57 protein-coding genes, 1 tRNA gene and 1 pseudogene (1 of these 59 only partly in view) are annotated in these 55,068 nt (G+C 68.5%); 32 read left to right on the top strand and 27 right to left on the bottom strand.

What is annotated here, in order from left to right; genetic code table 11:
- A protein-coding gene (gene hpnH / locus QSK17_RS27205) for an adenosyl-hopene transferase HpnH (RefSeq protein WP_285708201.1) crosses the window boundary here: on the top strand, positions 1-777 show its 3' portion. It extends 228 nt beyond the left edge of the window; the window shows 777 of its 1,005 coding nt (coding positions 229-1,005); the start codon falls outside the window, past its left edge; the stop codon is at positions 775-777.
- On the opposite strand, the gene QSK17_RS27200 is transcribed toward hpnH, so the two are convergent.
- A complete protein-coding gene (locus QSK17_RS27200) occupies positions 743-1,510 on the bottom strand; it encodes an SDR family NAD(P)-dependent oxidoreductase (RefSeq protein WP_285708200.1) in 768 nt (255 codons plus the stop codon). The genes hpnH and QSK17_RS27200 overlap by 35 nt on opposite strands.
- 280 nt (positions 1,511-1,790) lie before the next feature.
- Here QSK17_RS27200 and QSK17_RS27195 point away from each other — a divergent pair, with 280 nt between their 5' ends.
- A complete protein-coding gene (locus QSK17_RS27195) occupies positions 1,791-2,597 on the top strand; it encodes a polysaccharide deacetylase family protein (protein ID WP_285708199.1) in 807 nt (268 codons plus the stop codon).
- Between the two features lie 453 nt (positions 2,598-3,050).
- A complete protein-coding gene (mads6, locus tag QSK17_RS27190) occupies positions 3,051-4,472 on the top strand; it encodes a methylation-associated defense system protein kinase MAD6 (protein WP_285708198.1) in 1,422 nt (473 codons plus the stop codon).
- Between the two features lie 83 nt (positions 4,473-4,555).
- Here the strand turns inward: mads6 and cydB are convergent, their stop codons facing one another.
- The 3 genes from cydB to QSK17_RS27175 all read right to left on the bottom strand — a co-directional run bounded on the left by cydB (position 4,556) and on the right by QSK17_RS27175 (position 8,051).
- Positions 4,556-5,545, bottom strand: coding sequence for a cytochrome d ubiquinol oxidase subunit II (gene cydB, locus QSK17_RS27185; RefSeq protein WP_285708197.1), 990 nt, complete (start codon positions 5,543-5,545; stop codon positions 4,556-4,558).
- A 64-nt stretch (positions 5,546-5,609) separates the two neighbouring features.
- Positions 5,610-6,992, bottom strand: a complete 1,383-nt coding sequence (locus tag QSK17_RS27180; protein ID WP_285708196.1) for a cytochrome ubiquinol oxidase subunit I — start codon at positions 6,990-6,992, stop codon at positions 5,610-5,612.
- A gap of 216 nt (positions 6,993-7,208) precedes the next feature.
- Entirely contained in the window at positions 7,209-8,051 is an 843-nt protein-coding gene (locus QSK17_RS27175) for a universal stress protein (RefSeq protein ID WP_285708195.1), read from the bottom strand.
- Positions 8,052-8,292: 241 nt separating this feature from the next.
- Between QSK17_RS27175 and QSK17_RS27170 the strand changes: the two genes are divergently transcribed.
- Entirely contained in the window at positions 8,293-9,510 is a 1,218-nt protein-coding gene (locus QSK17_RS27170; protein ID WP_285708194.1) for an acetate/propionate family kinase, read from the top strand.
- Positions 9,511-9,520: 10 nt separating this feature from the next.
- On the opposite strand, the gene QSK17_RS27165 is transcribed toward QSK17_RS27170, so the two are convergent.
- Positions 9,521-11,836, bottom strand: coding sequence for a phosphoketolase family protein (locus tag QSK17_RS27165; RefSeq protein ID WP_285708193.1), 2,316 nt, complete (start codon positions 11,834-11,836; stop codon positions 9,521-9,523).
- A 145-nt stretch (positions 11,837-11,981) separates the two neighbouring features.
- Here QSK17_RS27165 and QSK17_RS27160 point away from each other — a divergent pair, with 145 nt between their 5' ends.
- Entirely contained in the window at positions 11,982-12,386 is a 405-nt protein-coding gene (locus QSK17_RS27160) for a pyridoxamine 5'-phosphate oxidase family protein (RefSeq protein ID WP_285708192.1), read from the top strand.
- On the opposite strand, the gene QSK17_RS27155 is transcribed toward QSK17_RS27160, so the two are convergent.
- Together QSK17_RS27155 and QSK17_RS27150 are read right to left on the bottom strand one after the other, a co-directional pair.
- Positions 12,379-14,061 carry a sensor histidine kinase gene (locus QSK17_RS27155; RefSeq protein ID WP_285708191.1) on the bottom strand — a complete coding sequence of 561 codons (1,683 nt, stop codon included), beginning with the start codon at positions 14,059-14,061 and terminating at the stop codon, positions 12,379-12,381. The genes QSK17_RS27160 and QSK17_RS27155 overlap by 8 nt on opposite strands.
- Positions 14,062-14,154: 93 nt before the next feature.
- A complete protein-coding gene (locus tag QSK17_RS27150) occupies positions 14,155-14,724 on the bottom strand; it encodes a hypothetical protein (protein ID WP_502889317.1) in 570 nt (189 codons plus the stop codon).
- A 238-nt stretch (positions 14,725-14,962) separates the two neighbouring features.
- Between QSK17_RS27150 and QSK17_RS27145 the strand changes: the two genes are divergently transcribed.
- The gene (locus tag QSK17_RS27145) at positions 14,963-15,397 is read left to right on the top strand and encodes a pyridoxamine 5'-phosphate oxidase family protein (protein ID WP_285708189.1); all 435 of its coding nucleotides are present in this window, start codon (positions 14,963-14,965) and stop codon (positions 15,395-15,397) included.
- Positions 15,398-15,475: 78 nt separating this feature from the next.
- Complete coding sequence (locus QSK17_RS27140) at positions 15,476-16,657, top strand: zinc-dependent alcohol dehydrogenase (protein WP_285708188.1); 1,182 nt, start codon at positions 15,476-15,478, stop codon at positions 16,655-16,657.
- On the opposite strand, the gene QSK17_RS27135 is transcribed toward QSK17_RS27140, so the two are convergent.
- Positions 16,647-17,444: a glycerophosphodiester phosphodiesterase gene (locus QSK17_RS27135; RefSeq protein ID WP_285708187.1), complete on the bottom strand. Its 798-nt coding sequence runs from the start codon at positions 17,442-17,444 to the stop codon at positions 16,647-16,649. The two genes, QSK17_RS27140 and QSK17_RS27135, sit on opposite strands and share 11 nt — an antisense overlap.
- A 267-nt stretch (positions 17,445-17,711) precedes the next feature.
- On the opposite strand from QSK17_RS27135, the gene QSK17_RS27130 reads away from it, so the two are divergent.
- Positions 17,712-18,677 carry a cation diffusion facilitator family transporter gene (locus QSK17_RS27130; RefSeq protein ID WP_285708186.1) on the top strand — a complete coding sequence of 322 codons (966 nt, stop codon included), beginning with the start codon at positions 17,712-17,714 and terminating at the stop codon, positions 18,675-18,677.
- Positions 18,678-18,681: 4 nt separating this feature from the next.
- On the opposite strand, the gene QSK17_RS27125 is transcribed toward QSK17_RS27130, so the two are convergent.
- Positions 18,682-18,894 carry a hypothetical protein gene (locus tag QSK17_RS27125; protein WP_285708185.1) on the bottom strand — a complete coding sequence of 71 codons (213 nt, stop codon included), beginning with the start codon at positions 18,892-18,894 and terminating at the stop codon, positions 18,682-18,684.
- Positions 18,895-19,054: 160 nt separating this feature from the next.
- On the opposite strand from QSK17_RS27125, the gene QSK17_RS27120 reads away from it, so the two are divergent.
- Complete coding sequence (locus QSK17_RS27120) at positions 19,055-19,687, top strand: hypothetical protein (RefSeq protein WP_285708184.1); 633 nt, start codon at positions 19,055-19,057, stop codon at positions 19,685-19,687.
- A gap of 44 nt (positions 19,688-19,731) precedes the next feature.
- Here the strand turns inward: QSK17_RS27120 and QSK17_RS27115 are convergent, their stop codons facing one another.
- Positions 19,732-20,784, bottom strand: a complete 1,053-nt coding sequence (locus QSK17_RS27115) for a polysaccharide deacetylase family protein (RefSeq protein ID WP_285708183.1) — start codon at positions 20,782-20,784, stop codon at positions 19,732-19,734.
- 290 nt (positions 20,785-21,074) lie between these two features.
- On the opposite strand from QSK17_RS27115, the gene QSK17_RS27110 reads away from it, so the two are divergent.
- A complete protein-coding gene (locus QSK17_RS27110) occupies positions 21,075-21,887 on the top strand; it encodes an SAM-dependent methyltransferase (protein WP_285708182.1) in 813 nt (270 codons plus the stop codon).
- Between the two features lie 219 nt (positions 21,888-22,106).
- The gene (locus QSK17_RS27105) at positions 22,107-22,865 is read left to right on the top strand and encodes a hypothetical protein (RefSeq protein WP_285708181.1); all 759 of its coding nucleotides are present in this window, start codon (positions 22,107-22,109) and stop codon (positions 22,863-22,865) included.
- A gap of 143 nt (positions 22,866-23,008) precedes the next feature.
- Here QSK17_RS27105 and QSK17_RS27100 read toward each other — a convergent pair whose 3' ends face one another.
- Both QSK17_RS27100 and QSK17_RS27095 read right to left on the bottom strand, forming a co-directional pair.
- Positions 23,009-23,545, bottom strand: coding sequence for an NUDIX hydrolase family protein (locus tag QSK17_RS27100; RefSeq protein WP_285708180.1), 537 nt, complete (start codon positions 23,543-23,545; stop codon positions 23,009-23,011).
- A gap of 156 nt (positions 23,546-23,701) precedes the next feature.
- Positions 23,702-24,235, bottom strand: coding sequence for a hypothetical protein (locus tag QSK17_RS27095; protein ID WP_285708178.1), 534 nt, complete (start codon positions 24,233-24,235; stop codon positions 23,702-23,704).
- 411 nt (positions 24,236-24,646) lie between these two features.
- Between QSK17_RS27095 and QSK17_RS27090 the strand changes: the two genes are divergently transcribed.
- A complete protein-coding gene (locus tag QSK17_RS27090) occupies positions 24,647-25,024 on the top strand; it encodes a hypothetical protein (protein ID WP_285708176.1) in 378 nt (125 codons plus the stop codon).
- 39 nt (positions 25,025-25,063) lie between these two features.
- Complete coding sequence (locus QSK17_RS27085) at positions 25,064-25,393, top strand: tyrosine-type recombinase/integrase (protein ID WP_285708175.1); 330 nt, start codon at positions 25,064-25,066, stop codon at positions 25,391-25,393.
- On the opposite strand, the gene QSK17_RS27080 is transcribed toward QSK17_RS27085, so the two are convergent.
- A complete protein-coding gene (locus QSK17_RS27080) occupies positions 25,390-26,175 on the bottom strand; it encodes a class I SAM-dependent methyltransferase (protein WP_285708173.1) in 786 nt (261 codons plus the stop codon). The genes QSK17_RS27085 and QSK17_RS27080 overlap by 4 nt on opposite strands.
- Positions 26,176-26,643: 468 nt before the next feature.
- Between QSK17_RS27080 and QSK17_RS27075 the strand changes: the two genes are divergently transcribed.
- The gene (locus tag QSK17_RS27075) at positions 26,644-27,273 is read left to right on the top strand and encodes a hypothetical protein (protein WP_285708172.1); all 630 of its coding nucleotides are present in this window, start codon (positions 26,644-26,646) and stop codon (positions 27,271-27,273) included.
- 172 nt (positions 27,274-27,445) lie between these two features.
- On the opposite strand, the gene QSK17_RS27070 is transcribed toward QSK17_RS27075, so the two are convergent.
- Positions 27,446-27,745 carry a helix-turn-helix domain-containing protein gene (locus QSK17_RS27070; protein ID WP_285708171.1) on the bottom strand — a complete coding sequence of 100 codons (300 nt, stop codon included), beginning with the start codon at positions 27,743-27,745 and terminating at the stop codon, positions 27,446-27,448.
- A 365-nt stretch (positions 27,746-28,110) separates the two neighbouring features.
- Here QSK17_RS27070 and QSK17_RS27065 point away from each other — a divergent pair, with 365 nt between their 5' ends.
- A complete protein-coding gene (locus tag QSK17_RS27065) occupies positions 28,111-28,467 on the top strand; it encodes an SRPBCC family protein (RefSeq protein ID WP_285708169.1) in 357 nt (118 codons plus the stop codon).
- Here QSK17_RS27065 and QSK17_RS27060 read toward each other — a convergent pair.
- A complete protein-coding gene (locus QSK17_RS27060) occupies positions 28,455-28,862 on the bottom strand; it encodes a hypothetical protein (RefSeq protein ID WP_285708167.1) in 408 nt (135 codons plus the stop codon). The genes QSK17_RS27065 and QSK17_RS27060 overlap by 13 nt on opposite strands.
- A 92-nt stretch (positions 28,863-28,954) precedes the next feature.
- Between QSK17_RS27060 and QSK17_RS27055 the strand changes: the two genes are divergently transcribed.
- Positions 28,955-29,164, top strand: coding sequence for a tyrosine-type recombinase/integrase (locus tag QSK17_RS27055; protein WP_285708166.1), 210 nt, complete (start codon positions 28,955-28,957; stop codon positions 29,162-29,164).
- 107 nt (positions 29,165-29,271) lie between these two features.
- Here QSK17_RS27055 and QSK17_RS27050 read toward each other — a convergent pair whose 3' ends face one another.
- Positions 29,272-29,481, bottom strand: a complete 210-nt coding sequence (locus QSK17_RS27050; RefSeq protein WP_285708165.1) for a hypothetical protein — start codon at positions 29,479-29,481, stop codon at positions 29,272-29,274.
- A gap of 492 nt (positions 29,482-29,973) precedes the next feature.
- Here QSK17_RS27050 and QSK17_RS27045 point away from each other — a divergent pair, with 492 nt between their 5' ends.
- The 3 genes from QSK17_RS27045 (at position 29,974) to QSK17_RS27035 (ending at position 32,074) form a co-directional block, all read left to right on the top strand.
- Positions 29,974-30,888 carry a DUF6891 domain-containing protein gene (locus QSK17_RS27045; RefSeq protein WP_285708164.1) on the top strand — a complete coding sequence of 305 codons (915 nt, stop codon included), beginning with the start codon at positions 29,974-29,976 and terminating at the stop codon, positions 30,886-30,888.
- A 230-nt stretch (positions 30,889-31,118) separates the two neighbouring features.
- Positions 31,119-31,421: a site-specific integrase gene (locus QSK17_RS27040; protein ID WP_285708163.1), complete on the top strand. Its 303-nt coding sequence runs from the start codon at positions 31,119-31,121 to the stop codon at positions 31,419-31,421.
- Positions 31,418-32,074: a tyrosine-type recombinase/integrase gene (locus QSK17_RS27035; protein ID WP_285708162.1), complete on the top strand. Its 657-nt coding sequence runs from the start codon at positions 31,418-31,420 to the stop codon at positions 32,072-32,074. Before QSK17_RS27040 ends, QSK17_RS27035 begins: the two co-directional genes overlap by 4 nt.
- A gap of 88 nt (positions 32,075-32,162) precedes the next feature.
- Here the strand turns inward: QSK17_RS27035 and QSK17_RS27030 are convergent.
- A tRNA-Ser gene (locus QSK17_RS27030) sits at positions 32,163-32,252 on the bottom strand.
- 230 nt (positions 32,253-32,482) lie between these two features.
- On the bottom strand, positions 32,483-33,046 hold the full coding sequence (locus QSK17_RS27025) for a YceI family protein (RefSeq protein ID WP_285708161.1): 564 nt from the start codon (positions 33,044-33,046) through the stop codon (positions 32,483-32,485).
- 99 nt (positions 33,047-33,145) lie between these two features.
- Here QSK17_RS27025 and QSK17_RS27020 point away from each other — a divergent pair, with 99 nt between their 5' ends.
- A complete protein-coding gene (locus tag QSK17_RS27020; RefSeq protein WP_285708160.1) occupies positions 33,146-33,628 on the top strand; it encodes a MarR family winged helix-turn-helix transcriptional regulator in 483 nt (160 codons plus the stop codon).
- A gap of 13 nt (positions 33,629-33,641) precedes the next feature.
- Here the strand turns inward: QSK17_RS27020 and QSK17_RS27015 are convergent, their stop codons facing one another.
- Positions 33,642-34,130: a SigE family RNA polymerase sigma factor gene (locus QSK17_RS27015; protein WP_285708159.1), complete on the bottom strand. Its 489-nt coding sequence runs from the start codon at positions 34,128-34,130 to the stop codon at positions 33,642-33,644.
- A gap of 290 nt (positions 34,131-34,420) precedes the next feature.
- Between QSK17_RS27015 and QSK17_RS27010 the strand changes: the two genes are divergently transcribed.
- Both QSK17_RS27010 and QSK17_RS27005 read left to right on the top strand, forming a co-directional pair.
- Positions 34,421-35,371, top strand: a complete 951-nt coding sequence (locus QSK17_RS27010) for a hypothetical protein (protein WP_285708158.1) — start codon at positions 34,421-34,423, stop codon at positions 35,369-35,371.
- A 3-nt stretch (positions 35,372-35,374) separates the two neighbouring features.
- Positions 35,375-36,193, top strand: a complete 819-nt coding sequence (locus tag QSK17_RS27005) for a MauE/DoxX family redox-associated membrane protein (RefSeq protein ID WP_285708157.1) — start codon at positions 35,375-35,377, stop codon at positions 36,191-36,193.
- A gap of 105 nt (positions 36,194-36,298) precedes the next feature.
- Here the strand turns inward: QSK17_RS27005 and QSK17_RS27000 are convergent, their stop codons facing one another.
- Positions 36,299-37,471 carry a DUF8462 domain-containing protein gene (locus tag QSK17_RS27000; protein ID WP_502889314.1) on the bottom strand — a complete coding sequence of 391 codons (1,173 nt, stop codon included), beginning with the start codon at positions 37,469-37,471 and terminating at the stop codon, positions 36,299-36,301.
- Positions 37,472-37,856: 385 nt separating this feature from the next.
- Positions 37,857-38,309, bottom strand: a complete 453-nt coding sequence (gene tnpA, locus QSK17_RS26995; RefSeq protein WP_285708259.1) for an IS200/IS605 family transposase — start codon at positions 38,307-38,309, stop codon at positions 37,857-37,859.
- 35 nt (positions 38,310-38,344) lie between these two features.
- On the opposite strand from tnpA, the gene QSK17_RS26990 reads away from it, so the two are divergent.
- Positions 38,345-39,496 (top strand): RNA-guided endonuclease InsQ/TnpB family protein, encoded by a 1,152-nt coding sequence (locus QSK17_RS26990; RefSeq protein WP_285708154.1) that lies wholly within the window; start codon positions 38,345-38,347, stop codon positions 39,494-39,496.
- A gap of 67 nt (positions 39,497-39,563) precedes the next feature.
- Here QSK17_RS26990 and QSK17_RS26985 read toward each other — a convergent pair whose 3' ends face one another.
- The 4 genes from QSK17_RS26985 to QSK17_RS26970 form a co-directional block, all read right to left on the bottom strand.
- Entirely contained in the window at positions 39,564-39,788 is a 225-nt protein-coding gene (locus QSK17_RS26985; RefSeq protein ID WP_285708153.1) for a hypothetical protein, read from the bottom strand.
- 293 nt (positions 39,789-40,081) lie between these two features.
- Complete coding sequence (locus QSK17_RS26980) at positions 40,082-41,638, bottom strand: radical SAM protein (protein ID WP_285708258.1); 1,557 nt, start codon at positions 41,636-41,638, stop codon at positions 40,082-40,084.
- 5 nt (positions 41,639-41,643) lie between these two features.
- Positions 41,644-41,934, bottom strand: a complete 291-nt coding sequence (locus QSK17_RS26975) for a hypothetical protein (protein ID WP_285708152.1) — start codon at positions 41,932-41,934, stop codon at positions 41,644-41,646.
- Between the two features lie 209 nt (positions 41,935-42,143).
- Positions 42,144-42,986 (bottom strand): prolipoprotein diacylglyceryl transferase, encoded by an 843-nt coding sequence (locus QSK17_RS26970; protein WP_285708151.1) that lies wholly within the window; start codon positions 42,984-42,986, stop codon positions 42,144-42,146.
- Between the two features lie 293 nt (positions 42,987-43,279).
- Here QSK17_RS26970 and QSK17_RS26965 point away from each other — a divergent pair, with 293 nt between their 5' ends.
- The 5 genes from QSK17_RS26965 (at position 43,280) to QSK17_RS26945 (ending at position 47,356) form a co-directional block, all read left to right on the top strand.
- The gene (locus QSK17_RS26965) at positions 43,280-43,819 is read left to right on the top strand and encodes a M15 family metallopeptidase (protein WP_285708150.1); all 540 of its coding nucleotides are present in this window, start codon (positions 43,280-43,282) and stop codon (positions 43,817-43,819) included.
- Between the two features lie 450 nt (positions 43,820-44,269).
- On the top strand, positions 44,270-44,452 hold the full coding sequence (locus QSK17_RS26960; protein ID WP_285708149.1) for a hypothetical protein: 183 nt from the start codon (positions 44,270-44,272) through the stop codon (positions 44,450-44,452).
- Between the two features lie 26 nt (positions 44,453-44,478).
- On the top strand, positions 44,479-45,360 hold the full coding sequence (locus tag QSK17_RS26955; protein WP_285708148.1) for an NUDIX hydrolase: 882 nt from the start codon (positions 44,479-44,481) through the stop codon (positions 45,358-45,360).
- A gap of 86 nt (positions 45,361-45,446) precedes the next feature.
- Positions 45,447-46,460: a permease gene (locus QSK17_RS26950; protein ID WP_285708147.1), complete on the top strand. Its 1,014-nt coding sequence runs from the start codon at positions 45,447-45,449 to the stop codon at positions 46,458-46,460.
- Between the two features lie 5 nt (positions 46,461-46,465).
- Complete coding sequence (locus tag QSK17_RS26945; protein WP_285708257.1) at positions 46,466-47,356, top strand: TIGR03943 family putative permease subunit; 891 nt, start codon at positions 46,466-46,468, stop codon at positions 47,354-47,356.
- Between the two features lie 23 nt (positions 47,357-47,379).
- On the opposite strand, the gene QSK17_RS26940 is transcribed toward QSK17_RS26945, so the two are convergent.
- Positions 47,380-48,222 carry a GNAT family N-acetyltransferase gene (locus tag QSK17_RS26940; RefSeq protein ID WP_285708146.1) on the bottom strand — a complete coding sequence of 281 codons (843 nt, stop codon included), beginning with the start codon at positions 48,220-48,222 and terminating at the stop codon, positions 47,380-47,382.
- A gap of 107 nt (positions 48,223-48,329) precedes the next feature.
- Between QSK17_RS26940 and QSK17_RS26935 the strand changes: the two genes are divergently transcribed.
- The 3 genes from QSK17_RS26935 (at position 48,330) to QSK17_RS26925 (ending at position 51,683) form a co-directional block, all read left to right on the top strand.
- Positions 48,330-49,211 (top strand): alpha/beta fold hydrolase, encoded by an 882-nt coding sequence (locus QSK17_RS26935; protein ID WP_352231851.1) that lies wholly within the window; start codon positions 48,330-48,332, stop codon positions 49,209-49,211.
- A gap of 116 nt (positions 49,212-49,327) precedes the next feature.
- Positions 49,328-49,870 carry a PRC-barrel domain-containing protein gene (locus QSK17_RS26930; RefSeq protein ID WP_285708144.1) on the top strand — a complete coding sequence of 181 codons (543 nt, stop codon included), beginning with the start codon at positions 49,328-49,330 and terminating at the stop codon, positions 49,868-49,870.
- Positions 49,871-50,315: 445 nt separating this feature from the next.
- A complete protein-coding gene (locus QSK17_RS26925; RefSeq protein ID WP_285708143.1) occupies positions 50,316-51,683 on the top strand; it encodes a PAS domain-containing protein in 1,368 nt (455 codons plus the stop codon).
- 68 nt (positions 51,684-51,751) lie between these two features.
- Here the strand turns inward: QSK17_RS26925 and QSK17_RS36265 are convergent.
- Positions 51,752-51,961, bottom strand: a pseudogene (locus QSK17_RS36265) (alpha/beta fold hydrolase); the annotation flags it as partial.
- A gap of 220 nt (positions 51,962-52,181) precedes the next feature.
- Here QSK17_RS36265 and QSK17_RS26920 point away from each other — a divergent pair.
- Positions 52,182-54,629 (top strand): metallophosphoesterase, encoded by a 2,448-nt coding sequence (locus QSK17_RS26920; RefSeq protein WP_285708141.1) that lies wholly within the window; start codon positions 52,182-52,184, stop codon positions 54,627-54,629.
- Positions 54,630-55,068: the final 439 nt, after the last annotated feature.

Below are 55,068 nucleotides of genomic sequence, written 5' to 3'. Positions count from 1 at the left end.
TCGATCGCCGGCGGGGAGCCCCTCATGCATCCGCAGATCGCGGAGATGGTGCGGGAGTTCGTCAACCGGAAGACATACGTGTTCCTCTGCACCAACGCGCTGCTGATCCCCAAGAAGATCGACCAGTTCGAGCCGTCGCCGTACTTCGCCTGGACGGTCCACCTCGACGGGCTGCGCGAGCGGCACGACGCGTCGGTGTGCAAGGAGGGCGTGTTCGACGAGGCCGTCGCCGCCGTACGGGAGTGCCGGCGCCGGGGGTTCCGGGTCACCACGAACACCACGTTCTTCAACACCGACAGCCCGCAGACCGTCATCGACGTGCTCAACTACCTCAACGACGACCTCCAGGTGGACGAGATGATGATCTCGCCCGGGTACGCGTACGAGAAGGCCCCGGACCAGGAGCACTTCCTCGGCGTACGGGAGACCAGGGAGCTGTTCCGCAAGGCGTTCGCCGGCGGCAACCGGCGGCGGTGGCGGTTCAACCACACGCCCCTGTTCCTCGACTTCCTGGAGGGCCGGGTCGACTTCCCGTGCACGGCGTGGGCCATCCCGTCGTATTCGCTGTTCGGCTGGCAGCGCCCCTGCTACCTCATGTCCGACGGGTACGCGGCGACCTACCGGGAGCTGGTCGAGGAGACCGACTGGGATGCCTACGGCAGGGGACGCGATCCCCGCTGCGCGAACTGCATGGCCCATTGCGGGTACGAGCCCACGGCCGTGTTCGCCACGCTCTCCTCGCTCAAGGAGTCGCTCCGGGCCGTGCGCGGTCACTGACCGGCCGTCCGAACACCCCGGCGAGCGCCCGGAACGGGCCGGGCGCGGCGCCCCGGAGGCGGGCGGGCAGCCGCAGCCAGCCGGGGGCGAACGACTCGGGACGGCCGTGCTCGACGGCGGCCACGATGGCCCGGGCGACCCGCTCCGCCGGGATCGGCGCGGGCCACCGCCGCGCGTAGGCCACGCCGCGCCGTGCGAAGAACGGCGTGTCCACCACGCCCGGCAGGATCACGGAGACGCCGATCCGGCGCAGCTCGTACCGCAGGCTCTCGGCGAAGCCGATCAGCCCCGCCTTCGTCGCCGCGTAGACGGCCTCGTCGCGGACGCCGACCGCTCCGGCGATCGAGGCCACGAAGACGAGATGGCCCCGCCCGCGCTCGATCATCCCGGGGAGCAGCAACCGGGTCAGCGCGATCTGAGCGGTCAGGTTGGCCGCGATCAGTTCCTCGGCGGTGCCGTCCGGCATGGCGGCCAGCGGCCCGGCCCATCCCCGTCCCGCATTGCCGACCAGGACGTCCACGGGACCCGCGCGCCCGGCCAGGTCGGCCACGCCGGTCGTGAGGTCGCCCGCGACGGCCAGCCCGCCGGTCTCCGCCGCGACAGCGTCGAGCCGCGCCCGGTCACGGCCGGCGAGCACGAGGCGGGCGCCGGACGCGGCCATCGCCCGCGCCGTCGCGGCCCCGATCCCCGAGGACGCGCCAGTGATCAGCACACGGGCACCCGCGAGTCTCATCGCCCCGCCCTCCCCAGCCCGGTGATGTCGTCTCGGGGAGGTCGTTCCCCCGCGTTCCCTGGGTTTATCTCCCCTGTTGTTCAGGGGGACGGCGCGGGCGACTTGGGAGCACAGCTGCCAGATCACCCAGCTCACCGCGATCACGGCCGGATCCCGCACCCCGACGCATGATCTTATTTCCGCTAGTGGAGCGCCAGAGGCTCCTGCGCCGCACCAGAGAAGTGACACGGCTTTGGCTCTGAGCTGACCTCATATCGGAAAAGAGAACAACATGGATGAAATGGGGAGACGTCGGGCTATTTACCTGGGGGTCCTGGTCGCCGTCGAAACGACGCTGGCGGCCTGCGCGGACACGTCGGCACCCGGGACCCGGCCCGCCGCCAACGCGTCCGGCCGGACGCCGAAAGCGAGCCGCAGGCCCGGCTCGCCCAGCCCTTCACCGAGTCCTTCACCGAGTCCGGTGTTCCGGCCGGTCGCGGTTCCGACCCGGAGGCCCATCCACCTGATCAGCGAGGTCAACCCGGCGGCACCGCCGAACGCGATCGCCCTGACCATCGACGACGGGCCCGACCCGGAATGGACTCCGCGCGTCCTCGACCTCCTGGCCCAGCACCACGTGGTGGCCACCTTCTGCATGATCGGAGACGCGGTCCGCGAGTATCCCGATCTCGCGAAACGGGTCACGGCCGCGGGTCACGCCATCTGCAACCACACGATGAGCCACCCGCAGCCCTTCGCCGGGCTGTCGGCCGAGCGCATGAGCTCCGAGGTCGCCGGCGCCCACCGCGAGATCTGGAAGACCACCGGCGTCACCACACGGCTGTTCCGCGCACCCGGAGGTTCCTGGTCGCCGGCCGTGCTCAACACCGTCGCGGAGAACGGGATGCAACCACTCGACTGGGACATCGACCCCCGGGACTGGTCTCGCCCCGGCACCGCCGCCATCGAGAGGGACCTGCTGCGCGCCAAGCCGGGCAGCATTCTGCTGTGCCACGACGGGGGCGGCGACCGCGCCGAGACCCTGCGCGCCCTGACGAACGTCGTCCCCGCCCTCCTGAGCCGAGGGCTCACCTTCGTCACCCTCTGACAGAGATGATGTAGGTGAGCACCTCCCGCCGGGTCTGACCCACCCTCTGACAGAGCGACGCGAGGGGGTGACCGAGCCCGGCGGCGGTCCGGTGGCGGCGCGCGTCCCCGCGACACCAGTACGGTGGATGCTGTGCGCACGCCCCGTCTCTCCTCCGCTGCTGGTCGAGGAGCTCGCCGACCGGATCGCCTCGGCGCCGAGGGACTCCTGGGTACGCGTCGCGCTCGACGCACCCTCGACGAACACCGTTGGCGACTGCCCGCTTACACTCGGTACGAGCACGAGGCCAGACCGTCGCAGGTCGCTGACATCGTCGTCCGTGTCGAGGACCCACGACACCCGGCAGTGGTCACCGAGCCCGGATCATGAAGTCTGGATCTGATCTGGCGCGTGAGGACCTGTATCCAGAAGGATGACGTCCGGGAATGTGGGTGAGAAAGGCGGCACGGGGAGATGGCTCAGATCGTGGGTGGCGGAAGCCCCGTCAATGACGCGGAGCGACGGGTCATCGCCCACCTCAGGGACAATGCCCCACACGACTGGCTGCTGCTCCACAACATCGAGGTGCCGCGCGGCGCCGACCTGTTCGAGGTCGACGTGATCGTGATCACCGGCCACTCGCTCTGCGTGATCGACGTCAAGGGCGCCCGCGGTCGTTTCGAGGTCTCCGGCACACGCTGGTTCCCGCAGCGGGGCGGGGAGGCGTTCGGCTCCCCTGTGGCCAAGCTCCGCGGTACGGCACGCGCCCTCAAGGGCGTGCTCCTCGAGATCCACCGGGGCCTCGACCGCGTCTACGTCGACAGCGTGGTGGTGCTGACCGCACCCGACGCCGTGCTGGTCGACCCGAGCGGCCGGGACGCCCGGCACGTCACCAACCTCACCGGTCTCATCGGAATGCTGGGTGACGCCTCCCGGGTCAGGCAGGGCTGCAGCCCGGACGCCACGCCGTACCGCACGGCGCTCATCGAGGCCCTGAACGGCACCGTCCGGCGCTCCACCGCGCCACCCAGGTTCGGCAACTGGAAGGTCGAGGAGCAGCTGGGCGGGGACAACCGGGTCACCGAATACCGCGCGGTCAACGCCACGGCCCCGGCCAGCGAGACCGTCCTGCTTCGGGTGTACCAGGCGGACCCGCTGGCCGACCGGGACCAGCGCGTCGCCGAGCAGCGGCGGATCGCCAACGCCTACCAGGCGCTCGCCAAGATTCCCGCGCACCCGTGCGTCGCCCGCTCGCGCGACTTCTTCGCGATCGACGACGAGAGCCGGTTCGTACTGGTCCTCGACGACGTGCACGGGCAGGCGCTGCACCTGCGCCTCGCCGGGCGGATGCCGGCCACCGCCGCCCGCCTCGACATGGTGGACGACATCCTGAGCGGTCTCGCCCACGTCCACGCCAACCAGGTCATCCATCGCGCGCTCAGCCCCGCCTGCGTCCTCGTCACGGAGAGCGGGCAGGCGGTACTCACCGGCTTCGACTACGCCAAGCCGGGGCCGCGCAAGCACACCGTCGCCAACGAACTGCCCAACGTCCTCGACACGCACTATGTCGCGCCCGAGTGCCGGCTCAGGCCCGACCGGATGACCCCCGCCTCCGACGTGTACGCGGCCGGGGTCATCGCCTTCCAGATCCTCACCGGACAGCTCCCCACCCCCGGCACCGACATCGAGGCCGCCGCCGCGGGCGTCGCCCCCGAGATCATGGACCTGCTGCGCCGGATGCGCGACGAGACGCCCGGCAAGCGCCCCGAGGCGGCCGAGGCCCTCGCCGTACTGCGGCAGGCGCGCGACTCCAGCAACACCAACTATCCGGTGCGCACGCAGCCTCTACTCCTCGACCGCCTGCGCGGCGCCCTCCGCCGCTTCACGCGCGACTAGATGTCCTGCCCAGGCAGGTTGGTGACGCGACCCCCAGACATCACTCCACCCAGGCACCGCTCCGCCAGACGCCACCACGAATTTCAGCTCGGCGGGCGGGTGAGGCGTTGCCGGAAGACCCAGTAGCTCCATCCCTCGTACAGCAGGACAAGTGGCAGGAAGATGGCCGCGACCCACGTCATCACCAGCAGCGTGTACGGCGACGACGAGGCGTTCGTGATCGTCAGGCTGTACGCCTCGGCCGTGCTCGACGGCAGCACGTTCGGCCACAGGTTGATGAACAGCGTGCCCGTGGCCAGGATGATCGTGGCCGCCGTGGCGGTGAACGCCCAGCCGTCCCGGTGCCGGAACGCGGCCCCCACCCCCGCGAGCAGGGCGAGAACGGCCAGCGCCGACGTGATCAAGGTGACCGGCTTGCCGTGCAGGATCTGGGTCACCGCGAGGAAGAGCACCACGATCAGGACGACCACCGGGGCCAGGCGCAGAGTCACCGTCCTGGCACGGGCGCGCAGCTCGTCGCCGGTCTTGAGGGACAGGAACACCGCGCCGTGCAGCAGGAACAGGCCGAGGGTGACGAGCCCGGCGAGCAGCGCGTACGGATTGAGCAGCGTGAGCAGGTTCCCCGTGTAGACGTGCCGGGCGTCGATCGGCACCCCGGCGATGATGTTCCCGAAGGCCACGCCCCACAAAGCGGAGGGGATGAGCGACCCCCAGAAAATGGCCCGGTCCCAGCCGCGGCGCCAACGGTCGGAGTCGTGCTTGCCGCGGAACTCGAAGGCCACCCCTCGGGCGATGAGTGCGAGCAGGATGACCAGCAGGATCAGGTAGAAACCGCTGAACATGGTGGCGTACCACTCGGGGAAGGCGGCGAAGGTCCCGCCGCCGGCGACGATCAGCCACACCTCGTTGCCGTCCCAGACCGGCCCGATCGTGTTGATGAGGATGCGCCGGTCGATGTCGTCGCGCCCGAGCGCCGGCAGCAGCATGCCGACTCCGAAATCAAAGCCCTCCAGGACGAAGTAGCCGATCCAGAGCACTGCGATCAGGATGAACCATACGGTGGCGAGTTCCATCGGCATCCCTCCTGAGCAGGTCGAATCAGCCATCGGCCGCGGCGAACAGCCCCGCACACGAGCGTCAGTACGTCAGATGAGGAAGGTGGGGAGGTTCCTCGCTTTCTCCGGCGGCGCCAGGACCGGCTCTGACCATCCGCACCATGATCACGGCGGTGATCGCGGCGAGGATTCCATAGATCAGCGTGAACGCACCCAGGGAGATCGCGATCGTGCCCGCACCGACCCCCGGCGAGTCGCTCTCGACCGTTTTGAACACGCCGACGACGGTCCAGGGTTGGCGGCCCATCTCGGTGAAGATCCAGCCGGCGGTGTTCCCGAGAAAGGGCAGCACCATGGCGATGACCGCGACCCGGTAGAACCGGCGGCCGGGAGTTCTGCCCGGCCGGCTCACCCACAGTCCGATCAGGCCGATCAGGCTGGCCAGACCCCCGAACCCGATCATCAGCCGGAACGACCAGTACGTCACCGGGATGTACGGGCGGTAGTCCCCGGGGCCGTACCGGGCGACGTAGTCGCGCTGGATGTTGTTGACGCCCTGGACCGTGCCGTTCGAGTTCCCGGTGGCGAGGTAGGACAGCACGTGCGGCACCCGCAGGCTCCAGATGGCCTTCTCGCCGCTCAGGTTGCCCACGGTGAACAGCGAGAACGGCGCGGGCGTGGACGTCTCGTAAAGCGCCTCGGCGGAGGCGATCTTCATCGGCTGCTGCTTGGTCATGATCTTGGCCTGTAGGTCACCGGTGATCGCCGTCCCGATGCCCGCGACGACCAGCAGCACGAGTCCGGCCCGCAAAGCCGGGCGGAACAGGTCGGTCTCGCTGCGCCGGGCGAGATGCCAGGCGCTGACCCCGGCCAGAAAGCCCCCTGCGGTGAGGAAAGCGGCGAAGAGGACGTGCGGGACCGTCACGAGGTTCGTCGGGTTACTGATCACGGCCCAGATGCTCGTCAGTTCCGCCCGGCGTGTGTCCGGGTTGATCCGGTATCCAACCGGATGCTGCATCCAGGAGTTCGCCGCGAGGATGAAGTACGCCGACGCGACGGTCCCGATTGCGGCCAGCCAGATCGTGCCGAGATGGACCAGGGGTGGCAGCCGGTTCCAGCCGAATACCCACAGCCCGATGAAGGTCGATTCGGCGAAGAACGCGAGAATCCCCTCCATCGCCAGCGGGGCCCCGAACACGTCACCGACGAACCGGGAGTAGGAGCTCCAATTCATGCCGAACTGGAACTCCTGCCAGATTCCGGTGACCACACCCATGAAGAAGCTGACCAGGAAGAGCTTTCCGAAGAACTTGGTCATCCGGAGGTAGATCTCGTTCCCGGTGACGTGCCATGTGGTCTGCATGGCCGCCACCAGGATGGCGAGTCCGATCGTCATCGGGACGAAGATGAAGTGATAGACGGTGGTGATCCCGAACTGCCAGCGGGCCAGAGACAGCTTGTCCACAACGGCTCCCCCCGTGCCGTCGGGACCGGCCTCGGGGAAGCCCCCCGAGAGGCCGGGATGCCACAGGGCTACCCCCGCACGCCGCCTCCTCACTTCTGGCGCTCGCCCCAGATCAGCCCGACCAGATCAGCCCGACCAGATCAGCCCGACAAGATCAGCCCGCCCAGATCACCCCGACCAGATCACCCCGACCAGATCACCCCGAGGCCCTCGCGGTCACGACCGCACGACCGCGACCGGGCAGCGCGCGTGGTGCAGTATGCCGCGGCTCACCGAGCCGAGCACCACGGCGCCGAAGGCCCCGCGTCCACGCGAGCCGACGACGACGAGGTCCGCCTTCTCGGATGTGTCCACCAGTGCCGCGACGGGGTGCCCGCGCACGATGTCCAGCGTGACCTCGACCTCGGGGAACCGCTCCTCCAGGTCTCCGATCTTGTCCTGGGCGGCCTGGCGGAAGGCGTGCTGGATCTCGTCGACGTCGTAGACGACCTCCGGTCCGAGGATGTGCACGGGAAGCTCCCACGCGCAGATCGCACGCAGCCGGGCGCCGCGCAGCTTGGCCTCCTCGAACGCGTAGGCCAGGGCGGGATCGCACTCCTCCGACTCGCTCACGCCGACCACGATCTCGCCGTACGCGGTGGCGGGCCCGGGCCGTACGACGACGACCGGCACATGGACGTGCCCGGCGACATGCGAGCTGACGGAGCCGAGCAGCATCCCGGCGAAGCCGCCCCTGCCGCGGCTGCCCACCACCAGCTCGGAGGAGTGCTCGGCCTCCTGCCGCAGCGAGGGTGCGGGCACGCCGTAGACCAGCTCCGTGTTCACCTCGACGCCGGGCTGCCGGGTCCGTACGGCCTGGCGCGCGTCACGGAGGATCCGCTCGCCCGACTGGACGATGGACTCCTGCACACCCGGGATCGGATACCGCGGGATCTCGTACGGCAGGCGGTCCACCACGTGGAGAACGCGCAACGGCAGTCCCTTGCGCGCCGCGTCGTCAGCGGCCCATTCCACGGCGGCCGTCGCGGCGGGGGAGCCGTCGGTGGCAACGATGATCATGATGTCCTCCTCGTTCGTCCCGGGCACATCCATGACACGACCGCGGCGGAGCGGGTTCCAGGGCCGCTGGTCCTCATGGGACGGGACCTTCCGCCTTCCCCGTAATGCGAACACGAAAAGTCGGAAAGTTTCCCAAAAAGCATGTGCCGCCCCACCAGGGGAAGGATGGTGATCACGGTAGGTTCGGCCGTTTTGGAAGCATCCCGTGAGCGAGGGCACAACCGTGGACCCAGTGGACCCAGTGAACACAACCGTGGACACAGGTGTGGACCCGTGCGTGCTGGTGCTGAACACCGGCTCCTCGTCGATCAAGTACGAGCTGATCGACACGGAGTCCGGGAGCCGCCTCGCCGTCGGGCTGGTGGAGCGGATCGGCGACGAGCAGGGAGCGCTCACCCACACGCGGCCGGGCGCCGAGCCGTACGCGCTGCACCGGCCCTTTCCCGATCACGAGTCGGGGCTGCGGGCGGCGCTCGACGCGTTCGCCGAGGCCGGTCCCGACCTGACGCGGATCCCGCTACGCGCCGTCGGGCACCGGGTCGTCCACGGCGCCGACCGGTTCACCGGGCCGGTCCTGATCGACGACGAGGTGATCTCCGGCATCGAGGAGCTGGCGAAGTTCGCCCCGCTGCACAACCCGGCGAACCTGGACGGGATCCGGGTGGCGCGCAAGGCGTTCCCCGGCGTCCCGCAGGTCGCCGTGTTCGACACGGCCTTCCACCAGACCCTGCCCCCGCACGCGTACACGTACGCGGTGCCGCGCACCTGGACCGAGGACCTGGGCGTGCGGCGGTACGGCTTCCACGGCACCTCGTGCGCGTACGTCTCCCGGCTGGCGGCGGAGCTGCTCGGCAAGCCGCTGGAGGAGACCAACGTGATCGTGCTCCATCTCGGCAACGGCGCGAGCGCGACGGCGATCAGGGGCGGCCGCAGTGTGGAGACCTCGATGGGCCTGACGCCTCTGGAGGGCCTGGTCATGGGCACCCGCTCCGGAGACGTGGACCCCTCGCTGCCCTCGTTCCTGGCCAGTACGGCGGGCCTGGGCGTGGCCGAGAGCCACGAGGCGTTGATGCGGGCCGGGGGCATGCTGGCCATGGCCGGAGCGAGCGACATGCGCGAGGTGTGGGAGAAGGCCGACGCCGGCGACGAGGACGCCCGGCTGGCGCTCGACGTCTACTGCCACCGGATACGCAAGTACGTCGGGGCGTACTACGCCGTGCTCGGCCGGCTCGACGCGATCGTGTTCACCGCCGGCGTGGGCGAGCACGACGCGCGGACCAGGGCCCGTTCCATGAGCGGGCTGGAACGACTCGGCATCGCCGTCGATCCGGCCCGCAACCAGGGCGGCGAGGGCGCGCGGATCATCTCGCCGCCCGGCTCCGACGTCGCGGTGATGGTGGTCCCGACCGACGAGGAGTGGGAGATCGCGTCCCTGGCCCTGCGTCTGCTCGGCGGCTGACCCGGACCGCTCAGTACGGCCAGACCCAGTTGCGGATCACCGGCGCGTCCTCACCGTACTCCCGGGTGTAGACACGGCAGCGCAGCCGCTCGTCGAGCATCCGCTGGCGCAGGTGGGCGGTGCGCGCACCGAGTCCGGGGACCCGGTCGATCACGTCGAGGACCAGGTGGAAGCGGTCGATGTCGTTGAGCATCGCCATGTCGAACGGCGTGGTCGTGGTGCCCTCCTCCTTGTATCCGCGCACGTGCAGGTTGTCGTGGCCCGCCCTCCGGTAGGTGAGCCGGTGGATCAGCCACGGGTAGCCGTGGAAGTTGAAGATCACCGGCCGGTCGGTGGTGAACAGCGTGTCGTACTCGGCGTCCGACATGCCGTGCGGGTGCTCGCTCGGCGGCTGCAGGCGCATCAGGTCCACGACGTTGATCACTCGGACCCGCAGCTCGGGCAGGTGTTCGCGGAGCAGCGCGGCGGCGGCCAGGGTCTCCATGGTGGGCACGTCGCCGGCGCAGGCGAGGACCACGTCGGGCTCCACGCCCTCGTCGTTGGAGGCCCACTCGATGATGCCGAGGCCTCGGGTGCAGTGCGCCACCGCCTCCGGCATGGTGAACAGGTCGAGTGTCGGCTGCTTGCCGGCGACCACGACGTTCACGTAGTCGCGCGACCGCAGGCAGTGGTCCCCGACCGAGAGCAGCGTGTTGGCGTCCGGCGGCAGGTAGACGCGCACGACCGAGGCCTTCTTGTTCATGACCACGTCCAAGAACCCGGGGTCCTGGTGGCTGAAGCCGTTGTGGTCCTGGCGCCATACGTGCGAGGACAGCAGGTAGTTGAGCGAGGCCACCGGACGCCGCCACGGGATCTTGCGCGACGACTCCAGCCATTTGGCGTGCTGGTTGAACATCGCGTCCACGATGTGGATGAACGCCTCATAGCAGTTGAACAGGCCGTGCCGCCCGGTCAGCAGGTAGCCCTCCAGCCAGCCCTGGCACAGGTGCTCCGACAGCACCTCCATCACCCGGCCCTCGGGCGCGAGGTGCTCGTCGGTCGGCAGCCGCTCGGCGTCCCACGCCCGGTCGGTCACCTCGAACACCGCCTGCAGCCGGTTGGACGCGGTCTCGTCCGGGCCCATCAGCCGGAAGTCCCGCGGGTTGGCGGCGATCACGTCCCGGAGGAACGCGCCGAAGATCCGCGTGGGCTCGCTGGTCGCGGTGGCCGGGGCCTTGACCTCGACTCCGTAGTCGCGGAAGTCGGGCAGCACCAGCGGGCGCAGCAGCTCGCCGCCGTTGGCGTGCGGGTTGGCGCTCATCCGGCGCGGCCCGTGCGGCACGCCGACGGTGACCTCGGGCACCGGACGCCCGTCGGCGTCGAACAGCTCATCGGGACGGTAGGAGCGCATCCACTCCTCCAGGGCGGCCAGCCGGTCCGGGTGATCCCGGACGTCGGCCAGCGGCACCTGGTGGGCCCGCCAGGTGCCCTCGACCGGCAGGCCGTCCACCTCGCGCGGGCCGGTCCAGCCCTTGGGCGTGCGCAGCACGATCATCGGCAGCCGCTCACCCGATCCCGCCTTGACCTCCGCGATCTGGTCGAAGACCGCGTCGAGCGTGTCGGCCATCAGGCGGTGCATGACCGCTGGGTCGTTCCCGGAGACGATGTGCGGGCGGTAGCCGTACCCCTCAATGAGCTTGACCAGCTCGCTCTCCGGGATGCGGGCGAGGACCGTCGGGTTGGCGATCTTGTAGCCGTTCAGGTGGAGGATCGGCAGCACGATCCCGTCCCGCGTCGGGTCGAGGAACTTGTTCGAGTGCCAGCTCGCCGCCAGCGGCCCGGTCTCCGCCTCGCCGTCGCCGACGATGCACGCCACGACCAGGTCCGGGTTGTCGAACGCCGCGCCGTACGCGTGCGCGAGGGCGTAGCCGAGCTCGCCGCCCTCGTGGATCGACCCGGGCGTCTCCGGCGCGACATGGCTCGGGATGCCGCCGGGGAAGGAGAACTGGCGGAACAGCCGGCGCATGCCCGGGGCGTCCTGCGAGACGGAGGGGTAGACCTCGCTGTAGGTGCCCTCCAGCCAGGCGTGCGCGACCGCGGCGGGGCCCCCGTGGCCGGGACCGACGACGTAGATCATGTCCTGGTCACGCTGCCGGATGATCCGGTTGAGGTGGGCGAAGCAGAAGTTCAGCCCAGGGGTGGTCCCCCAGTGGCCGAGCAGCCGCGGTTTGACGTCCTTGGGGGACAGCGGCTCCTTGAGGAGCGGGTTGTCGAGCAGGTAGATCTGCCCGACCGACAGGTAGTTCGCGGCACGCCAGAATGCGTCGATCTGCGCGAGTTCATTCATGAACATCTCAGTACCCGGGAGCGGGAGATTGATTGCCCGACACGAGCCGAAGCGAGCCGAACGAGCGAGCCGAACGAGCCGAACGCCGGGACCGGGGGGACCTTCGTCCCTGCTGGCGAGAATCCGGGTGCGAAACCCTGAAGACATGAACCTCGACATGGCCGAGCTCCAGGAGCTCTCGCGGGCGGAGTGCCTGGCTCTGCTTTCCACGACACCGATCGGCCGCGTCGTGTTCACCGAGCGCGCGCTTCCCGCGGTGCAGGTCGTCAACTACATGCTGGACGGGGACGACGTGGTGTTCCGCACCGCCGCCGGCTCGCGCCTGTCGGACGCCGCGCGCGGCACGATCGTGGCCTTCGAGGCCGACCACTTCGATCCGGTCACCCGCAGGGGCTGGTCGGTGACCGCCGTGGGTCCGGCCCGCCTGGTCGAGGAGCCCGCCGAGGTCGTACGGCTGGCCCGGCTGCCGCTCGCCCCGTGGGCGCCAGGCCACCACGACCAGCTCATCTCCATACGCGCGGAACTGGTCACCGGGAGGCGCCTCAGCTGAGGGGGACCTGCCAGGACAGGCAGGTGCCCCGGGGCTCGCGCCGGAGCACCTCGAACGTGCCGCCGAGGAGCTCCGCCCGTTCGGCCAGGTTGCGCAGGCCGCTGCGCCGCCCCTCCTCCGGCACGCCGACGCCGTTGTCCCCCACTTCGAGCAGGAGGACGTTGTCACGGGCGTCCACGGTCACGTCCACCTCGGTCGCGTGCGCGTGCCGTACGACGTTGGACAGGGCCTCGCGCAGGACGGCGAGGAGGTGGTCCGCGATCTTGGGCGTGACGAGGGTGTCCAGCGCCCCTTCCAGGCGGACGCCCGGCATGAACCCGAGATGGCCGCGCGCCGACTCCACCAGGTCCATGAGCTGCCCGCGCACCGTGGCCGCCGCCTCCTCCCTCGGCGTGTGCAGAGCGAAGATCGTGGACCGGATCTGCCTGATCGTGGCGTCGAGCTCGTCCACGACGTGCTGGACGCGCCCGGTGACCTCCGGTTTCTCCACCAGCCGGACGACGCTCATCAGCGTCATCGCCGCCGCGAACAGCCGCTGGATCACCACGTCGTGCAGGTCCTTGGCGATGCGGTCGCGATCTTCGAGCAGGCCGAGGCGCTCGGCGTCCTTCCTGGCCTCGGCCAGCTCGAGCGCGACGGCGGCCTGACCCGCGAGGGCCTGGACCATCCGCAGGTCGGCGGCGCTGAACGGCATGCGTCCCGTCCGCTTGCCCAGGCCGAGCACGCCACGGACGAGCCGCCCCTTCCCGAGGGGGACGGACAGCGACGGACCGGTCTTGAAATTCTCCGGGGCATCGGGGCAGGACCTGAAGTCGGCGACCTGCGGCTCCGCGGCACGCAGCACCAGCCCCGCCACCGTGTCTCCGGCGGGCAGCTCGATGCCGAGCAGCTCCTCCGCGCCGAGCCCCTCGGCGATCTCGACCCGCAGCAGGTCGGGGGCGACGCCGAAGGAGATCGTCACCACGTCCGCGTCGGTCAACTCCCGGGTGCGCCGGGCGAGGGTCACCAGCACGTCGTGCGGATCGGTCCCGGACAGCAGGCTCGTGGTCACCTCGGAGGAGACCTCCAGCCACGCCTCCCTGCGCCGGGTCTCCTCGTACAGCCGGGCGTTCTCGATGGCGACGCCCGCGGCCGTGGCCAGGGCGGTGACGATCGCCTCGTCCTCCTCGTCGAACTCGCCGTTGCGCTTCTCGGTGAGGTAGAGGTTGCCGAAGATCTCGTCGCGTACGCGAATGGGGACGCCGAGGAACGAGCGCATCGGCGGGTGGCCCGCGGGGAAGCCATGCGAGTCGGGATGGTCGGCGATGTCGCGCAGCCGGAGCGACTGCGGCTCCTTGATCAGCAGTCCGAGGAGGCCGAGCCCGTGCGGCCAGTGCTCGATCCTGGCGATCTCCTCCTCGGTCAGGCCGACCGGGACAAACTGGATCAGCGTGCTCTGGTCGCCGATCACGCCGAGCGCGCCGTACGAGGCGTTGACCAGGGCGGTGGCCGACTCGACGATGCGGTGGAGCACGGTCTCCAGGTCGAGCTCGCTACCGACCGAGACCACGGCCTCCAGGAGCGAGTGGACCCGGTCCCGGGTGGCGAGCACGGCCTCCAGCCGGTTCTGCAGCTCGGCCAGGAGATCGTCCAGCCGCATTCGCGGGAGGAATGATCCCAATTCGGTGTCCGCCATGTCGCGCCCTCTCAAAGTGATACCACTCAGGGCATAGCACACCGCCCGCCCTCTTCGCGAGGACGGGCGGTGGAAGGGGGACGGTAACTTCGGTCACTTGAGGATCGGATACCGCTTGACGAGCGCGGTTCCGCCCCACCAGCGACCGAGGCCGAGGGTGTCGCCGGCGTTCACCAGGGCGAGCCCGGCGAGGACGATGGCGTAGATCACGTGCTCGTCGAGGAACGGGTTGTTCGCGAGGGGCAGTTCGGCCGCCCACATGAGCATGAGGAGCAGGCCACCGGTGATCGCGGCGACGCGGACGCCCGCGCCCAGGATCAGCGCGGTGCCGATCCCGGCCAGGCCGATCATGAAGAGCCAGTCGACCCAGCCCTGCCCGGCGAGGCCCGAGAAGAAGCCGCCGAAGGTGCCGTCGGCCATTCCCTTAAGGAACCCGGTGGTCGGGCTGCCGCCGTTGATCCACGCCTTCTGCTCAGGGGTGGCGAACCCCAGACCGAGAAGCTTGTCGACGAAGGCCCAGAGGAAGATCCAGCCGATCGCCAAACGGGCGACCGCCCAGATGTAGTTCACCGGTCTGCGCGCCGGCTGCACTGCGGCGTGCGCCCCGGGTCCCGGGACCGCATGCGTCGCCTGCCGGCTGTTCTGCTGGCTGCCCCGCTCCATGATCGCCATCGTGAGCCCCTTTCCCTTTCTGCTGCGATGGCACAAGTCCATCGCCTCGGCGGGATCGACGGCAGTGCCGTACGGCTCGGGCCCGACGGCACCGAGGTCCCCGGCTTGAAGGACCTTCGGCCCCACGAGACAGGTCAGGGAGGAACGACCTTTTCTCCAGGACTTTGGTCCCTAGCGGGACATGGCGTTACCAATGGCATGGTGGGTTTGTGAATCGTGGCGATCCGGCATGAACGAACGAGAACTCCGGGAACTGCCCCGGGACGAGTCGCTGCGGCTGCTCGCCTCCGTGGCGATGGGCCGCGTGGTGTTCACGTTGCACGCGCTCCCCGCGATCCGGCCGGTCAACCACATTCTCGACGACGGCGACATCATTATTCGCACCCATCTGGGCGCGGCCATCACCTCGGCGGCCGACGGCGACGGCACCGTGGTCGCGTACGAGGCCGACGCGATCGACCCGCACGACCATCTCGGCTGGAGCGTGATCGTCCTCGGCACGGCCCGGCTCGTCCGGGACCAGGGCGAGATCGAGCGTTACACCTCGATGCTGCGGCCGTGGGTCTTCGGGAACATGGACCACGTGATCCGGATCCACCCCGAGGTCGTCACGGGGTTCCGGCTGATGTCCTTCAGCGAACCGGTCGCGTTCACGGAGCGCTGACTTCACAGAGCACTGACTTCACGGGCGAGAACCCCACTGTCCTGTTTGACGGCCGAGGACAGGGTAGGCGGGGGCCACATGAAGGCACTCACCTGGCACGGAAAGCGCGACGTACGGGTCCAGGAGGTCTCGGACCCGTCGATCAAGGAAGCCACCGACGCCATCATCAAGGTCACCACGTCCGGGATCTGCGGCTCCGACCTGCACCTCTACGAGCTGTTCGGGCCGTTCATGCTGGAGGGTGACGTCCTCGGCCACGAGGCGATGGGCATCGTCGAGGAGGTCGGCGCCGAGGTCAAGAACATCAAGCCGGGCGACCGGGTGGTCATCCCGTTCAACATCTCGTGCGGGCACTGCTTCATGTGCGACCGGAAGCTCTTCGCCCAGTGCGAGACGACCCAGGTCCGCGACCACGGGATGGGCGCGGCCCTGTTCGGCTACACCAAGCTGTACGGCGAGGTGCCCGGCGGGCAGGCGGAGTACCTCCGCGTCCCGCAGGCCCACTTCGGCCCGATCAAGGTCCCGGAGGGGCCTCCGGACGAGCGCTACGTCTACCTCTCCGACGTCCTGCCCACCGCCTGGCAGGCCGTCGAGTGGGCCGACATTCCCGGCGGCGGCTCCGTCGCGATCTTCGGCCTCGGCCCCATCGGTCAGATGTGCGCCCGCATCGCGCGGCACCTCGGGCACCGCGTCATCGCGGTGGACGGCGTGCCCGAGCGGCTCGCCATGGCCCGCAGGCACGGCGTCGAGACCGTGGACGTGCCGAGCCACGGCAACGTCCCCGAGGCGATCCGCGACCTCACCGACGGCCGCGGCCCCGACTCGGTGATCGACGCGGTCGGCATGGAGTCACACGGCTCCCCGTTCGCCAAGCTCGCGCAGAGCATCACCGGCATGCTGCCGGGCCGGGTCGCCGCGCCGCTGATGGAGACCGCGGGCGTCGACCGGCTCTCCGCGCTGCACCACGCGATCGAGACGGTACGGCGCGGCGGCACCATATCGATCATCGGCCTCTACGGCGGCATGGCCGACCCGATGCCCATGCTGCGGATGTTCGACAAGGGCATCACGTTGCGCATGGGCCTGACGCACGTCAAGCGCTGGATCGACACGCTGCTGCCGCTGGTCGAGGACGACGCGGACCCGCTGGGTGTGATGGATCTCGCCACGCACCGCCTGCCGCTCGACCAGGCGCCGCACGGCTACGAGATCTTCCAGAAGAAGCGCGACGGCGCGATCAAGGTCCTGCTCAGTCCGTGACCGGGACCGGACACACCGACCTGGCCCAGTCCAGGTAGGCGGGGGTCCGGTCGGTCACGACGCCGCTCACGCCGTAATCGGCCAGGCGCCGCCAGGCGACCTCGTCGTTGGGGGTGAACGCGTACACGGGGAAGCCGGCCGCGCGGTACTCCTGCACCAGCGCCGTGGTCAGCCGGTCGTACCGGACGCTGACGAAGGAGAACCCTTTGGCGGCCGACACGCTGAGCGCGGACGACGACAGCAGTCCACGTGCGGCCCCGATGGAGCCCACCGCCCGCAGCGCGGCGGGGATGAAGGACGTCATGCTCGCCCATCGGCGGGCGTTCAGGAGGGTGTAGATCTCGCGCAGCTCGCGCACGTCCTCCGCGTCCGGAACCTCCTTGAGTTCCACCATGGCGCGGCCGCCCCGGTCCCGGACCAGCCGCAACGCGGCCGCCAGGGTCGGGGGCCGCTCGCCGTTCGCGGTGCGCAGCGCGCGGAACTCCGCCAGCGTCATGTCCGCGACCCGTCCCGTTCCCGTGGTCGTACGGTCCACCGTGGCGTCGTGCATCAGCACGGGTTGGTGGTCGCTGGTGAAGTGGACGTCGAACTCGACCTGCTCGGAGCCCGCGTCCAGCGCGCTCGCGAATGCCGCGAGCGTGTTCTCCGTCCCGTATCCCCTATGGGAAGCGAGCCTGGGGGCGGGGCAGGAGGACGAGATGGCCAGGTGGGTCGGCCCCGCCGAGGGATCGAGCATCGTGATCACCAGGAGCGAGGTGCCCAGCGCGTTGGGAAGGCTGACTGCCATACGACCTATGATGCTCACTTAACGTAGCCGGATGCTTACAGATCGTTGACAAAGGCTCGATTATTTCCAGCCCCGCGCGCTAAGCTCGCATAACGGGACAAAACGAGAGGGATCCGTACGATGGCGGACCACGGCCACGGTCATGGACAGGATCCTGGGAACGGTCACGGACACGGACACGGACATGCACACGGGCACGGGAACAGCCACGGGCACCGGAACAGTCACAGCCACGGTCGCGGGAACAGCCACAGGCACGGGCACGGTGTGAGCGCGGGGGCCGACCGGCGCCTCCTGACCGCGGCACTCCTGCTGATCATCGGTTTCATGGCCGTCGAGGTGGTCATCGGCGTCATCGCGGGCTCGCTCGCCCTGATCTCCGACGCCGGCCACATGCTCACCGACGCCATCGCCATCGTGCTCGCGCTGGTCGCGATGCGGATCGCCGCCCGCCCGCCGCAGGGCGGGTTCACCTACGGCCTCAAACGCGCCGAGATCATCTCAGCCCAGCTGAACGGCATCACCCTGCTGCTGCTCAGCGCCTACTTCGTCTACGAGGCCGCGCGTCGGCTGGTCACGCCGCCCGAGGTCCAGGGCGTCTACGTCGTCGCCACCGGCCTGGCCGGGATCGCCGTCAACATCACCGCCACCTGGCTGCTCGCCCGGGCCGACCGGGGCAGCCTCAACGTCGAGGGCGCCTTCCAACACATCCTCAACGACCTCTACGCGTTCATCGCGACCACCGTCGCCGGCCTGGTCGTCTGGCTGACCGGGTGGGGCCGGGCCGACGCCGTCGCCGCCCTGGTCGTCGCCGCGCTGATGCTCAAGGCCGGCTGGGGCCTGGTCCGCGCCTCGGCCCGAGTGTTCATGGAGGCGGCGCCCGACGGGATCAACCCGGCCGAGATCGGGCGCAGGACGGCCGCGCTCGACACGGTGGTCGAGGTGCACGACCTGCACGTCTGGGAGGTGACCTCCGGCTACCCGGCGCTGTCCGCGCACATCCTCGTCGCGCCCGGCGCCGACTGCCACGCCGTACGGCTGGCCGCCGAGCGGCTCGTGCGCGAGGAGTACGGCATCGAGCACACGACGCTCCAGGTCGACCACGCGTCCCCGGACGTCCTGTCCATTCGGCCGCACGGCCGCACGGCCGATCGGCACGCCGACCACTACACCGACCACTGCGCCGATCCGCACGGGCCCGCGCACCTCGGCGACGGGATCCCCCGCGAGTGATCCGTCAGAAGCTCAGGCCGCGCCCCCCGCGGTAGGGAAGCAGCCAGGCGAACCCGATGTTCCCGAAGTTCACCAGCATGCTGTGCGCGACCTGGGTGCCCATCTCGGAGACCTCAAGCCGGACCACCGCGCCCGACTGCATCCAGCGGGCCACCTCGTCCTCGGTCAGCGGCGGCTTGTGCACGCGCAACACGAGGTCGTGCAGCTGCCCGACCATCCGGAGATGAAGCTCGCATGTGGGCTCACTGGTCACCATCGGCCCGCCCCCATAGACGTCGTGCGGACTTCACCGCCAGCCTACTCCGCACGGAAACGCTCCCCCGGCCGCTCCGTCGGACACGATGGTGTGGTACGGCCGAGCTGAGGAGGAGACGAGGATGCGCATCCAAGATCTGCCGAGGACGCGGCGCGTCCTGCACGGAGTGGCCGAACTCGTGCTGGCCGGCCCGCAGTACCGGCTGAGCGGCACCATCCGGCTCCGCCCGGTCTCCGGCGGTTTCGCCACGGTCACCGCACCCCACCTGCGGGTCGACGGCGACACGCTGGTGACGGGGACCGGGCTGGTCCTTCCCCTCCGGGACGTCACCTTCGCCGGGCTGGCCGAGGCCGCCGGCGTCCAGGTGGGCGCGCCCGAGGGGCTCTACCGCGACGGATCCGGCGTCCAGGCCGACGAGCGCGTGGAGGTCGATCCCGCCGCCGTCGAATACATCGCGGACTGCCTGGCCATCGGCGAAACGGCCCTGCGCCGCCTGGACCCCGAGTTGACCCCGGTGCTGTGGCCCGAGCACTTCGACCTGGGCGTCAGTAGCGACGAGATCAACTACGGCGTGTCCCTCGGAAACAGCACGATCGAGGAGCCGTACGCCTACGTGGGCCCCTGGCAGGCCAGGGAGGGCGCGTTCTGGAACATGACCTTCGGCGCGGCCCGCCCGATATCCGAGCTGGGCGGCGCCGACGCGGTCACCGCGTTCCTGGAGGAGGGCCGCCGCCAGGCGCACGACCGTGACTGAGAGGCCGCGACCGTCCGAGCACAGGCCGGCGCCGACGGACCCGGTCAGTACGGCAGGGCGTTGGAGGCGAAGTTCTTAGCCATGAAAGGCGCCTTGAACTTCGGGTATGCCACCGTCGCGATGTTGCCGTCGGAGGTGTAACGCTCATCCGGGTGTGCCTTGAGCTCGTCCAGCCAGGCCGTCGAGCAGAACTTGACGCAGTCGCCCTTCTTGTCCATCGCCCGGATCCGCGGGATCCCGACCGGGTTGAACTCCTTGCTGAACGGCGAGGGCGCGGGCGTGTACCCCGCCAGGAACACCCCCTGGTAGTCGTACCGCACGCCGTTCGCGGAGCCGTGCAGCGCCCACTGCTTGTCCCGCGGCTGGTTGCCGTACGGCAGGGCCAGCGTGTGGACCTGGACCTTCTTGTCCAGATCCGTGATGAGCTTCTGGCCGGCGGCGATCTGCTCGCTCACCTCCTTCTCGGACTTCCCGAGCAGGTTCAGGTGGTCGCGCGTGTGGTTGCCGATGTCGAATCCGTTGTCGTGCAGCCAGCTGAGGACCTGAGTACGCTCCTCGGGGCTGAACTTCCCGAACATGTCGCGGATCACAAAGAAGGTGCCGACGGGCCGGAATCCGGGGTGCTTCTTTGCGACGTCGAACAGGATGCCCACCGCGGTGTCCGGCATGGGCTTGCCCATCGCGTCCAGCGTGAGCTGCGACGGCGAGGAGTCGTCGAAGGTCAGCACGACCGGGTGGGTGCCCGCGGGGATGCCGATCTTCCCGGTGACGTACTCGGCCGCGGTGATCGGCACGTAGTTCTCGGAGGCGAGGCGCTCCAGCTCGGCGCGGAACTGCGCGGGCGTGCGGTCGTCGGTCCCGCCGGGCTTGGCGGTGACCCGGTGATACATGATCACTGGGATCACGCCCAGCTCGTTGGCTTTCACCTTGGCGGCGGCGGCCATGTTCGCCTTCCGCGTCAGTTCGGCGGAAGCGGCCGCCGCCTTCGCGTTGGGCGTCGCGTGCGCCGCCGTCTTGGACTCTGTGGATTGGCAGGCCGCGAGCGCCACCATGCCCGCACAAGCCACCCCGATACGGACGACCCCGAAGCGACCCATGGTCCCTCCAACCGAGTTGCGGAAGATAGGTCTCCTGTACCCCGGCAATTTCCCGATTTCACCCTTAGTACCACCATGCTCACGCTTCGGATTCATTACCGGAAAGGCCCGATCGCGCTCGGGTCGGGCGCCCTCCGGAGCCGGCGCCCTCGACACCAGGGAGTCGTACAACTTGACGACAATGGCGCGAAATACCCTGATGTGTCGTGATTTGCCGGGCCTAGCAGGAGCCTGATCGCCTAAGTTGATCTCGTGGGCGTGCCGTCTTCGACGCCGATGAGGAGGCTGTGATGGGTGGGGAATCCCGCGAGTTCGACAACGAGGTGCTGGCACGCATCAACACCTCCGTCCCGCATTCGGCCCGAGTATGGGACTACTGGCTGGGCGGCGAGGACAACTACGCGCCCGACCGCGCGGTCGGCGACGAGATCGTGAAGGTCATGCCGGACCTGCCGGTCAACGCGCGGGCGGAGCGCCAGTTCATCGGCCGGGTCGTCCGCCACCTCGCCGGCGAGGCCGGCATCGACCAGTTCCTCGACGTCGGCACCGGCATCCCGACCGCGGACAACACCCACGAGGTCGCGCAGCGGGTCAACCCCAAGGCGCGGATCGTCTACGTCGACAACGACCCGATCGTGCTCGTCCACGCCCGGGCGCTGCTGCAGAGCACCCCCGAGGGGGCCACCGCGTACATCGACGCCGACCTGCGCAAGCCGGAGCCCATCCTGGAGGAGGCGGCGCGCACGCTCGACTTCTCGCGTCCCATCGCGCTGATGCTGATGGGCGTGCTGGAGTTCGTCCCCGACACCGAGACCGCGCACGCCGCGGTGGGCGCGCTGCGGGACGCGCTCCCCTCCGGCAGCTACATGGCGATCGCGCACAGCGTCCACAGCCCGTCGATGGACGACGCCGCGGCCAAGTGGAATGCCAGCAACGCCTCCCCGCTCACCCTGCGCACCCCCGAACAGCTTGAGGAGTTCTTCACGGGGATGGAGTTGCTGACGCCCGGCATGGTGTCGCTGCCCAAGTGGCGGCCCGAGCCGGAGACCAGCTTCCAGGACCGCGACGTGTTCCAGTTCGGCGGCGTGGGCCGCAAGCCGTAAGGCCCGTTCACACCGCGCCGCGATGCCCGGGTGCGGCGGCGCTCGCTTCCTCGATCACGGACGTACGCGTGAGGGGAGCCGAGCCCCCTACCCGGGCATCGGCGTCTTCCACGGCAGAGTGGCACACCCTTCCCACAGCGGCCGGGATCGGCATCGTCGCTGGTGGCGACCAGCGTGGCGACCGCCGAACCGGCTCGCGGGCGTGTACGTGATAGGAGCATGAGACACCGACTGCTCGCCGTCCTTCTATTGATCTTAGGGACGGTCGCGTTCACCCCCAGTACGGCGTGCGCCTGCTCCTGCGCGCCGCTCAAGCCGTCCCAGCAGATGAAGGGGTCGGCCGCCGTGTTCACCGGGACGGTGACGGCAGTCCGCCGCGTCAGCGGCGGCGACCCCCTCGGTCCGCCTCCGCCGCTCGTCTACACCTTCCGAGCCGACCAGATCTACAAGGGCGCGCCGAGCGCGACGTACGAGATCGCCACCAACGCCGACAGCGCCGCGTGCGGAGTCGACTTCACGGTGGGGTCGCGCTACCTGGTGTTCGCCGCCGCGGGCCAGTCGGGCCTGTTCGATATCGACCCGGGGGTGCGCCTGCACACCTCGCTGTGCGCGGGGAACCGCGAGGTCCGCCGCGGCACGGGCCCGCTCCGCCCGAAGGACGGGATCGTGCGCAACCAGGACGGCTACAACGGGGAGCGTCTGGACAGCGCGCTCCTCACCGCTCTCGGCAAGCCGAAACGGGCCCCGGCGCCCACCGTCACGCCGTCGCCCACCGTCACCCTCACGCCTGGCGTCACGCCGTCACCCACCGTCACCCTCACGCCTGGCGCCTCCGGTGCCTCCGGCGGCGTTCCGGCTCTGGCTCCGGCTCCGGCTCCGGCTCCGGCCGGGATCTACACGGGAGCCGCCGGCGCCGGGGCCGGTGCCGCGATCGCCTTCGCGGGATGGCGCCTTCTCAGGCGACGGCCTCGCCCCTGACCTGTCGTATGCCGGCGCGGCTGATCATCACATGTACAGATGGTCAGCCGCGTCGGTCCGTCGTAGGCGCCTGGCACATGCAGGAATCCGGCGGGTCAGGAGTCTGGTGGGTCAGGAGTCTGGCGGGTCAGGAGTCTGGCGGGTCAGGAGAGGCAGCCAACGTACGCGAGGGCCTGCTTCAGCAGGATGCCCTGCCCGCCGGCCATCTCCTGCTGCACGAGCGGCGACGCGGCCTCCTCCGGCGTGAACCAGACGAGATCGAGAGCATCCTGCCGAGGACGGCAGTCACCCGCCACCGGGACGACGTAGGCGAGAGACACCGCGTGCTGCCGGGGATCGTGATATGGCGTGATGCCGTGCGTCGGGAAATACTCCGCGACGGTAAACGGCTGTGGAGAGGCGGGGACGCGGGGCAGCGCCGTCGGGCCGAGGTCCTTCTCCAGATGACGCATGAGCGCGTCGCGGACACGTTCATGGTGCAGCACGCGGCCGGACACGAGGGCGCGGCTGACCGTCCCGTCCGATCCGATGCGCAGCAGCAGGCCGACATGCGTGACCACTCCCGTGTCGTCGACACGTACCGGCACGGCGTCCACATAGAGGATCGGCATCCGCGCGCGGGTGGACTCCAGCTCCTCGGGAGAGAGCCAGCCGGGCGCGGTTTCGGTCATTTCGGTCATTAACCGATCGTAACTTCCCGGCCCGTCCGGGGACGTGATCCTCGCCAACGAGTCCATGGAGCGGCCCGCGCGCTGGCTGTACGGTCACGCGCCAGGTGCTTGGTGGGCGATGCCGTTTGCCGCCAGGTACGGCGAGGAACTGCAAGCTCGGCACCTTCAGGGCCGAGAAGCTGACACCAGGTAGGGCAGGCGTGCCGACCTGTACAGGCAGATGGTGAACCACAGGATTGCGCCCAATCCGATGATCACCACGATGAGTGCGATGATTGGCACCGGGGCGCCGGTGTAACCGATCAGCCATCCGACGACGCTGACTATCGCCAGAACCCAACGGAGGGCGTTGAAGGTCGAAGCGGTGGAGACGTCGCCGAAAGCTTGTGCACGGGTGATGATGCCCTCTGCCACCAGCCATATCGTGGCCATTCTGCTCAGCCCATACAGCAGGCCGATGACAACGTGCACCGTAAGCCCGACGAGCTCCGCGGCCGAGAGCACCAACGTCACGATGGCGGCCACCTTGGCCTTGCCGAAGACGGGATCGATCGACGCTTCCATGTGTGAGAGCCCGAAAACCACAAGCAACCATCCGACGGCATCGACGAGGATGTCGAACCCGTTGATGCGGAGCGCAAGTGAGGTGATGAGGAACCCGGTCGCAACAGGATAAAGAGGAGGCATGGTCGAGATCATCTCATGATCGCGTAATGCCGGAAACGAGCTCCAGCAACAGATCGATCAACGGTATTCGCCGGAATTCAGGCGGCATTCCCAACTCGCCGGCCTCAATCTTTCGCGATCCTGATTCGCCATCTCGATGCGTTGTTCCTTGGCCCGGACAGTGGCGCCCCAGACCTTGTGCTCCCGGATCTGCCCGGCGACGAACAGGAAGTCGGCCTGCTCGTAATCACCGCGATTGAACGGATACCAGCGGTCACAGACGGGCTTGAGTCGTAGGAGCCGATCTACTGGGCTTGGCTGAGTCGGTGGCAGAAGGGATGCGCGGGCTCCACCTCAGCCAGCTACGGACCTGGTTCCTGCTCGTCGGCGATCACCCCGGAGCCGAGGCCCCCGCCGGAGGCATGTCTTTCGTACGATCAAAGGATGTGGGATCAAGAAGCCGGGGAAGTTTCAGCGACTAAGCGAGTTGTGTCTGTCGGCGCGGTTTTGATTGGAGACGTGCTCCTTCTCTTGGTGGCGGGGTGGATTCGAAGCAGTGTTCACCTCCGGGGGGAGCTCTGCGATGGAGCCAATGTGTGGTGTGACGGGCGGGGAGATCCGACTCCCGCCGAATGGCTGGCGGAAATGAATTTCCGCTCCGCTGTTACTTACACGTTATCGGTAGCCGTGGCCTTGATTCTGCTGGTGGTTGCTGCTGTGGCGTGGAGGCGTCGCCGAAGGGACATCGCATTGGTGCAGGTCATTCCGCTCCTGCTGGTTACCGCATTCGTCATCACCTGGACGCCGTACACACCTGTGTGACATCAGACGAGGCCGAGGCGGCCGGGATGTCCGGAAGGCATGACCCTTCAGTGCCCGCCGGAGCTGCTGCCCATCCTCCGCGAGAACAAGAAACTCCAGGACGCCGAACGCGCGCAAGCCGACAACCTCTGGGAAGATCACGACCTGCTGTTCCCCACCCGCCGTGGACGGCCCATGGAACGCAGCGAGGACTACAAGATGTGGAAGGCGCTGCTCAAGCAAGCCGGGGTCAGGGAAGCCCGTCTCCACGATGCCCGCCACACCGCCGGCACCCTCCTCGTCGAGCAAGGCGTCCACATCCGCATCGTTCAGGAGAGCAGCGGAGCAACGTCCCCAGACACCATGGCCGACTGCTTGCCTGGCGCTTAGCTGGCGTGCAGGACGAAGAACAGGAAGCACAGGAAGCGCCGCCTGTCCGCGATGCGGTCAGGGAGCAGCTCGCGGGGGGTATCCGGCGCGACCGCTGGCTCGCTGATGACCGTTATCCGGAAGCCGGCCGCGGTGAAGGCGTCGGTCATCGCATGCAGCGGCCGGGTCCAGAAACTCAGCAGCGCGGTCTGGCCGCCCACGGTCCACTCGTCGACATAGTTGTAGGTCGCGAAATAATCGGGCTCGAGGCCGGCCTCGCGATGCAACAGGTTCTCTGCAAAGGGGTGGTCAACAGAGACGATGAGCCGCCCGCCGGGCTTGAGCACGCGCCGCAGCTCGGCTAGTGCCGGGCCCCAGTCCTCCAGGTAGTGCAATACCAGGGAAGCCGTGACGTCGTCGAACGTGTCGTCGGGGAAGGGAAGCGGGCTGCCCAGCTCGGCCACCTGCACGTCCGCGTCGTCACCGAGCCGCCGCCGGGCCAGCTCCAGCATCCTGGCGCTTTTGTCGATGCCGGTCACGATGGCGCCCCGGTCGCGCAGCGCCGCGAACAGGGGGCCGGAGCCGCAGCCAGCGTCGAGAATGCGTCGGCCAGCCACGTCCCCCGCCAGCGCCAGCATCGCGGGGCGCTCGTAGTAAGCATTGATGAGGTTGTTCTCGTTTGAGGCCGTGTACGCCTCGGCGAAGCTGTCATAGTCGTTGATCCCCGGCGGATCTGCAGAGTCAGCAGACAGCGAGACGAGCCTGGTGGAGATCCCGCCGGGGGGAGTGCGGTCGCTAGGCATGCGGCCCATGCTGGCATGCCCCGCTGCGGGCAATCACCGGATCCGCGCCCCAGGCGGCGAGAACGGCCGGTCAGGGGCCTTCCCGCCTGTCGCCGCCGCGCCGGGCGGGCCTTCCAAGGCAGAGCCCGGAGCGAGCGCGGCGAGCGGCGCCGCAGGCGCCGCCTTGATCGACTCGCTCCTGAGCATGCGCGACGCGGCCACGTCTGCCCGACGAGGACATGCCGCAAGGGATGCACCGGCCACGCCGACCGCTGCCCGAAGCGCACCAGCGGCGGCATCGTCTTTCGGCAACGCAAGGGCCGGAGCAGGCTGACCCTCCAGTGCCCGCCCGAGCTGCTGCCCATCCTCCGCGAGCACAAGAAGCACCAGGACGCCGAACGCGCGGAAGCCGGGGACCTCCGGGAAGATCACGACCTGCTGCGCTGGCAGACACGGGAGAAACACCGGCGATTAGCCGATCCGAGCCTGGTGGTGCTGGACACCCAAAGCGTGCACGCGGCGGCCGGGGTGCCGTCGGACACGACGGGCCGAGACGCGGGCAAGAAAGTGCCCGGGCGCAAGCGCGGCCTGGCCGTGGACGTGCTGGACCGGGTCGCCGCGCAGACCGACACCGTGCGCAAGGCCCTGGTCGACAAGGGATTCAAGAACGCGGTCGTCACCCACGGCGCCTCGCTCGGCATCGACGTGGAGATCATCGAGCGCAAAGCGGTGGGTGGTGGAGCAGACCTACGGCATCCTCGCCTATCACCGCCGCCCTGGTCCGCGACTACGAACACCGTCCCGCCAGTTCCGAATCAGGTCTTGATCATTTTAGCGAGCTTGTCGAGCTTTTGTCGCGAGCGCACTCACAGGCGGCACATACTGGAGGAGATGAAGCCAGCTAACGGCGAGACCCGCCGTCACCTGCCCACAAGCCCCTTCAAACCCCCGCCCCCCGCCCCGCCTGCCGAGCGGTTCAGCGTGAACGACCAGGTGACCCACGATCGGTACGGCCTTGGCGTCGTCATCGGTGTAGAAGACGAGGTCGCCGTGGTCATCGATTTCGGATCGCGGCAGGAACGAATCACGACACCATACAAAAAGCTGTACAAGCTCTGAGACCACTGCACCGCGGGAACCACACAGCGCGGGTTCGATTCCCGTCACCCGCTCTCATCATGAAGGCCCACGTCAGGAAGGTTTCCCAACCCGGGCCCTGATCGTTTCTGCTGCTGCTCAGTCGCCGTTCCGGCTTCGGCACCCCACAGCCCTGAACACTGCTTCAGCAAGGTCAGCTTGCCTCTCGCTGCGGCCGGAACTGGACGGTCAACCGCATCTCCAGAGCCTCCGCGAGCCTCTCCAGCATCGGAATGGTCGGCATGGTCCCACCCGTTTCGAACCGTGCCACCGCCGGCTGCTTCAACCCTGTGCGTTCGGCCAGCTCGGTCTGGGTCAGTCCGAGCTGCTCACGCCGCAGCCGTACCGCCTCACCCAGTTCGAACCGGATCCTGGCCGCCTCATACGCCGATCCCGCCCCAGGACGGCTCATGATGTCAGCCCGCTTGCCGGCCCACGTCTTACGCTCCCCCACGCCGCTCACTCCTCATCTGCCGTGTGGGCCTCAGCGATGCACCGCTGCATGGCCCGCCACGCACCCTCGATCTCGGCGGACTCGCGCATCCGCTGCTTGCGGAACACAGTCAGCATGATGATCCGCCTGCCCGGGGCGATCCAATATCAGCCGCCGTACCAGGAAGGTCCCTCCCCAGGCGGGTGAGGGGGGACAGGGCCATGAACAACGGAGACAGCGCCAGCGCGACAGCGGTCAGCAGCAGACTCGTGCGCAGCCCCAGCGCGCCGGCCAAATAGCCGCCGAGAAGCGCAGCACGGCCCAAATCTTCCAAACTGGTGAACCTGCCATCAGGCGAGGGCTGGACCGATCTCTAAACTGTTGAAGTGATCGAGCTGGGTTCGCGAGAGCGTAAGCAACCGCCGCCTCCCCATATCGTGTGGGAGAGTCTGGCCGACCCGCGGCGACCCGGTGGGCGCCAATGGCTCGATCTGCATCCCGACGAGGTTGACCCTCGCATCCTTCAGGCGGTGAAGCCGGAACTCGTGGTCTGGTCGTCGTTGTGGCCTGAAAGGCCCGATGATGAGATCCGGTTCGACATCAGGCCAGCTGAGAACGGATGCGCACTGCGTTGGACGTTGTTAACGCCTGGGGAAGTTCCAGAACAGGCTGTCATCGGCCATCTGCGCTATCGGCTCAACTTCCTGATCAACGCTCAGCTCCGATTCTCCTACGGGCAGTAGATAGGTCTGTTCACGTCCAGGGAGATGGTGTGCGGGTGATCAAGCCCTTCCTCGAGGACGAACACCTCGTCGAACTGCGGATCGTAGACAACCAGACCGTGCAGCGCCGCCAGCTCCGTGATCTTTTCGAGTGCCGGGGTGCTACGTTCCGAGTAGCTCAGGTGCATGATCACATGGTCGATGCCAACGGATAAGGGCATCGACATCCACGGATTCTCGGGGCCGTATGGCGGATAGTCGGGGAAGTGCGCACGCAACTCCTCGTAGAAGGCGACGATCCGCTCATCAAGTTCGCCTTCGGCATGGTGCGCGGAACTGCAACGATCGAACATCTGACGAGCCGTCTGGGCATCGGCGAGCCCGCTCATGCCGAGGACGGCGAGGTCATAGCTCATGAATCAATCATCACATTCTTGATCGCTGGGCACGTCGGCATCCCGATGCGAGTGGCGATGCAGCAAACGACTGCGCTGCGTCATCATTCTTCGTGACCTGGCCAGGACGACGTCCGTCACAGCAATGCGCCCCCGCCGGGACCCTCCTCGTCGAGCAGGGTGTCCACATCCGCGTTGTTCAGGAGATCCTCGGGCACGCCCGGGTGACCACGACCGAGCGGTACACACACGTGGCGGGTGCGCTCATCCAGGACGCGAGCGAGCGCACCGAGGCCGGGGTGTGCAGCCCGATCCCGGAGTGACGGTGGTTGTAGTAGGTGAAGAACGTCTCGCAGACGGGCTTGAGCCATAGGAGCCGGTCTGCTGGGCTTGCCTGGGTCGTGGCAGGCGGGACGATCAGGCTTCCACCTCAGCCAGTGCGTGGCAGGTAGTCCTCGTAGCTGAGATCGGCCACCGGGGTCTCAGGACCGCCGTCGGGCGTGGTGTGATCCCGCATCGGCGGTTCAGCGAGAACATCGGTCAAGTCGGAGGCGCGACGCCAGACCAGCAGTGGAGCAGGAGCGAGTCCCGTGTCCTCCACGTCCGCTGCTCTGGCCGTCCAATGAGCCGTGGCCGACATGCGGCCGAACGGTGGAGGTACAGGCCGCCCTACTGAAGCAGATCGGTTCCCTCAGGAAAGGGAATCTCCGGTATCGAGTGCATAGAACTGTGCGACGCCGACCATGGGGATCGGACTCTCAGGGACGCGGTCCAGCATCGTCATCCAGCCGGGCTGGCCAGCCGTCGGGGGTGGCGGGGAACTCCTGGTCGGCCAAGTGTCGGCCGCTCATGAGAATGACCGCCGCGTGGTGGGTACTGCCGCGGACCCGGCTCTTGCTCGTGGCGATCACCCCGGAGCCGAGGCCCCCGCCGGAGGCACGTAGTTTCAATGGGGTGCGCTTCTTGCGTCGCGTGGCTCGCCGCAGTCGTGCGTGTCGTAGACGCCGTGGTGGCTGATCCGGGGCAAACGCTGGCGGCTCTGTTCGGGAGGCGGGGAGGCCGGTCTCAAGTGGCCGCAGTCAGGGGAAGTCCCGGCCCTGGGTTGTCGGCCGCCTATGTCAGAGTGAGCAGAATGCTTGCGATCACAGTAGAGACAGAGAACGGGCAGCGGCACATCCGGATAGCCACACAGGAGCTGGCCAGCCTGGTCCGCCGGATTGGCGGTGAGAACGACAAGCTCCTGGTTGTCCAGCGGATCCCCGATCTGCCCGATGTCTTCATCCAGGTGTGGCATAGGAGAGGGGGCGACTACACGCTGGAGTACCGCGACGGCGCGCCCGACCGGCACTTCCAGACGATGCTCGACGGACCAGAGCCGGTGATCGCGGCGATGACCGGCTGGGCGCGCATGGAACACGGCTGGAACACGGGGCTGGACTGGGTGCCGCTGGACTTGGGGCCGGGTCCTGTGCCCCCGCTCGAACTCGACGATGACGAACGTGAGCAGCTTGAAAAGCGCGTCCGTGAGGTGCTGGTCGGCGGCTATGCCACGCGGGCAGAGCTGGCCGAGATTGCACAGGATTATCTTGTCTCCGAGGATTATGGGCCGGTCTCGCCTGAGCAGGCGCGGCGACTGGTTGACCGTATGTGGGTGGAGCGAGTCGAGGAACAGACCGCCTGGGAGGGTGAGACTGACCCGGAGCGGCTCACGCGGGCCTTCACAGCACTGGAGACGGCCGGCATTACGGCCCGGGAGAACTTCACCTGTTGCCGTACGTGTGGTCAGGCGGAGATCGGCGGGGTGGGCTCTCCGGACGCCCGTGGCTTCGTTTACTTCCACTCCCAGTGCACAGACGCGGCTGCAGGCGGGCACGGGCTGATGCTCTTGTATGGCGGGTTCGACGGTTCACCGGCGACGACAACATCAATCGGCCAGGAGGTCGTGGCGGCGCTCGAGGAGACCGGGCTGTCGGTGGAATGGAACGGCGAACCCCGGCAGGCCATCACGATCACGCCGCTGGACTGGCGCAGACGGCTCGTCGGCTAGGGGTGCGTGGCTTCAGGCGTCTCCTAGGACCTGCTCCGTCTTGTGCCGGCCGCGGCCCGAGCTGCCGGCGGCCGGGACCGGCCCCCAGGCCGCATGCCCGGCCGCCGAGCGGGCGTAGGGCCGCGAGGCGGCGCGCAGCGCCGCCGAGCGGGCGTAGGGCCGCGAGGCGGCGCGCAGCGCCGCCGCTTGACCGGCTCGCCCCTGAGCACCTAGACAAGGCGTACGCCACGATGCTCGAACAGGACCTCTCATCCAGCACGGTCCTCAAAGTCCATCGCATCCTGTCGCGCGCACTGAAGATCGCCATGCGCCGGGGCAAGGTCACGAGGAACGTCGCCGCTCTGATTGACGCACCGGTCGCCGCTGACCCTGACCTCGCACCGCTGACCCGCAACGAGGCACGGAAGATCCTGGAAGCCGCCAAACCACGCAGGAACGCCGCCCGGTGGTCGGTCGCCCTGGCTCTCGGCATCCGGCAGGGCGAAGCGCTCGGTCTCCGCTGGTCCTTTGTCGATCTCGATCACCGGGTGTGATCAGAACCTGGTACCAGGCGCAGCGGTCCCCCTGGCGACACGGCTGCGACGATCCCCAGGAGTGCGGCAAGGAGTGGCACCGCTGGCCGTGCAAGCCGCGGTGCAAAACCCACAGGCACGACCCTGACTGTCCACAGGACTACAAGCGGCGCGGCCACGTCTGCCCGACGAGGACATGCCCCAAGGGATGCACCGGCCACGCGGACCACTGCCTGAAGCGCACCGGCGGCGGCATCGACTTTCGGCAACGCCAAGGCCGAAGCAGGCTGACCCTCCAGTGCCCGCCCGAGCTGCTGCCCATCCTCCGCGAGCACAAGAAGCTCCAAGACGCCGAACGAGCGGAAGCCGGGGACCTCTGGGAAGATCACGACCTGCTGTTCCCGACGCGGCGGGGCCGGCCGATGGAGCGCAGCGAGGACTACAAGATGTGGAAAGCGCTCCTCCGGCAGGCCGGGGTCAGGGAAGCCCGCCTCCACGACGCCCGCCACACCGCCGGAACCCTCCTCGTTGAGCAGGGCGTCCACATCCGCGTCGTGCAAGAGATCCTCGGGCACGCCCGGGTGACCACGACCGAGAGGTACACACACGTGGCAGGCGCGCTCATCCAGGACGCGAGCGAGCGCATAGGCGCCGCCCTCTGGGGCGAATCCTGAGAGCAACTGCAACTAAAACTGCAACTACAGCACCCTTGAAGATCGAAAGAGCCCCTCTCGCTCGATTCGCGAGAGGGGCTCTGACCTGCGGAGGCTCGGGGATTTGAACCCCGGATGGGCGGTAAACCCAAACCGCATTAGCAGTGCGGCGCCATAGACCTGACTAGGCGAAGCCTCCTGGTTGCCGATTGGCTCAAGACAGCGTACCGGCGATTGCGCCAGCCAGCAAAGCGAAACCGGCCTTGATCGATCACGAAAGGCGACGGTGCGACGCGGACGTGCCGACAGGTGGCCGACACCACCGCCCTGAACGTGATCGGGCACTTATCAACAAGGCCGCGGCCTGAACACACAGCCCTTGTCCACAGGCTGTGGATAAGGGCTGTGTGTAAGACTGGGGAACCTCGCTCAGGCCTGCCGTACGGCTTCGCCCTCGATCTCAATCTTGACCTTCTTGCCGACCAGAACGCCACCGGTCTCCAGGGCCTGGTTGTAGGTCAGGCCGAAGTCCTCGCGGTCGATCTCGGTCTCGGCGCTGAAGCCGAAGATCTCCTGGCCCCAGGGGTTCTGCGCGGCGCCGCCGAACTCGACCTTGAGCTCGACCTCCTTGGTGACGTCGCGGATCGTGAGGTCGCCGACGAGGACGAACTCGTCGCCCGAGTGCTCGGCCACCCGGCTGCTCCGGAAGGTGATCTCCGGGAACTTCTCGGCGGACAGGAAGTCGTCGCTGCGGAGGTGGTTGTCGCGGTCGCCGACACCGGTGTGGATGCTGGCGGTCTTGAGCACGGCCTCGACACCCGACTCCAGCGGGCTCTCCGCGATGACGATCTTGCCCTCGAACTCGGCGAAGTTGCCGCGAACCTTGCTGACCATCATGTGCTTGACGACGAAACCGACACGCGTGTGCGCGACGTCCAGGGCGAATGTCCCGGCGGTCGGAATCTTGATGCCTTCCCACTCACGGATGCTCATGCTGGCCTCCCGATGTACTTGCCGTGTGGATGTCTGAGCAAGCAACTGTCTACAGGAGGAATATTCCCCATGTCAAATAAGACGCGCTAGACTCGGCCTATGAGCCCATTTGACGATCCCCGGCTTACCGCGATGGGCCTGCTCGCCGAGGTCATGTCGGGGATCTCCGGAAAGATAAGTCCCGCGCTCTCGGGCGCAGGGCTGTCCGACGTCGACTTCGAGACGCTGATCAGGCTCGCCCGCTCCCCCGAGCACGGCCTGCGCATGAGCGACCTGGCGGCACAGACGTCGCTCTCCACCAGCGGGATCACCCGCGTCGTCGACCGGCTGGAGCGCGAGAACCTGGTGACCCGCCGGGCCTGCCACCACGACCGTCGCGCGTCGTACGCCGTCCTCACTGACGAGGGCAGGGACCGGCTGCTCAGCGTGCTGCCCCAGCACCTCGACGACATCGAGAGGTGGTTCACCGGTCTGCTGACCCCCGGGCAGCTCACCGACTTCCTGACCACGCTCCGCCTCATCCGCGACGTCGTACGGCCCTGCGCCACGGCGGGGGTCACGGAGCCCGCCAAGACCGAGTGATCCGGAGGAGTGGTCAGTTCAAGGAGGGCTGGACCGCCATGTCCCCGCGAAGCTTGGCCATCCCCCGTGAGACCGTGCTCTTGACCGTTCCGACGCTGATGCCGAGGGCCTTGGCGATCTCGAGCTCCGTCATGTCCTCGTAGTAGCGCAGGACGATCGCGGTCCGCTGCCGCACCGGGAGCCGTTCGAGCGCCCGTTCCAGCTCCTCGTGATGATGCCGCGAGTCCTGCTGGAAGGGGACCTCGGGGAGCTCCTCGGAGGGGAACTCCTGGAGCTTGCGCCGCCGCCACCACGAGATGTTGATGTTGACCATGGCCCGGCGCACGTACCCGTCGAGGGAGGCGCGGTCCTGGATCCGGTCCCAGGCGACATAGGTCTTGGCCAGCGCGGCCTGAAGCAGGTCTTCGGCGTCTGAGGGGTTCCCGGTGAGCTGATGGGCGGCACGCAGGAGTGCCGGCCCGCGCGTCATGACGTACTCGCGGAACTCCTCATGATTCCCCATAAAACGATCACCGGTCCGGCCGTGGAGAGGCTGCTTCGTCGCCAGAATCGCAGTTGGGACCCGCGATCCGGCTGAACCGTCATCCAGGTTTCGTACCGTCAAGTGCAAAGAGACGGCAGATCGGTGGCGGATCGACATGGCTCTCATGGCCGCGGATCGGCCGCCACGCACCCGGGTTCACCAGATCGGGAGACAACAGCTTCCACCAAGTGGGGGAATATTGCTCCCGAACCCCTCATCGGCCCCGAATGCGTCCCTATCGGTCATCGGCGGCATGTGACGCTGGACGGGTGAGAGTACCGATGCCGCACGCGCGGGTCGAGCGCCGGCACCTGCTGTCCGCGGCCGCCCTGGGCCGCGCCCCGCAGGCGCCCCGACCGGCCGAGGACGACGACGGCACGGCGATCGACGCCGTGAGCGGCCAGATCCTCGACGCCACCACCCACCTCCTGATCATCGAGAACGACGACGGACAGGAGGAACGCCTCGTCATCGCCCCATGGGCGACCGCCTGGCGCGCCGGCCCCGTCCCTCCGACAAGACTGCCCATCGGCTCCCGTGTGATCATCAGGACGCGCGCGGGCCGGGTCGCGGACTGCGTGTGGGCGGACATGACCCGGATGACCGGGATCATTCTCGACGTCCGCGGCCGGCGCGACCTCACCGTCGAGATCGACAGCGGACCTCACCGGGGGCGACGCTCGGTCGTGATCCCCTACCGCTCGACCGGCCGGATCCGGGTACGGCATCCGAAACTGGAACCCGGCTACCTCTTCGACGCCATCGGCACGATGCAGGACGGCGCCGCCCTGGCCCAGGTCCCCGCCACGTCGCAGCCGCCGCACCGAGGGAGAGCGGTTCCTCCGCCGCCACCGGCGTTCGGTGGGACGCAGGCGAAGATCTCCGGGACGGCCGTGTGGTCGGACTACGCGGACCACGGCGCGGCCTATCCGATGCTGGAGAGCTCCGACACCGGGTGCGACGAGGGCGTGGTCTCGTGCGCCCGCCTGCCGTACCTCTCGCTGGGATCGATGCTCTTCGTGCGCAATGTCTGCGCCCAGCGGTCGGGGACCGTGCCGATCGTGGGGTGCGGCTGCATGGCCGGCCGTTTCTGCGACCGCTGCGTCGACTGTGACACTTCGCCGCGCGGCAGGATCGTCGAGCTGTCCGCGGTCTCGTACGTGCGACTCGGTGGCGACCTGACCAAGGGCTGTTTCAACGCCCAGGTCGGATTGGGGTGAAGTGTGCTGGTGACCGCGGCGGTGGCCGCCCTGCCCATCCTGACGCTGCTCCTGACCACGGGCGGCGTCGCCAAATTGATCACCGCCGGCGAGGACGCCGGGCAGGGGGCGCTGAGCCGGCTCGGCCCCGCTGTCCTGATTCCGGAGCGCTTCAGGAGAGCCGCCATGCTCGCCGGTGCCCTGGGCGAGTTCGCGCTGGTCGCCGGCCAGCTCGCCGCGAACCTCGCCGTCGCCCGCTGGCTCACCGCCGTGTTCTTCACGATGTCGACGTACGTGTTGTGGGACCTGCGGCGGCGCCGTCCCGATGTGGGATGCGGCTGTTTCGGCGAGGTGAGCTCCGCCCCGGTCGGCCTGCGGTCCGTCGCGCGGGCGGCGGTGCTGACCGCGATGGCGGTCGTGGTGGCGATGGCGGACGTCGGTCCGGCCGACGTCCTGTCGGGAGCGTCCTGGACGGCCGCGGCCTGGGCCGCGGGCGGCCTCGCGCTGCTGCTGTCACTCTCGCCGGAGATCGAGGAGACCTTCTCCCGGCTGCGCCACCGGGCTCCGTGCGAGCAGCGGCCCATGCCCGCCGACCACGCGCTGTCCCGGCTCCGAGCCAGTACGGCATGGCGCGCCCACGCCGGAGAGCTGGAGTCGGACGAGCCGCACGACTCGTGGCGGGAGCTGTGCTGGCGGTTCTTCGTCTTCCCCGGCCGGGGAGGAACCGAGGTGGTCTTCGCGGTCTATCTGAGCGGGCGGCGGCCCGCCGTCAGGGTGGCGGTGGTCGGGCAGGACGGCAACCCGGTCGAGCCGCTACAGGAATCTATCGCTGTATCGGCCTGAGGCTAGACAGCCATAGATTCCCGAATGCGGGCAGGTGAATTCAGCTCTCTACGGCTCTCTAGCTTCCCCACTAGAAAGCCGTAGAGAGGTCAATGGCGGGGGTCGCTACAGCGGTTGCGCACGCAGGAACCTCCCGAAATGGGGGACGGTGAAGGCGATCACACCGCGCTCCGCGCTGTAGATCAGACCCTTCTTGATGAGGTTGTCGCGAGCTGGCGAGAGGCTCGACGGCTTACGTCCGAGCAGGTCGGCGACGTCGGCCGTGGGCACCGGGTCATCGCCGAGCTGGGCCATCGCGTGCATGTAGTCGCGCTCGGCCGGGGTGGCGCGCTCGTACCTGCTGCCGAAGAACCCGACGGCGAGCTCCTCCTCGGCCTCGGGCGCCGACACCTTGATGTCGTCGGCCGTGATCGGGCTTCGCGGGGCGAGATCCCAGGCGACCTTGCCGTACGCCTGGACGAAGTAGGGATAGCCGTCGGCCGCCTCGTAGAGGGCGTCGAGCGCCTCGTCGGTGAACTCGACGTCCTCACGCCCGGCGGGAGCGATGAGCGCGAGGTCGGCGGCGTCCCGGTCCAGGCGGTCAATCCGCGCGTACCGGAACAGCCGCTCGGAGTAGCTCTTGCTCGCGGACAGGACCCCGGGCAGGTGCGGCAGCCCGGCCCCGACCACGATCAGCGGCCCGCCGTTCTGCGACAGCTCATGACACGCGGCGCAGAGCGCGGAGATGTCGGATGCCGGCACGTCCTGCATCTCGTCGATGAACAGCGCGATGCCGACACCGAGGTCGGTCGCGACACCGGCGGCGTCGACGAACAGCTCGGTCAGGTCGATCTCCAGGTCGCCGGAGTCGGCCCGGCCGCGCGACGCGGGGACGTCGATGCCCGGCGACCAGTGGGAGGTCCCCTTGGCGGCGGCCGGGTCGCGCATCGCGAAGGCCTTCAGCACGCCGAGGAACATCTCGATGCGGTCGGGAGCGCGGTGACGGGGGGCGAGCTCGCGTATCGCCATGTGCAGCGCGGCGGCGACCGGGCGGCGGATCGACTGGTCCGGCCGGGCCTCGATCTTGCCGGTGCCCCACAGCCGCTGCATGGCCATCGACTTGAAGGTGTTGAGCAGGACGGTCTTGCCGACGCCCCGAAGCCCGGTGAGCACCATGCTCCGCTCCGGACGGCCGCGGGCCACCCGCTCCAGCACGACCTCGAACTGCTGCAGCTCACGATCGCGCCCGGCGAGCTCCGGTGGGCGCTGCCCCGCACCGGGGGCGTAGGGATTGCGCACGGGGTCCACGCTCTCGGACTTTATTACCGGATATAGCGGCCGTCGTAGATTTCCGTAGAAAGCGCTACGGCGTGTCGCTCCGGGCCGGAGCGGGACACATCGCCCAGAGGTGGCCGACGTCCGCTCCCGGGACGCCATCGGTGCCGCGAGCAACGCCATGGCACACCTCACCTGCAGAGTCGGCGACCGAACCCTTGTTCGATCCGATGCCCATGACTGTAGCGCTCCCTCGAACATGTGCGCGACGTCTTCCGAAAAAAGCCACCGCGAAGCGCGACGTGTCGCGCGGCCGCCCGCGCGTCGAGCCGACGATTCAGCGTGATTTAGCGAGGAACCCCGGGCGTTCACGCCCGGGAGGAATCGCTTCCCTCTCCCCGCCAGGACGCTAGTCCGGGCGTTTCTGGTTCTCGATGTACTTCCTGATGATCGACAGCGGCAGCCGACTGAGTCTGCCGTCTCGGCGGGCACCGCCACAGAAGGCGGCGAAGTAGGACGGAGGCCAGAAGTGCCCGCCCCACAGATACTTGCGGACGTGGCTGGGGAACTCCTTGCGCAGCAGGCGTGCCGAGACGCCCTTGAGGGAGTTGACCAGGGCGGACAGGGCCACCTTGGGCGTGTAGAACACCAGTAGATGCACGTGGTCGCTGTCGCCGTTGAACTCGCGCAGCTCCGCTCCGAAACTGTCGCACACCTCGATCATGATCTCCTCGCAGCGTGACAGGAGTTCGCCCGTGAACACACCACGCCGGTACGTGGTGGGGAAGACCGAATGCGCGTGGAGGCTGTAGACCTGTGGACCACGCTGTGACCTTGGCGGATATCCGGTTTCGGTTTCCATCACGGCGACGCGCACCAGCCGATAATGTGTTCGATGTGAAGCTGGTGGTGCAGGTGAGGCTGCGGCCGACGCCCGAGCAGGCGGCGTCGTTGGAGGCGACCCTGCGCGCCTGCAACGACGCCGCGAACTTCGCCTCGGCGACCGCGTTCACGACCGGGGACCGGCGCGAGTACGCGCTGCGCAAGCACACCTATCGCGAGGTGAAAGCGCGCGGGTTGGGGGCGCAGGCCGCCCAGCATGTGATCAAGAAGGTCGCCGACGCCTACACCACACTGAAAGCCAACATCCGGGCCGGGAACCTGGGACCGGAAGGCTCCCGGCGCCGCGCGCGGGCCGAGAGTAAACCGATCGTCTTCCGCGCCGGTGCCGCGCAGTCGTTCGATGACCGCTGCCTGTCCTGGCAGATCGACGCGCGCATGGTGTCGATCTGGACCACGGCCGGCCGGTTGAAGAATGTCGCGTTCACCGGGTCGGCCGACCAGCTCAAGACGCTCGCCTTGTACCGGAAGGGCGAGTCCGACCTGGTCTGCCGGGACGGCATGTGGTTCCTGTACGCGACCTGCGAGATCCCCGATGTTCCGGTCGCCGAACCCGACGCCTTCATAGGGGTGGATCTGGGCATCGCCAACATTGCCACCACCAGTGACGGCGCCCGCCACTGCGGTAAGGGCCTGAACGCGGTCCGCCACCGCAACCGGGAGCTGCGCCGCCGGTTGCAGGCCAAGGCCACCAGGTCCGCCAAACGGCTGCTGAAGAAGCGCCGCCGCAAGGAGGCGCGGTTCGCCGCCGATACCAATCACCGCATCGCCAAACGCATCGTGACCGAGGCAGAACGCACCGGACGCGGCATCGCCCTGGAAGACCTGGGCGGCATCCGTGACCGGGTACGGCTCCGCAAGCCCCAGCGGGTCACGCTGCACTCCTGGAGTTTCCACCAGTTGGGGAGCTTCATCGCCTACAAGGCGGCCCGGCACGGGGTCGCCGTGATCCACATCGATCCGGCCTACACCTCCCAAACCTGCTCGGCCTGCGGGCATGTGGACAAGGCCAACCGGCCGGGCCAGGCAACCTTCTCCTGTACGTCGTGCGGCTTCGCTGAGCACGCCGACGTCAACGCGGCCCGCAACATCGCCTCGCGCGGTGTCACGGGCTGGGCAGTGAGTCACGCTGCCGACGACGCGGCCTGACCCGTACCCGCCAGGTACGGCGAGGAGCTGCAAGCTCGGCCCTTCAGGGCCGAGAAGCTGACGCGATTCAGCCGAAGAACCGCAGGACGAGGGCGGCGGTCGCGGCGACGACGATGAGGGCGAGGTAGGCCAGAACCAGCCGCGTGTCGCGCAGCAGGCACTTGCTCCGGACAAGCCCCGCCCGGCGGGCCCGGACGTACCCCACGAACCCGACGGCGGCGAACCCGATCACCGCCAACGGGCCCAGCAGCCAGCCCAGCAGGGCCACGGTCGCGTAGACGCAGAGCCGCAACGGATCGAACGGCGGCGCGCCGACCGGCCCCCTCCGGCCTCCTCCGTAGGGCCCGGATCCGCTCGCGGACCCGCTCGGGGATCCGTAAGCGGATGACCCGGGCCTCGAGGACCCGCTGGTCGCGTACCCGTCGCGCGTCGATCCGTTCGTCGTAGATCCGTTCGTCGTAGATTCGTTTGTCGTAGATTCGTTTGTCATCGATCTGTCCGCCGCGGCTGCCTGCGCCGCGAGCGCCTCCTGGTAGACCACCCCGATCAGCGGCGGCTTCGGCTCGTCCGGCGTCTCTCCCCGTCTCATGTGATCTCCACCAACGGGAGCCGTACGCCGGAGTCGACCGAGGCGACCGCGGACAGGCGCTGGCGGGCGAGCGCCGGCCACGCCTGCACCGCACAGAAGGGCGCGCACTGGTCCTGGTCGGGGCGGGTGCCGACGTGCACGCAGCACTGGGTCAACCGCTCCTCGATCATGGTCGACATGTCCATGAACGGCTTGACCGTGATGCGGACCACCCGCTCCCCGAGCAGGCGCCGTAGGCGTCGCTTACGGCCGGGCAACGCCGACGACGCGAGGGTCAGCAACGTGGACATGCCGAGATCGCAGTTCTCGCAGATGTCGCGCCAGACATTGCCGATCTCCGGGTGGGACAGCGACGACTGCTCGGACAGCAACCCCAGCAGCGACTCCTGTACGGCGAGGCGCAGCTCGCGCGGAATCTCCGAGTCGGCGATCCGATTGGAGACCAGGCCGAGGTTCTCCTTCAATCGGTCGTGGCCGATGAGCGCGGTCAGGGACCGCCAGCTGCCGGCGTCGTCCTTGAGCATGTAGCCGACCGAGCAGCAGTGCGGGTGGGAGCACGGCAACGCGGTCAGGTCACGCCAGGTGACCAGGCCGTCCGTCTGCGGGCCGAGCCGCTTCAGCACGCCGGTGTGGGTCAGCCGGTCCATCGGATCGATCAGCCCGGAGCGGCCCGACCCGAACTGGGGCTGAATCGACACCCCGCCGACGTACGGCGTGTCGAGCGCCAGCCGTACGACATCGCCGATCTCGCCGTCGTTCACGCCGAGGGCGGCGGTCATCACGAGCGTGGTGAAGATCTCTCGCCCGGAGAGCCGTTCGAGCGCCTGCTCCTTGAAGCGCCGCAGGTCACCACCCCGGTGGTGGCGGGACGCCTCCGCGGAGACTCCGTCGTACTGGAGGTAGATCTCGACCCGCTCCCGGTGCTCGGTCAGGAGGTCGAGCAGGGCGTCGTCCCTGGCCACGAGGACGCCGTTGGTGTTGATCAGGATGCGGGTGATGGGCCGGGACGCCAGCCGTTCGAGCAGCTCGGGCAGCGCGGGGTGCAGGGTCGGCTCGCCCCCGCTCAACATGAGGACGTCGATGCGGCCGTTCTCGCGGGCGAGCCGCTGGTCCACACTGGCCAGGATCTCCTCGACCGGCACCACGCCGCGCAGGTCGGGCGAGGACTCGGTGAAGCAGGTCGGGCAGCGGAGATTGCAGGTCTCGGCGATGTCCTCGAGCAGGATGCAGGTGTGCTGGGTCTGCATCTCGGGGAGCCCCCGCAGGTACGCCTCCGGAACGGGGGCGAAGTTTCCCGCGACGTCGGGGATGTGCGCCTTCGTGGGAGCGGTCCATTCTTCGAGATAGGCGAGGATCTCCGGATCCTCGTCGTACAGCGTGCGGACCATGCCGTGCGTACGGCAGCCGCGCTCCAGGTAGACGCGGTCGTTCCTGGCGGCCAGCCAGCCCGAGAGCCGGGGTACCTGGTCGAGCGGCCGATCCGGACGCTCGTCGTGACAACGGGGACAGAACGCGTTGACGTAGCGCAGGATCCGATCACCGCGCAGGGGCATTCCGCTCACAGGACACCACCACTGTAGATTTCCGGGTTGATCCCGGTGCAGAACCCGACGGAGACGATCGAGACGAGCGCCCAGCCGATCATGAGGCCGAGGCCGAGCCCCTTGCTCCACGGCCTGCGCAGGAAGATGAGCCCGGCGCCACCGCCGAGCGCGATGGCCGCCAGGATCAGCGCGGCCACGCCGACGACCAGCGTCTTGTGGTCGCCGATGCCGTCCGCGATGCCCAGCGTCAGCAAGAAGGCCATCAGATTGATCACTATGAAGATCGCGAACCCGACGAAGGTCATGCCGACGACGAGTCCTGTGGAGCTCTTCTGCGGCCGCGGAGGCGGCGGCCAGCCGTAGCCGGGCGGCGGCGGTCCGTACGGCCCCTGAGGACCTTGGGGTCCTTGAGGTCCTTGGGGTCCCTGGAAACCGGGTCCGTGGGATCCCTGTGGCGGGCCGGGCTCGGGGCCCCGGTCGTCCTGGGGTCCGCCGGGAGGCTCGGGGGGAGTCGTCATGGCGTCTTCGGGGCCGGGGAGGCGCCCTCCTCCTGTCGCGTGTAGGTCCAGCGGTCTCTCTTGTGTACCAGCATGTCGTAATAACCACGCCGATAGCCGGACAGCAGTCTGAGGAAGACGAGCACGAGGCCGGGAACGAGGAACCACTGCGGCCGGGTCAGATCAAGCCAGACCGTCTCGTTCGCCCTGGTGAACTCCACCAGGAACCGGAAAACCGCGTACGCGCCGACGTACAGCGTGAACAGCTCGCCCGGCCGGTCGACCCGGTCGCGGGCCCAGAGCAGGGCGCAGAACGCGGCCAGCTGGAAGACGATCTCGTACAGGAAGGACGGATGCATGGCCTGCCCGGCGAGACAGCCGGGGCACTCCGGGACGGAGGCGGGCGCGTGCACGCCCCAGGGAAGACTCGTGGGACGCCCGGGCGCCTCGGTGAGGAAGCAGCCGATCCGGCCCACGGCCATGCCGAGCGCGACGGCGGGGGCGAACAGGTCGCCCGTCTTGCCGCGGTAGCCGATGATCCGCTTGGCGATCAGCACTCCGGCGTAGGCTCCGGTGAGGCCGCCGAGAATGCTGCGCGAGCCGAACATCCACGCTTCGAGGAGGCTGGGGTTCAGCCGCGGGTCCAGGTGCTCGGCCCAGCCGGACAGGCGCATCCCGATCGCGCCGCCTACAAGCGCTCCGGTGACCGCGACCAGCGAGTCCTCGTGCAACGCGCCCCTGCGGCGGGCCTCCAGAACGAAGACCACGGCCGCCAGGACCACACCGAGACCGACGAAGAAGCCGTGGGTGGGGACGGCCAGTCCGCCGAAGCGCAGCTCGGGAAGCACGATCGCCACCATAGCGGGGCACTCCGACGATCCCGATGCCGCGATCGGCCGATCCGGGGGTGACGGCGGGGTTACGCTGACGTATGGCTACCACACGTTTCCGCAGATCAGCGATAGTGATGTTGGCCATTGCCGGGGCGACGGCGTGCAGCACCGAGGTGAAGTCGGTGATGCCCCCTCCGGCGACGGTCACACCCTCGGGGAACGCGACGGCGGCTCCCACAGCGGCCCCGACGGAGAGTCCGAGCGCGACGGGGAAACCGTCTCCTTCCGGTCCTCCTCCGTTCTCGGCCGAGGTGACGAAGGTGACGCGGGATCAGGTGGCGTACTCCTGGCGGCCGGGATGCCCGGTCCAGCTGAGCGACCTGCGCATGATCACGATGACTCACTGGGGCTTCGACGGCAAGCCGCACACCGGCAGGCTCGTCGTCAACCAGGCCGTCGCCGACGACGTCGTCTCGGTCTTCAAGAAGCTCTACGGCTACCGCTATCCGATCCGCAAGATGGAGCCGATCGACGCCTACAAGGGCAGTGACTACGACTCGATCGACGCGGACAACACCTCGGCGTTCAACTGCCGGGCCGCCACGGGGTCGACCAGCTGGTCCGAGCACGCGTACGGCCAGGCGATCGACCTCAACCCCCTTGAGAACCCGTACGTGTACGCGAACGGGTCGCACGCGCACAGCAACGCCGACGCGTACGTCAAGCGCCCGCTCCACAAGCCCGGCGTGATCAACGCGGGCGACCGGGTGGTCCGGACTTTCTCGACGATCGGCTGGGGCTGGGGCGGCTCCTGGTCGGGCGCGAAGGACTACCAGCACTTCTCGAAGAGCGGCAAGTAGACGTCCCGCGCCGGGAATCGCACTGGTGCAAGCGGGACCGGCCGTGTCACGCTGATCTCTGGTCCCGCCGTCGCCGGAGTTCGGCCGGCTGCGGAAGGGGCGAATACTGCCACGGTCAGGGGGGAGCATCGTCATGAAAACGCGTACGCCCGCTCCTTCGGCCGAAGGGGCGGGCGTCTGTGCCGTGCTATGAAAACTCGCGATGCCCGGAGCCGCCGGGAATCGCGAGCGAGGGCTCACACGCTAACGGATGTGGGGAGAGAAACGGGAAGGATCGCTTACCACTCCATAACGATCGGCAATCGGGCCTGTCACGTTCCATCGTGCCGGGTCCACGGATCAACTGTTTGTCTTACGACGGCGTGACAGGAGAAGCACTAGATGTCGGGTTGGAACAATTCAGGCCCAACCGTCCGGTTGTGGCCACCGGACCGCTTCGAAGTCCGCTGTATGCGGCCGAGTCCCGAGTTCTCCTCGGCTGACCGCTACCACTACGCCAAAAACGCGCACGAAGCCATACTCCGGCTCAGAGACGCCGGACTGGCGACGCAGATCCAGGCCATCCGGCTCGACGACGGCGCGGTGCTCTACGACCTTGCCTCCGGGACGAGCGTCCCGGCCGAGCAGTGGTGAACCACTGACACGACAGGACGAGGGGCATGGCGGCCAAGGACGGGGACGGTTGGGCCCAGTGCGATCGCGGACACCGGCACTGGGGCATCCACGGCGCGGCCGGCCTGCTCGCCGTCCACCACACCCTGGACGGCATGCCGTACATCCTGATGCAGAAACGCTCCTGGTGGAGCCACCACGGCGGCACATGGGGGCTGCCCGGCGGCGCACGCGACAGCCACGAGGACGCGATCACCGGTGCGCTGCGCGAAGCCCGCGAGGAGGCGGCGCTGACCGGTGACCTCCTCCGGGTCCAGAGCGTCTATCTCGACGATCATGGCGGCTGGTCGTTCCACACCGTGATCGCCCAGGCCGAGGGTCTCCTCGACGCGTCCCCGGCGAACGGCGAGAGCTCCGACATGCGCTGGATCGCGGCCGACGAGATCGCGGCCAGGAAGCTGCATCCGGGGTTCGCCGAGACCTGGCCGCGGATCCGGCTCGCGCTCACTCCACTCACCGTCATCCTCGACGCGGCCAACATCATCGGCGCGCGGGCCGAGCACGGCTGGTGGCGGGACCGCGCCGCGGCCACCGCCCGGCTGATCGGCGAACTCGGCGCGCTCGCGGCGCGCGGCCTGCGCCGGCCGCCGGACGACATGCACGACCTCACCCAGTGGTTCCCCCGGATGACCGTCGTGGTCGAGGGCGCCGCCCGAGGCGTCACGGGCGTCTCGGAGGTTTCCGGAGTCTCCGGGATCTCGATCGTCGAGGCGACCGGCAGCGGGGACGACGCGATCGTGGCGCTCGTACGCGATGCGAGGCCCTGGGAGAAGATCCTCGTCGTCACCGCCGACCGCGAACTCCGCCGACGGGTGGAAGCCCTCGGAGCGTCGTTCACCGGCCCACGCTGGTTGCTGAACCAGCTCTGACCGCGTGCCGGCCCACCCCCCCATGGGCTGTCGCCGGTTATCCACAGGCAGGCCGACCGGCGCTGGAGGTCTGCCAGGATGACCACATGCCCGACCGGACCCTGGCCGATGTGTCGACGGAGTTGCCCCCCTCAGAGTGGGGGCGCAGGTCCGCGGCGCCGCCTGCCATGCCATGGATCTTCGCCGCCGTCGTCATTCTGTTGATCGCCGGGCGGTTCGTCCTCACTCCCTTGCTGGCGTTCCCCTCGCTCCAGACCTGGGCGACGATCTTCGTGGCGATCTCCGTGCAGGCGCTGCCGTTCCTCGTCTTCGGCGTGCTGCTGTCGGCCGCGATCACGGCGTTCGTGCCGGCCTCGTTCTGGACGCGCGCCCTTCCCCGGCATCCCTACGCTGCGGTTCCCGTGGCGGGCGCGGCGGGCGCGGTCCTTCCCGGGTGCGAGTGCGCGTCCGTCCCGGTGGCCTCCGGTCTGATGTCGCGAGGCGTCACCCCCGCGGCCGCGCTGGCGTTCCTGCTCGCCTCTCCCGCGATCAACCCAGTGGTCGTGGTGGCCACCGCGGTCGCGTTCCCCGGCCAGCCGATGATGGCGGTCGCGCGGTTCGCCGCGTCCCTCATCGTGGCCGTCCTGGTCGGCTGGCTGTGGCTCCGCTTCGGCCGCTCCACCTGGTTGCGCGTCCCCGCCCGTACGGCCACCGCCGGGTCGAAATGGGAGGCGTTCCGGGAGGCCGCGCAACACGACCTCCTCCATGCCGGAGGCTTCCTGGTCGTCGGCGGGCTCACCGCGGCCACGCTGAACGTCGTGGTGCCACGCTCCTGGCTCACCGCGGTGGCCGATGTGCCGCTGCTCTCCGTCCTGGTACTCACGCTGCTCTCCGTCCTGCTGTCGATCTGCTCGGAGGCGGATGCCTTCGTGGCGGCGTCGCTGACAGCGTTCTCTCCCACAGCGAAGCTGGCCTTCCTGGTGGTCGGGCCGATGGTGGACCTGAAGCTGATCGCCCTCCAGATCGGGACGTTCGGGCGAGCATTCGCGGCCCGGTTCGTCCCTCTGACATTCATGTTGGCGTTGCTGGTGAGCATGGCCGTCGGAGGTGTTCTGCTGTGAACCGGATGTCACAGAGCCTGGTGATGGTGTTCCTCGGCGGCGCCGTGTTGCGGATCACCGTGCTGTCCACGAGCTACCTCAACTATGTGAAGCCCGGCTTCCGACCGTTCCTGATCGCGGCGGGCGCCGTGGTCCTGGCGCTCGGGGTCATCGGTCTGATCCAGGAGTGGCGTAAGCCGTACCTCACCGCCCCGGACCACCCACACGGCGAGCACGCCGAACACCACAGACATGAAGATCACAGTGGAGATGCCGGGCACAGTGATCCTGGGAGTCGCGCCGGGCGGGGGAGCGGCGGCAGCCGTGGGAGCCTGGACCTGAGCCACAGCAGTCACGAGAGCACGGACCCGAGCCACAGCGATCACGAGGGCCGCGGGCATGGGGGGCATGATCACTCCCACGGACCACGGGTGGCGTGGTTGCTCTGCCTGCCGGTGTTCGCGATCTTCCTCATCGCTCCGCCCGCGCTGGGGGCGTTCGCGGCCCGCTCGGAGGAGCCTCCCCCGCGACCGCCGGTCACCACGGACGCCTACGCCCCTCTCGCCACCGACTCGGTGACCGCGATGCCGATCGGCGAGTTCATCGGCCGGGCCTGGGCCGACTCCACCTACTCCCTCACCGGGAAGCGGGTCCGGCTGACCGGCTTCGTGGTGCCGTCGGCGAAAAAGAACCGGTGGTACGTCACCCGCATCCAGATGAACTGCTGCGCTGCCGACGGCATCCCGCTGAAGGTGGCCGTCCTCAAGGCGGCCCGGCCGCCGGTGGACACCTGGGTGGAGGTCACCGGCACGTGGGTCCGTCCCAAGTCCGACAAGATCCCCAACGGGATGGTCGCCCCCGAGCTGGTGGCCACCGACGTCACCGAGGTCCCCCAGCCCGTGGAGCCCTATGAGTGAGAGGCAGAGAAGAGCGACGCAGGTCAGCCGAGGGCGACCATTACGGGGGTGAACAGGCGGGTGCGGTCTCCGGGGAGCGCCTCGCCGTACTCCATGATCGTGGTGGAGAAGCTGTGGGTCAGGCCGTGTCGCTCCGCCCAGGCGAGCAGCTCGGGCCTGCTGGTGTCGATGTCGACGCGAACCGGACCTTCGACCTCGGAGGCCAGGTCGGAGAGGAGTTCCAGCGCCACGTCCGCGTCCTGCGCGATCATCGGGCCGAGGACCGTCTCGGTCATGTTCCGCCAGGCACCACCGAATCCGGCGAGCCCGCTCGGCCCGTCGACCACGCGGAACCGCTCCGAAAACGACTGCAACCGGGTCAGCAGCTCGACCCGTGGCGCGCCGAAGACCTCGGCGTCCAGGGCGAGGATCGCGGGCAGATCCGAGGGCTCCGCAGGCCGGGAGGTCCCACGGGACAGGCCGGTCACCTGCCCCACATGGGTGGCACACTGGCCGATCCCCCGGAAGCCGAGCCTCTCGTACATCGGCCGCCCGTACGCGGTGGCGGTCAGCCAGGCACTCGCCGTGCCCGATCGGTCCAGGGCGTACCGCATCAGGGCACTGCCGAGGCCACGGCGTTCGTGCCGCTTGGCGACGAGCATCATGCCGATGGCGGCGACCTCGCGGCCGAACCGGGTGGACACGACCGTTCCGGCCAGCCCACCATCCGGATCATCGATCCCGTAGACGTCTCCGACCTCGAACAGCAACCGCCACTTGCGCTCTTCGGGCGCCCACTCGCGGTCCTCGGCCAGGCGCAGGCACTCCGGCAGGTCGGTGACATCGAGGAGGCGAACGGCGAGGCCGGGGATCAACTGATCGGTCACATGGTTCCTTCGGGTCGGGACGAGTCCGGTGAAAACTCACGCTCGACGGACAGCTGAGCCGGCGCGGATCCGGTGAAAGACCGGAGCCCCGCGGGCAGCGGGGCTGCATGCGGAACCGGCTCGACCGGCGACAGAGCACCAGAAATCCTGCCGCGCGTCCATCAGTGATTCAAACGATTTTCGCTGTGCTTGGATCGTGGAGCATGAGCATGGCTGCGAACACCCACGGCGACGGCTTCCCCTTCGTGTGCCTCTCCTGGTTCGGGTTGGACGGCGATGCCATGGCGGCGGCCATGGAGCCCGCCCTATCCGGATCCATTGCATTACAGCGGATATATCCAGATCTGCCGGGATGTGGTCGATCGCCGGGAGGTCCCGAGGATTCCGATGGGATCGTGGACGCCGTCTTGGAATTCCTCGACGCGCGGATCGGCTCCGGTCGATTCCTCCTGGCCGGTTGTTCCTATGGCGGATACATCGCCTCCGCCGTCGCCCGGCGCCGGCCGGAACAGGTGGCCGGGCTGTTGTCGATCTGCTCCGGAGTGAAGATCCGGCCGGCGGATCGAGATCTGCCCGACCCACCGCACCGCGTCGACCCCGCCGGATGGCTGTCGGGTGTGCCCGCCGACCTGCGTGATCACTTCTCTCTGGCGCTGGGCAACCGGACCGGCGAGGTCGCTGAGCGGGTGGCCGCCGTACTGGCCTCTTCGGCGCCGGGCGACGACGACTATCTGGGACGGCTGAGGGCGACGGGTTACCGGCTCTCCGACGAGGACGCCGCGTGGACCTACCCGGGCCCCACGAGCGTCATCGCCGGGCGGCAGGACCGGATCGCCGGATACGCGGACCAGTTCCGCGCCCTTGCGTCCTTTCCGAACGCCTCCTACAGCGCGCTGGCCGACGCGGGGCATTACCTCCCCCTCGAGCAGCCACGCGCCTTCCGTGACCTGACGCAGGAGTGGCTCGCCCGCTGTGACATCGGTTGGTGAAACGCGCACGGCCACCATGAGCCAACAGAAGATCTAGCTGCTTCGTCCAGTACATCGGGTTTTCCTTCAAGGTCCAGCGGTAGGGCCGAGGGAGACGGCGAAGGACGGAGGAGAGCATGATCAGGCAGGAGCAGATTCCGCAGGTACTGGACATCCCGGTCGAGGGCACCGGCGGACAGAAGCTCGGCGAGGTCAAACACGTCTTCCTCGACGACGACACCGGGCAGCCGGAGTGGCTGTGCGTGAAGACCGGGCTGTTCGGCACGACCGAGACGTTCGTTCCGATCCGCAACGCGGACCTGGTCGGAGATCATGTGGAGGTCCCGTACGACAAGGAGCGCGTCAACGGCGCTCCCCACATCTACGTGGACGCCGCCGGGCATATGTCCGTCGAGCAGGAGCGCAAGCTCTTCCGCTATTACGACATGAGCTGGGACACGTCCTGGGAGCAGGCCAACCAGCCCGGCCAGGGATGGGCGCAAACAGGTGGCCCGCAGGAACGCGAGCGCCTGAGCGGTCGGCCCGAAGGTGGGACGACCCCTCGCCCAGGGGTGACCACGCCCCCAGGCGTGACCGGTCACCTGCGAGAGGGGGCAGAGGCCGGTCGCCGGATGGCGGAGACGCTGCGCACGCGCCTGCGCCGGTACCTGAAGCGCTAGGAGGCCCGCCGGGAGCGTCCCTCCCGACGTCAAGCGGGATGTCTTCGGCGACACCGGCCGGCCGGACGCACGTTGTGAACCACGCCGACCGCTGGAACGGCACCGGCCTTGACCTGCTGACGTTCGCGGTACGGCATCAGCCGGCACAGGCGCGGAGGGATCACACCCTCCGCGCCTCCGCGGCCAGGTCGCCGATCCCTCGTTCTCCGCCATCGAGACGAAGATCACAGCTCCGGTCCGCCACCCGGAAGAGACCTGCCTCGGACGTGCGGGCGCCTCGACACCTGAGAGCACGTACGCGGCCGCCGACCGCTCCTACCTGCTCCGATGTCCCTCGCTCGGCTCAGGAAGCACTACGCGAGCCGGTCGTCGATGCTCATGTAGGCGGCGTGAGGGGCCGCCGCACCCGCCGGATAGTCTCTCCGCCAGATCGGGGAGGTGGGCGATGAGCCTTGGCGAGTTGAGCGTGCCCAGCGGCATCGAGCAGTTCATCGGTTCGGAGGAGCTCTTCTTCTCCACGACCGACCGGCGCGGGTTGATCCGCAGCGGCAACTCGGTCTTCGTCCGGACCTCCCGGTTCTCCCTCGACGAGCTCACCGGGGCTCCGCACAACATCGTGCGCCACCCCGACATGCCGGCCGGCGTCTTCCGGCTGATGTGGAACCGCTTGCTTGCCGGTCGTCCGGCGGGAGCGTACGTGCAGAACCGGGCCAAGGACGGCAGCACCTACTGGGTTTTCGCCACGATGACGCCGTCGGCGGAGGGCTTCCTGTCGGTGCGGATGGCGCCGCAGGCCGAGCTGTTCGACGAAGTCAAGCGGATGTACAAGTACGCGGCCGACATCGAGCTCGAGGCGGTCAAGCGCAAGGGCATGAACCGCCGCGAGGTGGCACAGTTCGGCATGGAGCAGCTTGAACTGCTGTTGGCCGAGCTCGGGTTCGCCTCGCACGACGAATTCCTCACTGAGGCGCTGACCACCGAGGTCGCGGCGCGCGGCCGGCTGGCTTCCGCGACGTACGCGCGGCCCCGGGCCCAGGGACCGATCGGGGAGGTGCTGACCGGCGCGGGAGCGCTGGAAGCGATGCTCGCCGACCTGGTGGAGCGCCTGGAGAGTTACCGGGTCTTCAGCGACCGGCTCATGACGTCGTCCACCCAGGTGCTCGACATCGCCCGCCGGCTCGACCGCACGGTCACCAGCGCCCAGACCGCCTCCGCGAGGGTCGCCGACACCGCGCCGGTGCTGCACAACGTCGCCCGGGTGATGGCCGCGCCGACCCGCACCGCTGTGGCCACGCTGGAGCAGCTGGTCCCCAGGCTCGCCGCGCTGCGCTCGTACGTCACGGACCTGCGGTTCCGGATCGCGCTGGCCAGCTTGCACAACGACATGGTCGCCGCGTTCGCCGCCGAGGTCGTGGACGGCATCGCGCCGCCGACCTCGCTGAGCGAGGTGCCCCTGCTGTGCGATGCCGTACATGAGAGCGTGCTGGAGATGTCGACCAGGGCGCAGCAGGTGAATCAGGCGCTGCGCGAGGTCGTCTCCGCTGTCGCCGAGGCGGGCGAGCGGCTGGCCGAGTTCCGCCGGTTCCTCGGGCAGTGGCGGATCCTCGTGATGCGTAACCGAGCTGAGGACGCGCTTGGCGACCTGATGCAGCCGATCGACGACGAGTTCACCGCGAGCTGGGACGGCATGGACATGCTGCACGCGTTGGGCAAGGAGTTCGAGGCCTCGGCCGTGCCGTTCGACGTCGAGGCGCTGGAGGCGCAGGTGACCAGGATCCGGGCCAACGCCGTGGGCTCCCGCGACGCATTCTGAGTCCGTGCCCGACACGACGGTCCAGCGGCATCGATCCCGCTGGACCGCAGGACGTCGTCTCGCATGAGTTCGAGCGAGTACTTTCCCGTCCGGCCATGGCCACGCAGTTCCAGGGCGTACACCCGCCAGTGGCGGGCGAAAGCGTCCACCACGCCGTCCCAGTCCGCCGTACTCGAGCCCAGCCCATGCAGCAGAATCAGCGGCGGGGCGCCGTCGGGACCCGATACCTGGTACGCCAGCCGGAGGCCGCCGACATCGAGCGTGTGATGATCCGCCATGCCCCCAAGATCAGCCACCCTGCAACCAGCCACATCACGCTGGAAAAGGGTCACTGTTCCGCGCTGGAGTTTGGATCCATGAGTGTCCACACTCTTCCACACCAGCGGATGTTATGTGATCGAATGTCCAAATTCATCCCATATTCAGCTCAGGGTCGGAGATGTGATCTAGCGTCACAACGCGATCATCTTGTGACAAATGGGGAATAAGGGATAAAACGTGTCACTCACGACCAGAGTGTTCATAACACTGGCCGCTGCTGCCGCGGCGATCACCTCTATGGCGCCCCAGCCCGTTCAGGCGGCGGGGGATGAGCTCAAGCGGATCACTCCCGCGGTGGACACCAGTCGGCCGCCACAAGACCAGATGGTCCTCGCCGTGATCGGCGATTACGGCGGCTGCGGCGCGGACCGTACCTGCGCCGAGGAGTACCAGGTGGCCGACATGGTGCACTCGTGGAACCCCGCGGCCATCCTGACCACCGGCGACAACACCTACCAACAGGGCCGGCCTGAGGAGGTGGTGAAGGCCCAGGCACCGTACAAGGCCGACATCGACGCGGGAAAGCTCTTCCCGATCATGGGCAACCATGACTACGGCAACGGCTGCAGCCCGGAGAGTGTCCAGCCCAGTGTGGACTACTTCAAGGTCCCGGTGGAGTACGTGGCGGGCTTCGGCAACGGGCTGGTCGACTTCGTCAACCCGGACGCCAACTGCCAGGTGTCGTCGGGCACCGCGATGCCGCCCATCTACGACCGCTACAAGAACACAGTCACCGGCAGTACGGCCGAATGGGTCCTCACCGGTGAGCACCAGCCGATCTTCTCTTCCGGCAAGGCCGGCAACAACCCCGACCGGTCGTGGGTGAAACTGCCCGAGGTCGACCTGATCCTCGCCGGCCACGATCATCACGCCGAGCACATCGTCACCGCGGACGGCTACAACATCGCGATCACCGGGAACGGCGGCGCGGGCCTCACGCCCATATTCAGCGTCGCCCCGGGCAGCAAGTTCCGTGATGCTGAACACTTCGGGGCCATGCGGCTCACGGTGACCAAGGAGTCGCTGAAAGCCGAGTACCTGTCACTGGGTGGCACGGTCGACTACTACTTCATCCTGAAGAAGGACGCCCAGGGCAGGTCGTACCTGGCCGAGCGCTCCGACTGGGTCGATCCGAATCCCCCCGTTGAGTACCCCGTCCCCGACAAGTACTCCGTCTCCTTCGACCTCGCGGCCGGCAAGAGCGACGGGCTGACGTACAAGAACTACGAGGACGGTCCCTACCTCGAGAGCACGGTCGACGGCCGCAATGCGCTCGAACTGCAGAAGAACCCGTTCGGCGGCGCCAACCAGCTGTACATGTTCGTCGACGACGCGGCGATCTCCGGCGGACCCTACAAGGTCACAGCCACAGTCAGCTATCGCTCCCCGGTCGCCGGCTCGTTCGCCCTCCAGTACGACTCCGCGAACAGCGGATCCGCGTACCAGAAGTCGGCGCCGGTCTCGATCCGCGCGGACCAGGTGAACCAGTGGCAGTCGGCGACGATCGAGATCCCCGACATCCGGTTCACCAACCGGCAGAACGGCGGCGCCGACCTGCGCCTGTCGGCTCCGGCCAACCTTCCGCTCGCCATCTCGGCAATGAAGATCGACGTGGTCCCGCCCGCGCCCCGGGTGACCCACGTCTCGATGGACTTCTCCGGCGAGTCCGACGGCCTGAACTGGATTCCCTACGAGAGCGGCCCCGCCCACGAGATCACCATCGACGGCCGCCGCGCCCTGCAGGTGGACAAGAACCCCTTCAACGCCGGCAACAACCTCTACCTCGGGGTCGACGACGCCCACATCAGCGGAGGCCCGTACGACGCCAAAGCGACCATCGAGTACCGCTCGCCAGTTGCCGGCTCGTTCGTCCTGCAGTACGACTCCGCAGCCACCGGGTCCGCGTACCAGAGCACTCCGCGGGTGCAGATCACTCCGGAAAAGGTGAACACCTGGCAGACCGTGACGCTCGACCTGCCGCAGACCATGTTCCGCAACCGGCAGAACGGCAACGCCGACATGCGGATAGTCGGCGCCAACAACCTGCCCTTCATCATCGGGTCGATGAGCATCGACCTCATCGGAGGCCAGGAGGAGTTGCTGAAGGCCGCCAAGGACGCGGTTGCCGCCGCAGAGGCGAACCCGTCGGCCGCAACGGTCCAGGCTGCCGAGGCCGCCGTCGCCAAGCTCGCCGCAGGTGCCGACACCGACGCGCTGACCCAGCGGCTCGCGGTGGTGAAGACGATCGTCCAGGTCCAGGACCTGCTCGCGGGAATCGCCTCGAACAACCTGACCGATTCCGACAAGATCGACAGCGCCATCGCCGACCTCGGCGAGGCGACGAAGATCATCGACCAGCTACCCGCCGACCGTCGTGGCTCTCTGCCGGAAGACACAGCGACCGCGAAGCGCCGGATCGCCGAGGCCGTCACGACATTCCTCAGCCAGCCACCCCACGGCAAGCCGACCGACATCGCCCGGCCCTGGCTGGACCTGTTGGTCTCGGACATGTACGACCGATACGGCAACGACAACTTGCACGGCCGGGTCATGCGGATCGTGACCAGCCACGCCACCGGCGAGGAGGTCACGGCAGCCATCAAGGACTTCCTCGCCACGCGATGACCTCTCCGGCTCTCTAACGGGCGCCGAAGAAGTCGCCGCACCCACCAGGCCCGGCCGAGCTGCGTACCCCGGGTGTCCATCCACATCCAATGTCGGCAGGTCTACGGAACGCCGTCGTCTGGCTCTGGCTCAACGCCGGGTAGCCGCTCCCGAGGTCGCCGGACGCGCCGGGCACGCGTGGACGTGTTGCTCAGGGTCTACGCGAAGTGCATCGACGGCGGTGCAGAGATCACCAACCGGCGGATAGACGACGCCTTGGAGACATGAGGGCGCAAGCTAGTGCCGTGACCGGCAAGGTTTGCCCGGACGGAGCGGTGTCCAGGGTGGTGCATCGCAAGGCGGAGGAGGAGGTCGTAGCGGAGCCTACGGCCGACGACGACAACGCGGCGAGGTGCCGCCCTGGGCGACGCGACGGGGCAAAGATTGACGGGAGGGGCAC

The organism is Microtetraspora sp. NBRC 16547 (assembly GCF_030268965.1).
Taxonomy (GTDB): Bacteria; Actinomycetota; Actinomycetes; order Streptosporangiales; family Streptosporangiaceae; genus Microtetraspora.
The sequence above is the reverse complement of the archived record's forward strand: the minus strand, read 5'-3'. Positions and strand labels throughout refer to the sequence as shown.

What these genes read in the sequence shown, in the direction of transcription:
- QSK17_RS26980 (WP_285708258.1), bottom strand. Translation starts at nt 41,638, where the DNA reads ATGCCCCTGCGCGGTGATCGGATCCTGCGCTACGTCAACGCGTTCTGT.
- QSK17_RS27160 (WP_285708192.1), top strand. Translation starts at nt 11,982, where the DNA reads ATGAACCTCGACATGGCCGAGCTCCAGGAGCTCTCGCGGGCGGAGTGC.
- QSK17_RS27110 (WP_285708182.1), top strand. Translation starts at nt 21,075, where the DNA reads ATGGGTGGGGAATCCCGCGAGTTCGACAACGAGGTGCTGGCACGCATC.
- QSK17_RS27085 (WP_285708175.1), top strand. Translation starts at nt 25,064, where the DNA reads ATGACCCTTCAGTGCCCGCCGGAGCTGCTGCCCATCCTCCGCGAGAAC.
- QSK17_RS27060 (WP_285708167.1), bottom strand. Translation starts at nt 28,862, where the DNA reads ATGAGCTATGACCTCGCCGTCCTCGGCATGAGCGGGCTCGCCGATGCC.
- QSK17_RS27145 (WP_285708189.1), top strand. Translation starts at nt 14,963, where the DNA reads ATGAACGAACGAGAACTCCGGGAACTGCCCCGGGACGAGTCGCTGCGG.
- QSK17_RS26935 (WP_352231851.1), top strand. Translation starts at nt 48,330, where the DNA reads ATGCGGAACCGGCTCGACCGGCGACAGAGCACCAGAAATCCTGCCGCG.
- QSK17_RS26955 (WP_285708148.1), top strand. Translation starts at nt 44,479, where the DNA reads ATGGCGGCCAAGGACGGGGACGGTTGGGCCCAGTGCGATCGCGGACAC.
- QSK17_RS26930 (WP_285708144.1), top strand. Translation starts at nt 49,328, where the DNA reads ATGATCAGGCAGGAGCAGATTCCGCAGGTACTGGACATCCCGGTCGAG.
- QSK17_RS27105 (WP_285708181.1), top strand. Translation starts at nt 22,107, where the DNA reads ATGAGACACCGACTGCTCGCCGTCCTTCTATTGATCTTAGGGACGGTC.
- tnpA (WP_285708259.1), bottom strand. Translation starts at nt 38,309, where the DNA reads ATGGAAACCGAAACCGGATATCCGCCAAGGTCACAGCGTGGTCCACAG.
- QSK17_RS27125 (WP_285708185.1), bottom strand. Translation starts at nt 18,894, where the DNA reads ATGGTCGGGCAGCTGCACGACCTCGTGTTGCGCGTGCACAAGCCGCCG.
- QSK17_RS27100 (WP_285708180.1), bottom strand. Translation starts at nt 23,545, where the DNA reads ATGACCGAAATGACCGAAACCGCGCCCGGCTGGCTCTCTCCCGAGGAG.
- QSK17_RS27050 (WP_285708165.1), bottom strand. Translation starts at nt 29,481, where the DNA reads ATGTCGGCCACGGCTCATTGGACGGCCAGAGCAGCGGACGTGGAGGAC.
- QSK17_RS27045 (WP_285708164.1), top strand. Translation starts at nt 29,974, where the DNA reads ATGCTTGCGATCACAGTAGAGACAGAGAACGGGCAGCGGCACATCCGG.
- QSK17_RS26925 (WP_285708143.1), top strand. Translation starts at nt 50,316, where the DNA reads ATGAGCCTTGGCGAGTTGAGCGTGCCCAGCGGCATCGAGCAGTTCATC.
- QSK17_RS27140 (WP_285708188.1), top strand. Translation starts at nt 15,476, where the DNA reads ATGAAGGCACTCACCTGGCACGGAAAGCGCGACGTACGGGTCCAGGAG.
- QSK17_RS26970 (WP_285708151.1), bottom strand. Translation starts at nt 42,986, where the DNA reads ATGGTGGCGATCGTGCTTCCCGAGCTGCGCTTCGGCGGACTGGCCGTC.
- QSK17_RS27155 (WP_285708191.1), bottom strand. Translation starts at nt 14,061, where the DNA reads ATGGCGGACACCGAATTGGGATCATTCCTCCCGCGAATGCGGCTGGAC.
- cydB (WP_285708197.1), bottom strand. Translation starts at nt 5,545, where the DNA reads ATGGAACTCGCCACCGTATGGTTCATCCTGATCGCAGTGCTCTGGATC.
- mads6 (WP_285708198.1), top strand. Translation starts at nt 3,051, where the DNA reads ATGGCTCAGATCGTGGGTGGCGGAAGCCCCGTCAATGACGCGGAGCGA.
- QSK17_RS27115 (WP_285708183.1), bottom strand. Translation starts at nt 20,784, where the DNA reads ATGGGTCGCTTCGGGGTCGTCCGTATCGGGGTGGCTTGTGCGGGCATG.
- QSK17_RS27135 (WP_285708187.1), bottom strand. Translation starts at nt 17,444, where the DNA reads ATGGCAGTCAGCCTTCCCAACGCGCTGGGCACCTCGCTCCTGGTGATC.
- QSK17_RS27175 (WP_285708195.1), bottom strand. Translation starts at nt 8,051, where the DNA reads ATGATCATCGTTGCCACCGACGGCTCCCCCGCCGCGACGGCCGCCGTG.
- QSK17_RS27150 (WP_502889317.1), bottom strand. Translation starts at nt 14,724, where the DNA reads ATGGAGCGGGGCAGCCAGCAGAACAGCCGGCAGGCGACGCATGCGGTC.
- QSK17_RS27195 (WP_285708199.1), top strand. Translation starts at nt 1,791, where the DNA reads ATGGGGAGACGTCGGGCTATTTACCTGGGGGTCCTGGTCGCCGTCGAA.
- QSK17_RS27090 (WP_285708176.1), top strand. Translation starts at nt 24,647, where the DNA reads ATGTGGGATCAAGAAGCCGGGGAAGTTTCAGCGACTAAGCGAGTTGTG.
- QSK17_RS27095 (WP_285708178.1), bottom strand. Translation starts at nt 24,235, where the DNA reads ATGATCTCGACCATGCCTCCTCTTTATCCTGTTGCGACCGGGTTCCTC.
- QSK17_RS27120 (WP_285708184.1), top strand. Translation starts at nt 19,055, where the DNA reads ATGCGCATCCAAGATCTGCCGAGGACGCGGCGCGTCCTGCACGGAGTG.
- QSK17_RS27015 (WP_285708159.1), bottom strand. Translation starts at nt 34,130, where the DNA reads ATGGGGAATCATGAGGAGTTCCGCGAGTACGTCATGACGCGCGGGCCG.
- QSK17_RS26960 (WP_285708149.1), top strand. Translation starts at nt 44,270, where the DNA reads ATGCGGCCGAGTCCCGAGTTCTCCTCGGCTGACCGCTACCACTACGCC.
- QSK17_RS27165 (WP_285708193.1), bottom strand. Translation starts at nt 11,836, where the DNA reads ATGAATGAACTCGCGCAGATCGACGCATTCTGGCGTGCCGCGAACTAC.
- QSK17_RS26975 (WP_285708152.1), bottom strand. Translation starts at nt 41,934, where the DNA reads ATGACCTTCGTCGGGTTCGCGATCTTCATAGTGATCAATCTGATGGCC.
- QSK17_RS26945 (WP_285708257.1), top strand. Translation starts at nt 46,466, where the DNA reads ATGTCACAGAGCCTGGTGATGGTGTTCCTCGGCGGCGCCGTGTTGCGG.
- QSK17_RS27020 (WP_285708160.1), top strand. Translation starts at nt 33,146, where the DNA reads ATGAGCCCATTTGACGATCCCCGGCTTACCGCGATGGGCCTGCTCGCC.
- QSK17_RS27200 (WP_285708200.1), bottom strand. Translation starts at nt 1,510, where the DNA reads ATGAGACTCGCGGGTGCCCGTGTGCTGATCACTGGCGCGTCCTCGGGG.
- QSK17_RS26950 (WP_285708147.1), top strand. Translation starts at nt 45,447, where the DNA reads ATGCCCGACCGGACCCTGGCCGATGTGTCGACGGAGTTGCCCCCCTCA.
- QSK17_RS27080 (WP_285708173.1), bottom strand. Translation starts at nt 26,175, where the DNA reads ATGCCTAGCGACCGCACTCCCCCCGGCGGGATCTCCACCAGGCTCGTC.
- QSK17_RS27040 (WP_285708163.1), top strand. Translation starts at nt 31,119, where the DNA reads ATGCTCGAACAGGACCTCTCATCCAGCACGGTCCTCAAAGTCCATCGC.
- QSK17_RS27025 (WP_285708161.1), bottom strand. Translation starts at nt 33,046, where the DNA reads ATGAGCATCCGTGAGTGGGAAGGCATCAAGATTCCGACCGCCGGGACA.